Annotated in this window: 53 protein-coding genes (2 of these 53 cut by a window edge); 25 read left to right on the forward strand and 28 right to left on the reverse strand. The window is 64.6% G+C overall.

The window, feature by feature from the left end:
* The 3 genes in view from BLT66_RS24080 to BLT66_RS24090 are tightly spaced (at most 39 nt apart) and all read right to left on the reverse strand, a layout consistent with a single transcriptional unit that may run on beyond the window.
* Positions 1–397, reverse strand: partial view of an alpha/beta hydrolase gene (locus BLT66_RS24080; protein WP_218922655.1) — the 5' end (the start) only. Its footprint begins 548 nt before the window's first position; 397 of the gene's 945 nt are visible here — the first part of the coding sequence; its start codon is at positions 395–397; its stop codon lies off the left edge, out of view.
* Positions 390–695, reverse strand: a complete 306-nt coding sequence (locus BLT66_RS24085) for an NIPSNAP family protein (protein WP_092762060.1) — start codon at positions 693–695, stop codon at positions 390–392. Before BLT66_RS24085 ends, BLT66_RS24080 begins: the two co-directional genes overlap by 8 nt.
* A 39-nt stretch (positions 696–734) precedes the next feature.
* Positions 735–1,538 carry a M48 family metallopeptidase gene (locus BLT66_RS24090; protein WP_255407067.1) on the reverse strand — a complete coding sequence of 268 codons (804 nt, stop codon included), beginning with the start codon at positions 1,536–1,538 and terminating at the stop codon, positions 735–737.
* A gap of 46 nt (positions 1,539–1,584) precedes the next feature.
* Between BLT66_RS24090 and BLT66_RS24095 the strand changes: the two genes are divergently transcribed.
* The 5 genes from BLT66_RS24095 (at position 1,585) to BLT66_RS24115 (ending at position 7,772) form a co-directional block, all read left to right on the forward strand.
* Positions 1,585–2,937, forward strand: a complete 1,353-nt coding sequence (locus BLT66_RS24095; RefSeq protein ID WP_176955154.1) for an AmpG family muropeptide MFS transporter — start codon at positions 1,585–1,587, stop codon at positions 2,935–2,937.
* A 287-nt stretch (positions 2,938–3,224) separates the two neighbouring features.
* Positions 3,225–3,941 carry a response regulator transcription factor gene (locus BLT66_RS24100; protein ID WP_092762064.1) on the forward strand — a complete coding sequence of 239 codons (717 nt, stop codon included), beginning with the start codon at positions 3,225–3,227 and terminating at the stop codon, positions 3,939–3,941.
* A gap of 68 nt (positions 3,942–4,009) precedes the next feature.
* A complete protein-coding gene (locus tag BLT66_RS24105) occupies positions 4,010–5,296 on the forward strand; it encodes a sensor histidine kinase (protein WP_092762066.1) in 1,287 nt (428 codons plus the stop codon).
* Positions 5,297–5,391: 95 nt separating this feature from the next.
* A complete protein-coding gene (gene mgrA, locus BLT66_RS24110; protein WP_092762068.1) occupies positions 5,392–6,441 on the forward strand; it encodes an L-glyceraldehyde 3-phosphate reductase in 1,050 nt (349 codons plus the stop codon).
* A 179-nt stretch (positions 6,442–6,620) separates the two neighbouring features.
* Positions 6,621–7,772: a GGDEF domain-containing protein gene (locus BLT66_RS24115; protein WP_092762070.1), complete on the forward strand. Its 1,152-nt coding sequence runs from the start codon at positions 6,621–6,623 to the stop codon at positions 7,770–7,772.
* Between the two features lie 57 nt (positions 7,773–7,829).
* Here the strand turns inward: BLT66_RS24115 and BLT66_RS24120 are convergent, their stop codons facing one another.
* Positions 7,830–8,324: a GNAT family N-acetyltransferase gene (locus tag BLT66_RS24120; RefSeq protein ID WP_092762072.1), complete on the reverse strand. Its 495-nt coding sequence runs from the start codon at positions 8,322–8,324 to the stop codon at positions 7,830–7,832.
* A gap of 181 nt (positions 8,325–8,505) precedes the next feature.
* Between BLT66_RS24120 and BLT66_RS24125 the strand changes: the two genes are divergently transcribed.
* Entirely contained in the window at positions 8,506–9,246 is a 741-nt protein-coding gene (locus BLT66_RS24125) for a carbonic anhydrase (RefSeq protein WP_092762203.1), read from the forward strand.
* A 34-nt stretch (positions 9,247–9,280) separates the two neighbouring features.
* Here BLT66_RS24125 and BLT66_RS24130 read toward each other — a convergent pair whose 3' ends face one another.
* The 6 genes from BLT66_RS24130 to BLT66_RS24155 all read right to left on the reverse strand — a co-directional run bounded on the left by BLT66_RS24130 (position 9,281) and on the right by BLT66_RS24155 (position 14,215).
* The gene (locus BLT66_RS24130) at positions 9,281–10,321 is read right to left on the reverse strand and encodes a glycosyltransferase (RefSeq protein WP_176955155.1); all 1,041 of its coding nucleotides are present in this window, start codon (positions 10,319–10,321) and stop codon (positions 9,281–9,283) included.
* Between the two features lie 71 nt (positions 10,322–10,392).
* Complete coding sequence (locus tag BLT66_RS24135; protein WP_092762076.1) at positions 10,393–11,415, reverse strand: GGDEF domain-containing protein; 1,023 nt, start codon at positions 11,413–11,415, stop codon at positions 10,393–10,395.
* 192 nt (positions 11,416–11,607) lie between these two features.
* Positions 11,608–12,615 (reverse strand): lipopolysaccharide heptosyltransferase II, encoded by a 1,008-nt coding sequence (gene waaF, locus BLT66_RS24140; RefSeq protein WP_255407068.1) that lies wholly within the window; start codon positions 12,613–12,615, stop codon positions 11,608–11,610.
* Complete coding sequence (locus BLT66_RS24145) at positions 12,605–12,802, reverse strand: zinc-finger domain-containing protein (RefSeq protein ID WP_092762078.1); 198 nt, start codon at positions 12,800–12,802, stop codon at positions 12,605–12,607. The genes waaF and BLT66_RS24145 overlap by 11 nt, the downstream gene beginning before the upstream one ends.
* Positions 12,803–12,804: 2 nt before the next feature.
* The gene (locus BLT66_RS24150) at positions 12,805–13,743 is read right to left on the reverse strand and encodes a branched-chain amino acid transaminase (RefSeq protein ID WP_092762081.1); all 939 of its coding nucleotides are present in this window, start codon (positions 13,741–13,743) and stop codon (positions 12,805–12,807) included.
* A gap of 49 nt (positions 13,744–13,792) precedes the next feature.
* A complete protein-coding gene (locus BLT66_RS24155; protein ID WP_092762083.1) occupies positions 13,793–14,215 on the reverse strand; it encodes a glycerate kinase in 423 nt (140 codons plus the stop codon).
* A gap of 170 nt (positions 14,216–14,385) precedes the next feature.
* On the opposite strand from BLT66_RS24155, the gene BLT66_RS24160 reads away from it, so the two are divergent.
* Complete coding sequence (locus tag BLT66_RS24160; protein ID WP_176955156.1) at positions 14,386–15,840, forward strand: rhodanese-like domain-containing protein; 1,455 nt, start codon at positions 14,386–14,388, stop codon at positions 15,838–15,840.
* A 15-nt stretch (positions 15,841–15,855) separates the two neighbouring features.
* Here BLT66_RS24160 and radA read toward each other — a convergent pair whose 3' ends face one another.
* The 3 genes from radA to BLT66_RS24175 all read right to left on the reverse strand — a co-directional run bounded on the left by radA (position 15,856) and on the right by BLT66_RS24175 (position 19,148).
* Positions 15,856–17,226, reverse strand: a complete 1,371-nt coding sequence (gene radA / locus BLT66_RS24165) for a DNA repair protein RadA (protein WP_092762088.1) — start codon at positions 17,224–17,226, stop codon at positions 15,856–15,858.
* Between the two features lie 94 nt (positions 17,227–17,320).
* Positions 17,321–18,532: an MFS transporter gene (locus BLT66_RS24170; RefSeq protein WP_092762090.1), complete on the reverse strand. Its 1,212-nt coding sequence runs from the start codon at positions 18,530–18,532 to the stop codon at positions 17,321–17,323.
* Between the two features lie 43 nt (positions 18,533–18,575).
* A complete protein-coding gene (locus BLT66_RS24175) occupies positions 18,576–19,148 on the reverse strand; it encodes a helix-turn-helix domain-containing protein (RefSeq protein ID WP_092762092.1) in 573 nt (190 codons plus the stop codon).
* 503 nt (positions 19,149–19,651) lie between these two features.
* Between BLT66_RS24175 and BLT66_RS24180 the strand changes: the two genes are divergently transcribed.
* The gene (locus BLT66_RS24180; RefSeq protein WP_092762094.1) at positions 19,652–19,927 is read left to right on the forward strand and encodes a DUF4242 domain-containing protein; all 276 of its coding nucleotides are present in this window, start codon (positions 19,652–19,654) and stop codon (positions 19,925–19,927) included.
* Between the two features lie 20 nt (positions 19,928–19,947).
* Positions 19,948–21,768, forward strand: coding sequence for a BTAD domain-containing putative transcriptional regulator (locus tag BLT66_RS24185; RefSeq protein ID WP_092762097.1), 1,821 nt, complete (start codon positions 19,948–19,950; stop codon positions 21,766–21,768).
* A 41-nt stretch (positions 21,769–21,809) separates the two neighbouring features.
* On the opposite strand, the gene BLT66_RS24190 is transcribed toward BLT66_RS24185, so the two are convergent.
* Complete coding sequence (locus tag BLT66_RS24190) at positions 21,810–23,003, reverse strand: MFS transporter (protein WP_092762099.1); 1,194 nt, start codon at positions 23,001–23,003, stop codon at positions 21,810–21,812.
* Positions 23,004–23,099: 96 nt separating this feature from the next.
* Here BLT66_RS24190 and BLT66_RS24195 point away from each other — a divergent pair, with 96 nt between their 5' ends.
* On the forward strand, positions 23,100–24,023 hold the full coding sequence (locus BLT66_RS24195) for a LysR family transcriptional regulator (RefSeq protein ID WP_092762101.1): 924 nt from the start codon (positions 23,100–23,102) through the stop codon (positions 24,021–24,023).
* 140 nt (positions 24,024–24,163) lie between these two features.
* The gene (locus BLT66_RS24200) at positions 24,164–24,622 is read left to right on the forward strand and encodes a hypothetical protein (protein ID WP_092762104.1); all 459 of its coding nucleotides are present in this window, start codon (positions 24,164–24,166) and stop codon (positions 24,620–24,622) included.
* Between the two features lie 101 nt (positions 24,623–24,723).
* Here the strand turns inward: BLT66_RS24200 and BLT66_RS24205 are convergent, their stop codons facing one another.
* Positions 24,724–25,353 carry a TetR/AcrR family transcriptional regulator gene (locus BLT66_RS24205; RefSeq protein ID WP_092762106.1) on the reverse strand — a complete coding sequence of 210 codons (630 nt, stop codon included), beginning with the start codon at positions 25,351–25,353 and terminating at the stop codon, positions 24,724–24,726.
* A gap of 76 nt (positions 25,354–25,429) precedes the next feature.
* Here BLT66_RS24205 and BLT66_RS24210 point away from each other — a divergent pair, with 76 nt between their 5' ends.
* Positions 25,430–26,515, forward strand: coding sequence for an MBL fold metallo-hydrolase (locus tag BLT66_RS24210; protein WP_255407069.1), 1,086 nt, complete (start codon positions 25,430–25,432; stop codon positions 26,513–26,515).
* A gap of 99 nt (positions 26,516–26,614) precedes the next feature.
* Positions 26,615–27,403 (forward strand): transglutaminase family protein, encoded by a 789-nt coding sequence (locus BLT66_RS24215; RefSeq protein ID WP_092762108.1) that lies wholly within the window; start codon positions 26,615–26,617, stop codon positions 27,401–27,403.
* A 3-nt stretch (positions 27,404–27,406) separates the two neighbouring features.
* On the opposite strand, the gene BLT66_RS24220 is transcribed toward BLT66_RS24215, so the two are convergent.
* Complete coding sequence (locus BLT66_RS24220) at positions 27,407–28,027, reverse strand: helix-turn-helix transcriptional regulator (RefSeq protein ID WP_092762110.1); 621 nt, start codon at positions 28,025–28,027, stop codon at positions 27,407–27,409.
* 144 nt (positions 28,028–28,171) lie between these two features.
* Between BLT66_RS24220 and BLT66_RS24225 the strand changes: the two genes are divergently transcribed.
* A complete protein-coding gene (locus BLT66_RS24225) occupies positions 28,172–29,143 on the forward strand; it encodes an ornithine cyclodeaminase family protein (RefSeq protein WP_092762112.1) in 972 nt (323 codons plus the stop codon).
* A 101-nt stretch (positions 29,144–29,244) separates the two neighbouring features.
* Here BLT66_RS24225 and BLT66_RS24230 read toward each other — a convergent pair whose 3' ends face one another.
* Entirely contained in the window at positions 29,245–29,607 is a 363-nt protein-coding gene (locus tag BLT66_RS24230; protein ID WP_092762115.1) for an HPF/RaiA family ribosome-associated protein, read from the reverse strand.
* Positions 29,608–29,906: 299 nt separating this feature from the next.
* Positions 29,907–30,872, reverse strand: a complete 966-nt coding sequence (locus tag BLT66_RS24235; protein ID WP_092762117.1) for an AraC family transcriptional regulator — start codon at positions 30,870–30,872, stop codon at positions 29,907–29,909.
* Positions 30,873–31,089: 217 nt separating this feature from the next.
* On the opposite strand from BLT66_RS24235, the gene BLT66_RS24240 reads away from it, so the two are divergent.
* Positions 31,090–33,003, forward strand: coding sequence for an alpha-amylase family glycosyl hydrolase (locus BLT66_RS24240; RefSeq protein WP_092762119.1), 1,914 nt, complete (start codon positions 31,090–31,092; stop codon positions 33,001–33,003).
* Here BLT66_RS24240 and BLT66_RS24245 read toward each other — a convergent pair.
* Positions 32,993–34,426, reverse strand: coding sequence for a lipopolysaccharide biosynthesis protein (locus tag BLT66_RS24245; RefSeq protein ID WP_176955157.1), 1,434 nt, complete (start codon positions 34,424–34,426; stop codon positions 32,993–32,995). The two genes, BLT66_RS24240 and BLT66_RS24245, sit on opposite strands and share 11 nt — an antisense overlap.
* Before the next feature lie 136 nt (positions 34,427–34,562).
* Here BLT66_RS24245 and BLT66_RS24250 point away from each other — a divergent pair, with 136 nt between their 5' ends.
* The gene (locus tag BLT66_RS24250) at positions 34,563–35,093 is read left to right on the forward strand and encodes a gamma carbonic anhydrase family protein (protein WP_092762123.1); all 531 of its coding nucleotides are present in this window, start codon (positions 34,563–34,565) and stop codon (positions 35,091–35,093) included.
* Here BLT66_RS24250 and alr read toward each other — a convergent pair.
* Positions 35,090–36,211, reverse strand: coding sequence for an alanine racemase (alr, locus tag BLT66_RS24255; protein WP_092762125.1), 1,122 nt, complete (start codon positions 36,209–36,211; stop codon positions 35,090–35,092). The genes BLT66_RS24250 and alr overlap by 4 nt on opposite strands.
* Before the next feature lie 167 nt (positions 36,212–36,378).
* On the opposite strand from alr, the gene lplT reads away from it, so the two are divergent.
* The 4 genes from lplT to BLT66_RS24275 all read left to right on the forward strand — a co-directional run bounded on the left by lplT (position 36,379) and on the right by BLT66_RS24275 (position 40,117).
* Entirely contained in the window at positions 36,379–37,659 is a 1,281-nt protein-coding gene (lplT, locus tag BLT66_RS24260; RefSeq protein ID WP_092762127.1) for a lysophospholipid transporter LplT, read from the forward strand.
* 1 nt (position 37,660) lies between these two features.
* Positions 37,661–38,557, forward strand: coding sequence for a DMT family transporter (locus tag BLT66_RS24265; protein ID WP_092762129.1), 897 nt, complete (start codon positions 37,661–37,663; stop codon positions 38,555–38,557).
* Between the two features lie 33 nt (positions 38,558–38,590).
* Entirely contained in the window at positions 38,591–39,079 is a 489-nt protein-coding gene (locus BLT66_RS24270; RefSeq protein WP_092762131.1) for a glutathione peroxidase, read from the forward strand.
* 123 nt (positions 39,080–39,202) lie between these two features.
* Positions 39,203–40,117: a glutaminase gene (locus BLT66_RS24275; protein WP_092762134.1), complete on the forward strand. Its 915-nt coding sequence runs from the start codon at positions 39,203–39,205 to the stop codon at positions 40,115–40,117.
* Positions 40,118–40,210: 93 nt separating this feature from the next.
* Here BLT66_RS24275 and BLT66_RS24280 read toward each other — a convergent pair whose 3' ends face one another.
* Positions 40,211–41,092 carry a LysR family transcriptional regulator gene (locus tag BLT66_RS24280; protein ID WP_092762136.1) on the reverse strand — a complete coding sequence of 294 codons (882 nt, stop codon included), beginning with the start codon at positions 41,090–41,092 and terminating at the stop codon, positions 40,211–40,213.
* A 99-nt stretch (positions 41,093–41,191) separates the two neighbouring features.
* Here BLT66_RS24280 and BLT66_RS24285 point away from each other — a divergent pair, with 99 nt between their 5' ends.
* Positions 41,192–42,196, forward strand: a complete 1,005-nt coding sequence (locus BLT66_RS24285) for a zinc-dependent alcohol dehydrogenase family protein (RefSeq protein WP_092762138.1) — start codon at positions 41,192–41,194, stop codon at positions 42,194–42,196.
* Positions 42,197–42,344: 148 nt separating this feature from the next.
* Positions 42,345–42,857 carry a GAF domain-containing protein gene (locus BLT66_RS24290; protein WP_092762140.1) on the forward strand — a complete coding sequence of 171 codons (513 nt, stop codon included), beginning with the start codon at positions 42,345–42,347 and terminating at the stop codon, positions 42,855–42,857.
* Between the two features lie 21 nt (positions 42,858–42,878).
* Here BLT66_RS24290 and BLT66_RS24295 read toward each other — a convergent pair whose 3' ends face one another.
* Both BLT66_RS24295 and BLT66_RS24300 read right to left on the reverse strand, forming a co-directional pair.
* A complete protein-coding gene (locus BLT66_RS24295; RefSeq protein WP_092762142.1) occupies positions 42,879–44,261 on the reverse strand; it encodes a sensor histidine kinase in 1,383 nt (460 codons plus the stop codon).
* Positions 44,258–44,932, reverse strand: coding sequence for a response regulator (locus BLT66_RS24300; RefSeq protein ID WP_092762144.1), 675 nt, complete (start codon positions 44,930–44,932; stop codon positions 44,258–44,260). The genes BLT66_RS24295 and BLT66_RS24300 overlap by 4 nt, the downstream gene beginning before the upstream one ends.
* A gap of 113 nt (positions 44,933–45,045) precedes the next feature.
* Here BLT66_RS24300 and BLT66_RS24305 point away from each other — a divergent pair, with 113 nt between their 5' ends.
* Positions 45,046–46,221, forward strand: a complete 1,176-nt coding sequence (locus BLT66_RS24305; protein ID WP_092762146.1) for an alpha/beta hydrolase family protein — start codon at positions 45,046–45,048, stop codon at positions 46,219–46,221.
* Between the two features lie 41 nt (positions 46,222–46,262).
* On the opposite strand, the gene BLT66_RS24310 is transcribed toward BLT66_RS24305, so the two are convergent.
* Entirely contained in the window at positions 46,263–46,697 is a 435-nt protein-coding gene (locus BLT66_RS24310; protein WP_092762148.1) for a GNAT family N-acetyltransferase, read from the reverse strand.
* Between the two features lie 276 nt (positions 46,698–46,973).
* On the opposite strand from BLT66_RS24310, the gene BLT66_RS24315 reads away from it, so the two are divergent.
* Positions 46,974–47,303, forward strand: a complete 330-nt coding sequence (locus BLT66_RS24315) for a zinc-binding dehydrogenase (RefSeq protein ID WP_255407071.1) — start codon at positions 46,974–46,976, stop codon at positions 47,301–47,303.
* A 516-nt stretch (positions 47,304–47,819) separates the two neighbouring features.
* On the forward strand, positions 47,820–51,824 hold the full coding sequence (locus BLT66_RS24320) for a hypothetical protein (RefSeq protein ID WP_143029283.1): 4,005 nt from the start codon (positions 47,820–47,822) through the stop codon (positions 51,822–51,824).
* Positions 51,825–52,150: 326 nt separating this feature from the next.
* On the opposite strand, the gene xylA is transcribed toward BLT66_RS24320, so the two are convergent.
* The 4 genes in view from xylA to BLT66_RS24340 are tightly spaced (at most 33 nt apart) and all read right to left on the reverse strand, a layout consistent with a single transcriptional unit that may run on beyond the window.
* Positions 52,151–53,467 carry a xylose isomerase gene (gene xylA, locus BLT66_RS24325; protein WP_092762154.1) on the reverse strand — a complete coding sequence of 439 codons (1,317 nt, stop codon included), beginning with the start codon at positions 53,465–53,467 and terminating at the stop codon, positions 52,151–52,153.
* Positions 53,468–53,490: 23 nt separating this feature from the next.
* Positions 53,491–54,657 carry an ROK family transcriptional regulator gene (locus BLT66_RS24330; protein ID WP_092762156.1) on the reverse strand — a complete coding sequence of 389 codons (1,167 nt, stop codon included), beginning with the start codon at positions 54,655–54,657 and terminating at the stop codon, positions 53,491–53,493.
* A gap of 33 nt (positions 54,658–54,690) precedes the next feature.
* Positions 54,691–55,464, reverse strand: a complete 774-nt coding sequence (locus tag BLT66_RS24335; RefSeq protein ID WP_092762158.1) for an ATP-binding cassette domain-containing protein — start codon at positions 55,462–55,464, stop codon at positions 54,691–54,693.
* A protein-coding gene (locus tag BLT66_RS24340) for a sugar ABC transporter permease (RefSeq protein WP_092762159.1) crosses the window boundary here: on the reverse strand, positions 55,461–55,888 show its 3' portion. 760 nt of this gene lie beyond the right edge of the window; the window shows 428 of its 1,188 coding nt (coding positions 761–1,188); the start codon falls outside the window, past its right edge; it ends in the stop codon at positions 55,461–55,463. The genes BLT66_RS24335 and BLT66_RS24340 overlap by 4 nt, the downstream gene beginning before the upstream one ends.

Here is a 55,888-nt window from a genome sequence, read left to right on the forward strand (position 1 = left end):
CTTCGCTGTGGCCAAAAACGAACACCGATGCAAAGCGATCATCGGCCAACAGCATGTGGATCCAGGCGGCCGCATCTTCCACGTAGGTGTCAAAACGCAAATCGGCTTCGCAAGAAGCCGCAGCAGCGCTGGCCGCGACACCGCGCTTGTCGTAACACAGCGATGCCACACCCGCCTGCGCCAGGGCCTGAGCCAGCATCTTCAGGCTGTCGTTTCTAGCTTGGATACGGGTGCTATTGCCATCCCTGTCCGTGGGGCCGGAGCCCGCGATCACCAGAACCACGGCAGGCGTGGGACTCCCCTCCGTGGGCAGGCGCAGTGAGCCGTGGAGCTCGCCGGTGCTGGTTTTCAGTACGACGGCATCACAGCGCGGCGTACCCACGTGGTGCTCAGGCAAATACCGGCCGGAAAAAGCTGCGCTCGTAGCTCAGGATGCAGCGGGTCTCCTCGGCATAGCGAAATGCCGCCTGGCATTCGGGGTCTTGCAGGGACTCGGCGCGGTAGACCTCGTAGTCCGTCAGCGACGGGAAAGTAAACATCGCCAGCGCAATATTGTTCGCCCCTTCGGAGGGCAGAAAGTAGCCGTGGTGCTGGCCGCCGAACTTTTCGACCAGCGGAATCCACAGCTTGCCGTAGTGCTCAAACTCCTGGAGCTTGTAGGGGTCGATGACGTAGCGCAAGTAGCAGGTGACCATGGGTGGAATCCGTAGATAGAAGTAATGGAAGTGTTGGGATTAGCTCTTCTTCGCCTGTTCGTAGAGCGGCATCACCCGGGGCAGGTTTTTCTCCATCTCGGCGATGCGGTTCTTGCCGGCCGGGTGGGTGCTGAGCCACTGGGGGGGTGCGCCCTTGTTCTGGGCACCCATTTTTTGCCACAGGGTGATGCCGGCCCGCGGGTCGAAGCCGGAGCGCGCGGCCAGCTCCAGGCCGACCAGATCGGCCTCGGTCTCGTCCGAGCGGCTGAACTGCAGGCTCAGCAGCTGCGCGCCACCGCCGATCACCGTCTGGCCCAGCTCGCCGGCGCCCAGCAGCTGGCTGAGCAGATTGGCGCCCACATTGGTCGCCATGGACTTGCCCATGCGCTCGCGCGCATGCTCGCGCAGCGCGTGGGCGATCTCGTGTCCCATCACGGCGGCGACCTCGTCGTCGTTGAGCTTCAGCGTCTCCAGGATGCCGGTGTAGAAAGCGATCTTGCCGCCCGGCATGCACCAGGCGTTGATCTGCTGGCTGCCGATCAGGTTCACCTCCCACTGCCAATCGCGGGCGCGCGGGTTCCAGGCCGTGGCGTGGGGAATGATGCGCTGGGCAATCCGGCGCAGCCGCACCAGCTGCGGGTGGTCGGCCGGGGCCAGGGCGTTTTGCTGTTTGGCCTGCTGCAGGGTCTGCAGGTACTGGGTCTTGGCGGTCTGCTCCACGCTTTCGGCCGGCACCAGCTTGGAGAAGGCCGAGTTGCCCCCGACCTCCACGCCGTCCCGGGCCCACGCCGCCGGCCCAGCCAGCAGCGCCATGCCCAACACCACAGGTCCTAATCCACGCATTACAGCCATCCGGGTTCCCCTTGAATACTGCACGTATTATTCCCGCATGAACCCTCAGAGCCCGACCCTCGCCACGAATGCCCCTGCCCCCGTCCGCTGGATCGACACCCTGAAGGTCTACCGCGAGCCGGCCACGCTGCGCATGCTGTCGCTGGGCTTCTCGGCCGGCCTGCCGCTGCTGCTGGTGCTGGGCACGCTGGGCTTCTGGCTGCGCGAGGCCGGCATCGACCGCACCACCATCGGCTACCTGAGCTGGGTCGGCCTGGCCTACGGCTTCAAATGGGCCTGGGCGCCGCTGGTCGACCGGCTGCCGATTCCCATCCTGACCCGGCTGCTGGGCCGCCGGCGCAGCTGGCTGCTGCTGGCCCAGGCTGGCATCATGCTCGGCCTGTTCGGCATGGCCAGCAGCGACCCGCAGCTGGCGCTGGACCGCGTCGTCTGGTGCGCGCTGGCGGTGGCGTTCTGCTCGGCCACGCAAGACATTGCGCTGGACGCGTTCCGCATCGAGTCGGCCAACACCGAGCGCCAGGCCGCGCTGGCCGCCGCCTACCAGACCGGCTACCGGCTGGCGATGATCTGGGCCGGCGCCGGCGTGCTGTGGATCGCCGCCCGGGCTGAAGTGGCCGGCGCGGTGGTCAGCTACCAGCCCGGCGCCTGGCAAACCGCCTACGGGGTGATGGCCGCGTCGATGCTGGTCGGGGTACTCACCGTGCTGCTGTCCAGCGAGCCCGCACGCCGGATCCTGCCGCCGGCCCGCAATGCCCGGGCCTGGCTGCGCGAGGTGCTGGTCGAGCCGTTTGCCGACTTCCTGCGCCGCTACCGCGGCCAGGCGCTGCTGATACTGGCGCTGATCGCCACCTACCGCATCAGCGACGTGGTGATGGGCATCATGGCCAATCCGTTCTACGTGGACATGGGTTACACCAAGGACGAGGTGGCGGCGGTGACCAAGGTGTTCGGCGTCATCATGACCCTGGTGGGCGCCTTCATTGGCGGCGTGCTGTCGATGCGCCTGGGCGTGATGCGGGTGCTGATGCTGGGCGCGGTGCTCAGCGCCGCCAGCAACCTGCTGTTCGCCTGGCTGGGCACGCGCGGCCACGACCTGCAGGCGCTGATCTGGGTGGTGTCGGCCGACAACCTGGCCGGCGGCGTTGCCTCGGCGGCCTTCATCGCCTATCTTTCGAGCCTGACCAATGTGAACTACTCGGCCACCCAGTACGCGCTGTTCAGCTCGATGATGCTGCTGCTGCCGAAATGGCTGGCCGGCTTCTCCGGCAAGTTTGTCGACGCCTACGGCTATAGCCAGTTCTTCACATCGACCGCGCTGCTGGGCGTGCCGGTGCTGCTGCTGGTGGCTTTGGCATCCAGAGTAAAAACGCCTGCAGCGCAATCAGAATAAGCGCAAGTAGCTATAAACTAGATAGCAAAAGTTGAATCGCCATGCCTCACGGCGAAAGACAAGCCTTCCAGAAACACCGCAGAACTGGCTCCGCCAGGCTGCTGGTGTTGCCCCCAGCAAGGGGGTTGGCGAAAAGTGCGCAGCACTGTAGCCTGGGGGTGTAAGCAGTTTTGTGTTTACTTAACTTTACGGTGGCTTCAACCGGGCTTGGCTGCAAAGGCGCACCATCGTCTTTACAAACCCTCTCCAACCCCGTTTCCTCCACCTGACTACAAGACTGGCACCCCATGAGCGCACACCTGCTAATGATCGAAGACGACACCCGCCTGGCCGGCATGGTCGGTGAATACCTGGGCCAGTCCGGGTTTACCGTCGCCCATTCGCCCACCGCCAACGGCGGGCTCGACATGCTGGGTGGCCAGCCCAGCACCAGCACCCCCGACCTGGTGATCCTGGACCTGATGCTGCCCGACATGGACGGACTGGAAGTCTGCCGCCGCATCCGCACCACCTCGGGCGATATTTCGCAAATCCCTATCCTGATGCTGACCGCCAAGGGCGACCCGCTGGACCGCATCATCGGCCTGGAACTCGGCGCCGACGACTACCTGCCCAAGCCCTTCGAGCCGCGCGAGCTGCTGGCTCGCATCCGTGCCATCCTGCGCCGCCGCATCGACGGTACCGCCACGCCACACAAGGTGCTGCGCTTCGGCACGCTGGAGATCGACCGCGACGCGCGCTCGGTGTCCGTCAGCGGCCAGCCCTGCGACTTGACGGCCTACCAGTTCGACCTGCTGGTAACCCTGGCCGAGCGCGCCGGCCGGGTGCTGACCCGCGACCAGATCATGGAAGCCGTGCGCGGCCGCGAACTCGAAGCCTTTGACCGCTCCATCGACGTGCACATGGGCCGCATCCGCGCCGCCATCGAAGCCGACCCGAAGAACCCGCGCCGCATCGTCACCGTGCGCGGCGCCGGCTACGTGTTCGCCAAACAGCAGGATTGATTCCACGCCAGTTTCGCCCCAGCCCTTGTCTACACTTGGGCGTAACTGGAAATGGAATAACACGCTGTATGCAACCCACTCTCCCCGCGCTGCTGCAGCGCCTGTACGTGCGCATCTGGCTGGCGGTCTTGCTGGCCGTGGCGGTGCTGACCCTGCTGGTTGGCTGGGCCTGGCGCGTGGCCTCCGACCCGCCACTGCACGAACTGGTAATCCGCAACAAGGCGGGTGAAATCATCGGCAAGGGCACGACCCGGCAGCTGCGCGTCTCGCCCGATGGCGTGCAGATTGCGCCGCCGGCCAGCGCGCCGGCACCGTCGGACGGCCCCGATGACCTGGCCGAGCTGCCACCGCCGATAGCCGACGGCACCGTCATCCGCGGCCCGGAATTCGTGGTCCGCATGCACGACGGCCAGAGGGTGCTGATCCACCTGCCACGCCCCGAGCGCACCTGGTGGATGAAGCCGCCGTTCGGCTTCTTCTGGACCCTGGGCCTGGTCGGCCTGGCAATGGCGCTGGCCATGTACCCCATCATCCGGCGGCTGACGCGGCGGCTGGAATCGCTGCAGCGCAGCGTCGAGCAGTGGGGTGCGGGCGATCTGTCGGTGCGCGTGCCGATCCACGGGCGCGACGAAGCCGGCCTGCTGGCGCAGCGCTTCAACACCGCGGCCGAGCGCATCGAAACCCTGGTGGCCTCCCACAAAACCCTGCTGCAGTCGCAAAAGTCGCTGCTGGCGAATGCCTCGCACGAGCTGCGCTCGCCGCTGACGCGCATCCGCATGGGCATCGAACTGATGGGCTCGTCGCCCTCGCCCAGCTTCAAGAACGAGATCAACCGCAACATCGCCGAGCTCGACCAGCTGGTCGACGAAATCCTGCTGGCCAGCCGGCTGGACGCCAAGGAGGCCGACCTGGGCACGGTGGAAGAAGTCGACCTGATCGGCCTGGCGGCCGAAGAATGCGCGCGGCTGGACGCGGCCTTGGAGGTCGGCAGCGGCGAGGACGATGCCGAGCAGGCCTTTGTGGTGCAGGGCGTGGCCAAGCTGCTGCGCCGGGCCATCCGCAACCTGCTGGAGAACGCGCGCCGCTACACCAGCGGCGAGGTCAGCGTCAGCCTGCAGCAGCGCGGCGCGTTTGCGGTGCTGCGGGTGTTCGACCACGGCCCGGGCGTGCCGGTGGAGCTGCGCGAACGCATCTTCGAGCCCTTCTACCGCCTGCCCGGCGCCAGCGAACGCGACGGCGGCGTCGGCCTGGGCCTGGCCCTGGTCAAGTCCATCGCTGAACGGCATGGCGGCAGCGTGCGCTGCGAAGGCCGCGACGGCGGCGGCGCCTGCTTCGTCATCGAACTTCCCTGCTGAATCCACGCTGTGGGGGATAGTGCGGGCAGCGCACGAAGGGCGGCGTTGTTCCCTAGAATGCCTTGGCCACTTTCATCCCCTGGAGACAACACCCCATGAGCTACCACGCCGCTTCCGACCGCTACGCCGACAAAATGCCCTACCGCCGCACCGGCACCAGCGGCCTGAAACTGCCGGCCATCACCCTGGGCCTGTGGCACAACTTTGGCGACACCACGCCCATGGCCACCCAGCGCGCGATGCTGACCACGGCCTTTGACCACGGCATCACCCACTTCGACCTGGCCAACAACTACGGCCCGCCCTACGGCAGCGCCGAAGCCAATTTCGGCGAGCACATGCGGCGCGACTTCAAGCCCTACCGCGACGAGCTGGTGATCTCCAGCAAGGCCGGCTACGACATGTGGCCCGGCCCCTACGGCCAGGGCGGCGGTGGCCGCAAATACGTGCTGTCCAGCCTGGACCAGAGCCTGAAGCGCATGGGCCTGGACTATGTGGACATCTTCTATTCGCACCGCTTCGACCCCGACACCCCGCTGGAAGAAACCATGGGCGCGCTGGCCACCGCGGTGCAGCAGGGCAAGGCGCTGTACGTCGGCATCTCCAGCTATTCGGCCGGCAAGACCCGCGAGGCCGCTGCGCTGCTCAAGCAGATGGGCGTGCCCTGCCTGATCCACCAGCCGTCCTACAGCATGATGAACCGCTGGATCGAGGAAGAGCTGCTCGACGCGCTAGAAGACAACGGCATGGGCTGCATCGCCTTCAGCGCCTTGGCCCAGGGCCTGCTGACCGACAAGTACCTGAACGGCATCCCGGCCAGCGCCCGCATCAACCAGCCCGGCGGCGGCTCGTTCAAGAGCGAACACCTGAGCCCGCAGAACCTGGCCCATGTGCGCGCGCTGAACGAGATGGCCCTGGCCCGCGGCCAGAGCCTGGCGCAGATGGCCATTGCCTGGGTGCTGCGCGACCCGCGCGTCACCTCGGCGCTGATCGGTGCCAGCCGGCCCGAGCAGATCGTCGAACTGGTCGGCGCTTTGAAGCAGCCCAGCTTCTCGGCCGAAGAGCTGGCCGCCATCGACCAGCACGCGGTGGACGGCGGCATCAACCTGTGGAAACGCCCGTCGACCGACCAGCGCCTGGCCTGACCACGCGGTAGCGTCAGAACCAAATCGGCCTCTGGCGCTTATTCCACTAGCGTTACCAGCTATTTAAAACATAGCAAATCTATCTGCCGGGCTGGGTAGCACCCGGTGGTATCTGGCCGAATGCGTCATTTTTGTGAACCACAATCGGGGGATAGAAAAACCCCGCTTGAAAAGTTTCCATGGCGTTAGACATCCATTTGCCCACCGTGCTGTTCCTGCACCAGACCTCGTTCATGCTCGGGGCTCTGGTGTTTGTGCAGCTGCGCCGGCAGTCGTCCGGCACCCGCGGCCTGGGCCTGCTGGCCCTGGCATTTGCGTTTCTGGCCGCTGCGTACACCTTCACCGCCTCCAGCACGCATGCGGGCCACATCGTGTTGCCTGCGCTGGTGCGGCCCCACGTCACCATGCTGTTTGCCGCGCTGGGCTACAGCCTGCTGTGGGCCGGCTTTATCGAACTGGCCGGCCGCCGGCGCTGGCAGCAGAACCGGCTGGTGCTGGTGCTGCCGCTGGGGTTGTCCCTGGTGGGCATCGCCAGCGGCTTCCCCTACGACCCCTTGCTGCGCGGCGCGGTCTACTACGTGTTTGCCAGCCTGGCCTTGGCGGTAGCGGGCTACCGGGTGTTGCGCAACGCCCGCATCGAGCCGCTGCCGTCACGCATGCCGCTGGCCCTCTGCATGGGTTTGGGCGCGCTGTTCTACGCGGTGCGGCTGTTCGGCCTGCTCCGCGGCAGCGACTGGCTGGTGAATGTGGCCGAGGTGTTCTTCATCGAAATCCTGTGCAACTTCGGCATGGCCTTGCTGACCGTCACCCTGGTCAACGAGCGCTTGCAGCGGCGCCTGCAGCGCATGGCCCAGACCGACCCGTTGACCGGCGTGGGCAACCGGCGCTGGTTTTTGTCGCAGCTGCCGCCGCATCCGGGCACGGGCGCGGCCCTGGTGTTGATCGACCTGGACCATTTCAAGCAAATCAACGACCGCTTTGGCCACGCCACGGGAGACGAAGTGCTGGTGGCCTGCGCCCAGTATGTGCAGGGCATGCTGCGCGAGCACGACGCGTTTGCCCGCTATGGTGGCGAGGAATTCGTGCTCTACCTACCCGAGGTCAGCAGCGCCGAAGCCCTGCAGGTGGCGGACCGGCTGCGCCAGGGCATCGCCACCCTGGTCTGCGAGCACCAGGGCCAGCGCGTGCCGGTGTCGGCCAGCATGGGCGTGGCCATGGCCACCTCGCAGGACCCGCAGTGGCAGGCGGTGCTGCACCGGGCCGACCAGGCGCTGTACGCCGCCAAAAGCGCGGGCCGCAACCGGGTTGAGAGCTATAGCACTAAGAGCTGAATAGGCCTCTAGCGCAGTAAATACATGCGCTAACAGCTACACAATCCATAGCAAGGCCTAGACTCCAAGCTCCTTGTACATCACCAGCGCGTCGACCAGGCCCAGCCGCTGGTGCCGGAACGCGCGTGGCAGCCGGCCCACCACCGCAAAGCCCAGGTGCTGCCACAGCCGTACCGCGCGCTCGTTGGTGGCGACCACCAGGTTGAACTGCATGGCCAGAAAGCCCATGGCCCGGGCTTCTTGCTGCGAGTGCTCGCACATGGCCGAGGCCACGCCCTGGCCTTGCGCCGCCGGCGCCACCACATAGCCGCAGTTGGACACATGCGCGCCCAGGCCAGGCTGGTTCTGCTTCAGCACATAGGTGCCCAGCAGCTGCCCGTCGGGCGCGCAGGCCACATAAGTGGCCACGGGCAGCTCGACCCAGGCCGTGTGGATCGCGGCCTCGCTGCTGTCGGGGGCGTAGGCATAGGTGTCGCCAGTCTGGAAGGTGGTGTGCAGCAAGGCCCAGATGGCGGGCCAGTCGGAGGCTTGGTAGCGGCGGATGGAGAGCATGGCGTACAGGATGGGAGGGGATCGAGCGGTATGGAGCCACGATGTTAAAGGCTGTGTAAACCCTGGCTCCCAGCCGCAAAAACCACGAACAACCCGTTACATTTACGGCTGAAAAGTGCCGGGACCGACAAGATGCCGCCCGTGCAGTTCTTTGGTAGCCATCATTTTTCTGGAGCACACGATGCGCAAAACCTGGACTTCCGTTGTAATGGGTGCCGCCCTGTGGGCCTGCATGGGTGCATGGGCGGCCGATTTGCCGCACTGGTCTTACGACGGTGAAGACGGCCCGGCGGAATGGGCCCGGCTTACACCGGAAAACGCCACGTGCGCGGGCAGGAACCAGTCGCCCATCAATCTGGTCGGCTTCATCCACGCCCAGCTCAAGCCGATCCACTTCACCTACCAGGCCGGCGGTACCGAAATACTCAATAACGGCCACACCGTGCAAGTGAACTACGCGCCGGGCAGCAGCATCACCCTGGACGGCACGGTGTTCGAGCTGAAGCAGTTCCACTTCCATGCGCCCAGCGAAAACCAGATCCGCGGCAAGTCCTACGCCCTGGAAGGTCACCTAGTGCATGCCGATAAAGATGGCAACCTGGCGGTGGTGGCGGTCATGTTCCGCGAGGGTGCAGCCAACAAGGCCCTGGCCAAGATCTGGCCGCTGATGCCCACCGAGGCCGGCGCCAAAACCGCCTTGCCCCAGGCCTTCGCCGCCGCCGGCCTGCTGCCGGCCAACCGGGCCTACTACCGTTTCAGTGGATCGCTGACCACGCCGCCCTGCTCCGAAGGCGTGCGCTGGCTGGTGATGAAAGACCCGGTATCGGCCTCCGCCGAACAGATCGAGGCCTTTACCCACGTCATGCACCACCCGAACAACCGGCCCGTACAAGCCGTCAATGGGCGCACCGTGTTGGAGTGACACCCACGCTTGCTGATACCCGCCGCTTGGACGATTAAGAAGCTGCTTCTTTCAGGAAAATAGCGGCAGCATCTTCGTACGTAAACTGCTTTGCGTGGTGGATGATTTCGTCGCTCTGCCAAGGCTTTTCCTGGATCGACTGCAGCGCCTGTGCAAGCTGCTCGGCGTTGTCTGGTTCGATCAATATCCCCGCGTGGGGCGGAATGACATCGCGGAGAAATCCACGGTCGATGGAGATCACCGGCTTGCCAAAGCCCAGTGCCAGCATTGCCGTGCCCGAGGTCAATATCTCCCGGTACGGTACACACATGGCATCGCTGGCCATCACATAGGATGAAACCTCTTCATTGGGAATAAAACGCGCATCAAGCCTGATTCTGGCGTCGGTCCCGGCGATCTCCCGGATAGAAGAGAGATATTGCTTGTCCGAAAACCCTCCGGCCACCAGAAGCACATCGTTGCGAGAGGCTTGCTTCAGGAAAATCCGCATCAGACCATCCAGATTTTTATACGGCTTGCATTGTCCAAAGAATAGATAAATGAACGCATCTTGGGGCAGCCCCAATGCAGCCCGCGCCGATTCTTTGGTCTGCTCTGGCGGGTAATGGCCAATCCAGTTTCCATGGGGGATTTTTATGCATTTGCCTGCTGCACGCGGGAACCGATCCAGCAAAACTTTTTGTGCAGAAGCTCCATGCACAAAAATCTTGGAGGCCATTGCGATGATGCAATGCCGGGCCACCGTGTCCAACCACGGCAGGACACAACGGTCATGCGGCATGAGATTGTGGGCGGTCCAGTAGATCTTCTTCGTCCGCATCCTCATGACGGCGAGCAGTACGATAAATCTTAGGAAAGAAAGCAGAACAGCGCCTGATGTGCCTGACGACGCATATAGAAAGGATGGCCAATGGATATGCACTGCATCTTGCTTTCGAAGGTTTTGCAGCAGCCATTTGCCAGCCCATTCACCGCTGATGACCTCTACCCCTTGGGCACTGAGCGCATCGTAAAACCCGTCGTTATACGCAATCCCCCGGTAAGGAAAGGCAAGTATTCTCATTGTTGAAGGCATCCCCATCTTTTCCATCTCGATACTGTCATGAGAGTACCCGCAAAGCCCCGTACCGGGCAGGCAGCGGCGTACTAGAACAGCTCGACGTCGTTGTGCGCCACGTCGGCGACCTGCAGGGCGCCACTGGACATCAGCTCTTCGTAGAAGCAGACCTGGTTGCGCCCATGCTGTTTGGCGTAGTACAGCGCCTGGTCGGCATGGCCGAGGATCTCCACCGGCGCGCCCTGGCTGGTGCCGGTAAAGCCCACGCTGACGGTGACGCGGCCCACCTGGGGGAAGTCGTATTCTTCGATGTTCTGGCGGAAGCGCTCGAAGATGCTGCGCGCGCTATCCAGGTCGGCCGAGCGCAGCAGCACCACGAATTCCTCGCCGCCGAAGCGGAAGATGCGGTCGTTGGCGCGGAACGAGGAACGCAGCAGATTGGCCACCAGGATCAGCACCTCGTCGCCGTACACGTGGCCGAAGCGGTCGTTGACCTGCTTGAAATGGTCGATGTCCACCACCGCCAGCCACTGGGTGTCGGCACCGCGCCGCTCGCCGGGCGGCGTGCTGCCGCGCGCATAGCGGGCGAACTGCTCGTCAAAAGTCTTGCGGTTGAACAGGCCGGTCAGCGCGTCGCGTTCGCTGTAGTCCAGCAGGCTTTGGTAATTGCGGTAGACCTCGATGATGCCGTGGATCACCTCGATGGTCTGGGCGCTGTAGGCCTTGTCGTTGGTGATCTCGATACACGACACCACCTTCTGGTCCAGCCGCACCGGCAGCCACAGCGTGACCACGCCATCATCGGCAATGCGCTGGGTGCTGTTGGTGTTTTCTTCAATGCAGTCCAGCAGCTCGGGGTAGGCGCTGAGGGGCTCGCCGTGCTCGGGGCCTGCGTGTTCGCTCTCGGCCAGCACCTGGCCTTCGTCGAGCAGCAGCATGGGGCGCACCGAGGTTTCGCCGTTGTGGGTAGAAAACTCCAGCTTGCGGACGCGGCGGATGTCCATCAGCTGGCGCAGCGCCGATACCACCGACAACTCCAGCCGAGAGTGGTCGCGGTGGCCGGTAATATCCACCAGATGCTGCAGGATCGGGGTTTGGTTCTTGGCGGTCATCGGTGTGTAGCGCGTGTCCGTGTTTTTCTGCGATCCGCCCGGTATACGTTTGGGCATCGATGCAGCCGATGTCGAAAGCGCTGCAGCCGCGCAATGTAACATTTCTTCGGCCAACACAAGGTGCAAAACTACCGTTTTGGCCGCAGGATATTGCAATTCGGCCGTAGTCGCCTTGGCAAACCTACGCAAGCTTCAGGCCAGGGCTGCCAGTACCCGTTCCGGCGTGACATCCACCAGGCAGCGCGTGTGCTCCAGCGGACAGGTCCGCTGGAAGCAGGGCGCGCAGTCCAGCGGCGGCTGGTAGGCCGGGTCGTTCTTCAGCCACAGCACCTGGGCGCGATCGTTCAGCGGCGGGGTATGCAGCGGGCTGCTGGAGCCGAACACGGCCACCTGCGGCACGCCGAAGGCCGCCGCCACATGCATCAGGCCAGAATCGTTGCTGACTATGCTTTTTGTAGCTGCTATCGCAGACAACGCCTGCTCTAGAGTCGTCTTTCCTGCAAAGTTCAAGGCCCAGCCAGGGCGCGCGGCATTGACCGGCCCGGCTATCTCTTCGCACAGCGCGCGCTCCTTGCCCGAGCCCAACAACACCACCGGCACCTCCAGCTGCTGGGCCAGCGCCGCAAAGTGCGCGGCCGGCCAGCGCTTGGCCGGACCGTACTCTGCGCCCGGCGCAAACACCACGTAGCCGCCGCGCTGCAGACCTAAATCGGCCAGCGCCTGGGCCACGACCTGGGCGTCCATCTGCAGCTGCGGCCGGTCGTGCTCCAGGCCGGACTCGCCACTGAGCGCGGAGTAGAAAGCCACCATCGGTGGGCGCTCGTCACGGGGTGGGTTCTTCAAACGCTGCGTCAGCAGGCCCATGCGGGCTTCGCCAAAATAGCCGACACGGCGCGGAATGCGCGCCAGAAACGGGATCAGCGCACTCTTCAGGGAATTCGGCAGCACATAGGCCGCGTCGAAGCGGCCCTTGAGCTGGGCCGCCATGGCCTTGCGCGCCTGCCATTGCAGGCCGCCGTGCTGGAACGGAAAGTCGATGACCTCGGCCACCTGCGGCATGGCCCGGTAGACCGGTGCCACCCAGGGCAGCGCGCCAACGGTCAGCCGCTCGCCGCGCGCCTGCAGGCGGCGCATCAGCGGCTCGGTCATCACCGCGTCCCCAATCCACTGGGGGGCGATGACCAGGCTGTTAGTGGCCACCGCCGAAGTGTTCGCCGGCCTTCAGCGCGTAGACCGTGCCGCAGTACGGGCACTTGGCCGAGCCGGTGTGGGCCACGTCCAGATACACCTTGGGGTGGCTGTTCCACAGCTTCATGTCGGCCTTGGGGCTGGGGCAGAACACGCCGCCTTGGGGGTTCAGGTCTTTGGCCAGGAGTTCGATGGACATGTTCAGACTTTCGTGAGCCAGTGGGCGTATTTGGGGTTGCGGCCATTCACGATGTCGAAGAAGGCCGTTTGGATTTTTTCGGTGATCGGGCCGCGCGAACCGCTGCCCAGTTCAATGCGGTCGAGTTCGCGGATCGGCGTGACTTCGGCGGCAGTGCCGGTGAAGAAGGCTTCGTCGGCGATGTAGACCTCGTCGCGGGTGATGCGCTTTTGCACCACTTCCAGACCCAGATCCTTGCAGATGTGGAACACGGTGTTGCGGGTAATGCCGTTCAGCGCGCCGGCCGACAGATCCGGGGTGTAGACCACACCGCCCTTAACGACGAACAGGTTCTCGCCCGCGCCTTCGGACACAAAGCCATTGGCGTCCAGCAGCATGGCTTCGTCGTAGCCGTCATCGGTGGCTTCCATGTTCGCCAGGATGGAGTTGGTGTAGTTGCTCACCGCCTTGGCCTGGGTCATGGTGATGTTGACGTGGTGGCGGGTGTAGCTGGAGATCTTCACGCGGATGCCGCGCTGCATGCCTTCTTCGCCCAGGTAGGCGCCCCAGGGCCAGGCGGCAACCATCAGGTGCACGGTATTGCCCTTGGGCGAAACGCCCAGCTTCTTGTCGCCGATCCAGGTCAGCGGGCGCAGATAGCCGGATTCGAGCTTGTTTTCGCGGATCACCGCGCATTGCGCTTCATTCACCTCTTGCTGGGTGAACGGGATCTTCATGCGCAGGATCTTGGCGCTGTTGAACAGGCGCTCGGTGTGCTCCTGCAGGCGGAAGATGGCCGGGCCGTTGACTGTGTTGTAGGCCCGCACGCCTTCGAACGCGCCACAGCCGTAGTGCAAGGTGTGCGTCAGCACGTGGATCTTGGCGTCGCGCCACTCGACCATCTGGCCGTCCATCCAGATTTTGCCGTCGCGGTCAGACATCGAAGGGGGTAGCGGGGACATTGCAGTTCCTTGGGCGTTGTAGGGGGTGGGGGATGATTTTACGGGCTGCTCAGGCGCCGGAGACGGGGCTGTCGGTGTCCGGCTGGACCGGGCGCTCCAGCGTCCATTGGACCAATTTGCCGTCCTTGAACTCGCAGGTGACATGCGATTGCGTGCCGTCGGTCCAGCGGTAGAACTCGGGCTGGCTGTCCTTGGGCGACTGCAGCAAGCCCAGCGACTTGGTCATGGCCACCACGTGCAGCAGGGTCACGCCGGGTTTGAGCTTGGCATTCAGCATCACCGCGCTGGCCACCGAGCCTATGGGACGGTTCGTGGCGCGCTTCATCACCTGCAGCATGCGGGTGAAGTGCAACAGTATCCAGGTGACGACCAGGCTCAGCGCCATCGCCACACCGGCCCAGGAATATTCACGGTAAGCCACCACCAACAGCACCACAACGCCGACAGGAACCAGGATTTTTTGAATTTGCATCCCGGTATTTTCGCAGCCTCGGCGGGTGGCCCTCAACCCAGCCCGCGCGGCACAGTACAGTCTTTGGGCGTTAACACTACAAACAAGAAACCACTAGCCCGCTTATGAAACGATCGATGCGCACATTTTTGTTTATTTTTTGGATACTGCTGTCCTTTCATGCGCGGGGAATGACACTTGGAGTTCAAGGCCTCCAGCTATTTGCCACAGGCCCGGTAGGCGGCGACGACTTATTGAAATTCAACCAGGCCTTTGCCAACCCGGCCGTGGACACCGTGGTACTAGTTAACTCCCCCGGGGGCAGTCTGTGGGATGGCCTGCGCATCAGCAAGCTGATTACCGACAAAGGCTACAACACTGTGGCCGCGGGGTTTTGCAACTCTGCGTGCGCCATCCTTTTCATGGGTGGCAAGGAGCGGCGGTTTTCAAGTGCATTCGACCCCGCATTGACCTACATCGGCATCCATGGTGCGCACAACATCGACACCGGATCGCCGCTGACGCAAGCCAACCCCCAGATATATGCGCTGCTCAAAACGGCCATGGGTGAGAAATTCAACGCCAGCATCGTGAACACCGCTCTCTACCAAATGGACGACCGCGACGCCCTGCTGGTGGTGCCAGACAACATCCGCAACCCCCAGGCATCCACCTTCCATTGCAACGCGGGGCAAACCCCGCGCAAAGACTGCACGCACTACAAAGATTCGGATGCCCTGGGCCTGGGCGTCATCACCCACAATGACCTAGTGACACTTGCGCTGCCGAGCGCGTTCCAGCCCTCTAGCCAACTGCTGGGCCGTGCGCAGACGGTCCTGCTGGCGGACCCCGTCGCCTACCTGGAGACCGCCGCCGAGCAGCACTGCACCAGCGAGCGTTGCAAAGACAACATTAAAGCCCTCCAGACCCTCGACGAAAGCAAGGCCCTGGCGGTACGCAGCACCGGTCCGGGTATGGGCTGGTCGTCCAAGAAGCCGAATATTGCCAACGCAGTGCTGGCGGCGGTCTATGGCTGCAACCATATTCCAGGCCTGCCGGTGCAGCTGTGTATTGCAGAAATAGCCAACGGCTACGACCTACGCCATTTCTACACCGAGGCCGAAGCGGAGCACCGCGCGAGACTCGCCCAACTCCGCGTGCCGGCCGAAAGGTTTTATGCCAACGAAGAATTTGGCGGCGGCTTTGGCAATGCTCACGCCTACCGCACCCTGAAGCCCCTGGACATTCCCCCACTGCACATCGACGGTGTGCAAACCGTGGGCACCCAGGAACTGGCACGCATGCTGACGTCTGACGCACCGCCTGTGGCCGTCGACATTGGCGGCACCGATGAAACACTCCCCAGTGCATCGACCTTATTTTTTGGCGGCAATGCCTTTGACGAACCGGCCATGGACGCCGCATTCAACAGCCGGTTCACGGCGCTGCTGAAACTGCTCTCGCCCGATGTCGACAGACCGCTGGTGATTTTTGGCACCGGGCGCAATTGGCTGTCCGCCAATGCAGCGCTGCGTGCCAAACAAGCCGGTTATGCCCATGTGCTGTGGTACCGCGGCGGTATGGAAGCCTGGAAGGCCGCCAACCTGCCCTCGGCACTGAGCACCGTGCGCGCCGTCGCCAATTAGCCTCAGCAGCAGCCCTCAACCCAGACCGCGCACCACTTCCATCGCCTGCTCGACCCGCTCCACGGCGTGGATGGTCAGGCCCTCGATGGGCTTCTTGGGCGCATTGGCTTTGGGAACGATGGCCACGCTGAAACCCAGCTTGGCGGCTTCTTTCAGCCGCTCCTGGCCGCGCGGCGCGGGCCGTACCTCGCCGGCCAGGCCGACTTCGCCAAAGGCGATGAAGCCCTTGGGCAGCGGCTTGCCGCGCAGGCTGGAGGTGATGGCCAGCAGCACCGCCAAATCCGCCGCCGGCTCGCTGATGCGCACGCCGCCGACGGCGTTGACGAACACGTCCTGGTCCATGCAGGCAATGCCGGCGTGGCGGTGCAGCACGGCCAGCAGCATCGCCAGCCGGTCCTTGTCCAGGCCGACGCTGAGGCGGCGCGGACTCGGCCCGCCGCTGTCAACCAGGGCCTGGATCTCCACCAGCAGCGGGCGCGTGCCCTCCAGCGTCACCATCACGCAGCTGCCGGGCACCGGCTCGGGGTGCTGGCTGAGGAAGATGGCGCTGGGGTTGCTCACGCCCTTCAGGCCGTGCTCGGTCATGGCAAACACGCCGATCTCGTTGACTGCGCCAAAGCGGTTCTTGATGGCCCGCACCAGGCGGAAGCTGCTATGGGTGTCACCCTCGAAGTACAGCACGGTGTCCACCATGTGCTCCAGCACCCGCGGCCCGGCGAGTGCGCCCTCTTTGGTCACATGGCCGACCAGCACGATGGCCACGCCGCTGGACTTGGCGGCGCGCGTCAAATGCGCCGCGCATTCGCGCACCTGGGCCACCGAGCCGGGGGCCGAGGTCAACTGGTCGGAATAAACGGTCTGGATCGAGTCGATCACCGCGATCTGCGGCCGATGCGTTTGCAAGGTGGCGAGGATTTTTTCCAGCTGGATCTCGGCCAGCACCTGGACCTGGCTGTTGACGATGCCCAGGCGGCGCGAGCGCAAGGCCACCTGCGCCCCGCTCTCCTCGCCGGTGACGTACAGCGTCTTCTGGCCCGAGCGCTGCAAGGCGTCCAGCGCCTGCAGCAGCAGCGTCGATTTTCCGATGCCCGGGTCGCCGCCGATCAGCACCACGCCGCCTTCGACGATACCGCCGCCCAGCACCCGGTCCAGCTCGTCCAGGCCGGTGGGCGTGCGCTCGAAGTCGCTGGCTTCGATGTCGGCCAGGGCCATCACCTCGGCAGTTTTGGCGAGTGCGGCGAAGCGGTTGTTCTTGCTGGACGCGGCCGGCTCGGCGATGGATTCGATCAGCGTGTTCCAGGCCTGGCAGTGCGGGCACTTGCCCAGCCACTTGGGCGTGGTGCCGCCGCATTCATTACAGGTGTAGATGGTTTTGTCTTTGGCCATGCGGGGAATATAGCCGCAAACTGTGTAAAAACACAGTAGCTATTGATTTTGTAGCTTCTGGCGCAGACTTTACCTGCGCCAGAAGCCAGTTTGGCTAAAATTTCTGCAGCGCTGCCTGGTGCCGGCGCGTGCCCACGCTGGCCAGGGTGCAGCCCAGCAATGCAAAACACAGCAGCGGCAGCACCAGGCCCCAGCTGCCCAGCGCCATGGTCGCCAAGGCAAACACCGGCGGGCCCAGGGTGGAGCCCAAGTTGCCCAGCTGGGCCACGGCGCCGGTGGCGCGGGCCTGGGTGGCGGGCAGCGGGCTCAGGTAGGGAATCAGCCCAAACGAGGCCCCGCCGGCCAGGCCCACCAGGTACAGCAGCAGCAGTGCCACCGGCGCGATCGCCAGGCCCAGCGCCAGACAAGCCCCCAGCGCCAGCCCGGCCAGGGCCACGCCGGCAAACGCCGCACGCACCAGCCGCGCCGGCGCCACCAGCGATTGGCCCAGCCAGCCGGCGGAAAAGGTGCCGGCGATGCTGACCAGCGGCAGCAGCACAGCCAGCCAGGGCCGGTCCGCCCCCGCGTGCTGCGGCACAAAGGTCAGCAGGGCAATCGCGCTGGCGGTGTAGAAGAAAAAGCAGCCGCCGGGCAGCGCCGTCGCCCACTGGCTGTAGATGCGCGCATGCAGCTGCGGCAGGCTGGCCAGCGCCGGCCAGGGCTGGCTGCGCGCGCCGTCGGCCGGCACCAAGCCCAGCACGGCCACGCACATGGCGGCCATGCCCGCCGCATGCAGCATCAACAGGCCGCTGAGCTGGAAGCGCGCCAGCACCCAGCCGCCGCCGGCCGCCGTCAGCGCAAAGGCCACGCCGACAAAGGTGCTCCACAACCCCATGGCGATCGAGCGGTGCCGCGGCGCGCTGTGCTGCATCACCAGGGTGGGCGCGGCCACCACCACCGCCAGCTGCGACACGCCTTCGAACAAGCGCGTCAGCCAGAGCAACGGAAACGGCGGCGCCAGCGACTGCAGCAAGGCCAGCACGGCGCCCAGCCCCATGCCGGCCAGCAGCAGGCGCCGGTAGCCTATGGCCGGCGCCACCAGCCCCACGGTGACGCCGAACACCAGGCCGACCATGCCGACGGTGGACAGAATCCAGCCCATGGCCGCCGGCGTGGCGCCATAAGCAGCCTGCAAGGCCTGGAAGGCGAACGAAACTTTGGAAAACTGCATCGCCGCCAGCACGCCGCACAGCCACAGGGTGGTAATGCGCGGCCAGTGGGTGGTGATGGTGGGAGCGGGAGCGAGGGAGGCGGAGCTAGCGGGCATCGGCCGATGGTGCCGGCCGGTCAGACCCGCGTCAACGCATAACTTATGCGTGGCTGCTCAGCGTGGTGCAGAGCCGGGCCGGCAGGCCATTGGCCAGCCAGACCCGTTCCCACAGCATGGTGCTGGGGCGGATCTGCAGGCCCACGGTCTGCGCGGTGCGGACCTGCACCAGCACCGGCGCGGGCGCATGCTGCTCCCACCAGCCGCTGGCACCCAGCTGGGCCTCGGCCTGGGCAATGTCTTCGGTGGCAAAGCGCCACAGGGATGTGTGCAGCAAGCCGGCCACCGGCACGCCCCAGATCTGCTGCCGCGGCAGGGATGCGGCCAGCAGCCGGTGGTCCACGTCGGTCACCAGGTGCGCGGGCTGGCTGCAGTGCTGCACCAGGCGCTGCAAGGCAGAGTCCTGGGCCGGTGCCGAGGCCAGCGCACCCAGCAGGCCCTGCATGGTGTCTTCCGATGGCAGGAGGACACCCGCCTCCCAGCGCGACACCGTGGCCTGGTTCACGCCCGCCAGCGCGGCGATGCTGGCCTGCTTCCAGCCCTTGCTGCGGCGCAAGCGCTTCAGCCTTTGGCCGAACGAGGGCAGCGACACGGTGACCTGGCAGGAATGCGGCATGGTGGTTCTTTACTATTAAAAATGGAGCGGCTTGCGCAGACTAGAAAAGCGCTGGCAGCCTATTTCTCTATAGGCAAGCTCCACAGCGGGCTCACACGCTGGCTCACACTGGCGCGGCCTACGGTAGCGGCCTACATCCACTTCCACGGAGTTCTGTATGGCTGCCTCTGCTACCCCCTCCCGCCTGCCCCGCATGGCACGGTCTTTCTGGCTCTGGTGGGCCGACAGGCTTGCCTACAGGCGCCAGCGTCGCCAACAATATAGCGCAGTGCGCCTGCTGGATGCGCATGCGCTGCGGGACCTGGGGCTGGACCGGTCCGAGCTGGATTCGTACGCCGCCGAGGCCCGCGGATGGGCCGAGCCCACCCGCCGCCGCGTGGCCCATTTGCAGGGCGCCCAGCCGGCATGCGAAGGGCTGTCGCCGGTACCCGCGGGGTCACACGCTGGCTCACACGCAGACGGCCTAACTTCGGGGTCCCTATCCACTTTGAAAGGACACTCACATGCCTAAATTTGTCATCGAACGCAACATCCCCGGCCTCGGCACCTGGGCGCCCGGCGAGCTGCAGGCCGCCGCCCAAAAATCCTGCGGCGTGCTGCAGGCCATGGGCACCGACGTGCAGTGGGTGCACAGCTATGTCACCCAGGGCAAGATGTACTGCGTCTACAACGCCGCCAACGAGGCGCTGGTACGCGAGCACGCACAGCGCGGCGGCTTTCCGGCGGACAGCGTGGCGCAGGTGGTGGGCACCATCGACCCGACCACGGCCGAGGCTTAGGGCCGCAGCAGGCAGCCGCCATGGGTCTGGCCATCCATCTGCTGGGCGTGCCCCGGATCGAGCGGGACGGCCAGACCCTGCCCAGCCCGCGCGGCCGCAAGGTATGGGGCCTGCTGGCCTACCTGCTGTGCAACACCACACCGGCCAGCCGCCAACGGCTGGCCGAGCTGCTGTTTGAAGAAGCCGAAGACCCACTGGCCACACTGCGCTGGAACCTCAGCGAGCTGCGCCGCATGCTCGGGCTGGACGAACTGCGGGGCGAGACACTGGCGCTGCGCCTGCCGCCCACCGTTTACGTGGACATCCAGGTCGTTACCCGGGGCCGCTGGGCCGACGCGCTGCGGGTGCCCGGCCTGGACCGGCCGCTGCTCGAAGGCCTGGCATTCAACAAAAGCCCATCTTTCGACGTGTGGCTGGCCACCGAGCGCCGGCACCTGCGGGCCACCACCGAAGAGGTGCTGCGCGAGGCCACGCTGGCGCGCCTGGCCGCCGGCAGTGCCCTCGACGCGGCGGACCTGGCGGCCCGGCTGGTGGGCCTGAACCCGCTGGATGAAAACTACCAGGTGCTGCTGGTGCGCAGCCTGGCAGCCGCCGGCGACGGCCTGGGGGCGGCCCGCCAGGCGGCGTCCTGCCGAGCCTTGTTCATGCGGGAGCTGGGCGTGCCGCCCGGTGCCGCGCTGGATGCGGCGATGGCCACCATGACCGCCGCCCCCACGGCGCGCCCCGCCACCGGCCGCGCCGCCGCCATCGCGCAGATCAACGCCGGCGAGGCGGCCATCGGTGCCGGCGCGCTGGATGCCGGCCTGCAGTGCCTGCGCCGCGCCATAGTGGAGGCCGATGCCACCGGCGATGCCGTGCTGCGGGCACGCGCCCGTCTGGCACTGGGCAGCGCCCTGGTGCACGCGGCCCGCGGGCGCGACGAAGAAGGCGCGGTAGCGCTGCACGAGGTACTGGCCGTGGGCCTGGATGCATCGCCCAGCCTGGCCGCCGCCGCGTGCCGCGAGCTGGGTTATGTGGAATTTCTGCGTGGCCGCTACGAGCGGGCGCTGGTCTGGCTGCAGCGGGCGACACCGCTGGCCCACGACGACCCGGCCGAGCAGGCGCGCATAGCCACCGTGCATGGCGCAGTGCTCAGCGACACCGCGCACTACGCAGCGGCGCTGGCCCTGCTGGACAGCGCCGTGGCACTGGCGCAGGCACAAGGCGACGCCAAGCAGCAAGCCTATGCACTGTCGATGCGCGGGCGCTGCCTGCTGCTGCATGGTGGGCTGACCGCTGCCGTTACCGCGCTGGACCAGTCCGTCGCGCTGGCGCAGCAGTGCTGGACGGCGTTCCTGCCCTGGCCGCAGTCGCTGCGCGCCGAGGCCGACCTGCTGCGCGGCGACGTGGCGGCCGCGGCGGACCGGTTTGAGCACGCGTTTGCACTGGGCTGCCAGCTGCGCGACCCCTGCTGGGAAGGCATTGCCGGGCGCGGCCTGGGCCTGGTGGCGATTGCGCGGGGTGAGGTGCAGCAGGCGATGGACATCCTGGTGGACGCCGCCGCGCGCTGCGTGCGCCTGCCCGACGCCTACCTGTGGGGCAAGGCCTATACGCTGGACGTGCTGTGCGGCCTGGCGGTGCAGCATGCGCCGGCGCGCGCCATGGGCTGGATCGACGAGCTGCAAACCCTGGCCGCACGCAGCGGCATGCGCGAGTTCTCGGTGCGTTCGCATTTGCACCGCGGCGCGCTGGGCCACCCTGCAAGCCGGCCCGCCGCGCAGCTGCTATCTTGCGGCATTGACAACCCGGTGCTCTGCGCGCTGCTGGACCAGGCGCGAGCCGATGCACTACAAAAATCGTAGCTGCTGGCGCTGGTACTGTCTGCGCTAGAGGCCTATTTTCCTTATATTTTGGTCGCAGGCCACAGGCGTACCGCCAGCGCAGCCGTACCGGCCAAGGCCGCCAGGCCACACACGCCTTGCCAGCCCCACTGGGCCAGCGCCTGGCTGCCCAGCCAGGCACCGCTGGCCATGCCGATGAACATGCTGCCCATCAGCACTGCGTTCAGCCGGCTGCGCGCCGCGGGCTCCAGGCCGTAGACGATGGTCTGGTGGGCGATCAGGCTGGCCTGCACGCCCAGGTCGAACACCACGGCGCCGGCGGCGATCAGCCACAGCGGGCCGTCACCAACGGCCATAGCCAAGAAGGCAATCACCACCAGGCCGGCGCCCAGGCGCGTCACCACCTCGGGGCCCTTGCGGTCGGCCACCCGGCCGGCCATCGGCGCCACCAGCGCACCGGCGGCACCGGCCAGGCCAAAGGCGCCGGCGGCCGCGCTGCCCAGGTGGAACGGCGCCGCGTGCAGCATCACCGCCAGGGTCGACCAAAATGCGCTGAAGGCCACGCTCAGCAGGCCCTGGGCCAGGGCGGCGCGGCGCAGGCCGCTGTACCGCTGCAGCAGGGTGAACAGGCTGGCCATCAGTGCCAGATACGGCATCTGGGTGGTGCCCTTGAAGCGCGGCAGGCCGCGCCAGATGGCCAGGCCCAGCAGTGCGATGCTCAGCGCCGCCACCACAAACATGCCGCGCCAGCCCGCGTGCTCGGCCACAAAGCCCGACACCACGCGCGACAGCAGAATGCCCAGCAGCAAGCCGGTCATCACCGTGCCCACGGTCTTGCCGCGGCTGGCCTCGGGTGCCAGCGTGGCGGCGGCCGGCACGATGTCCTGCGCCAGCGTGGCGGACACGCCAATCACCAGACTGGCCACCAGCAGTACCTGGATGCTGGGCGCGGCTGCCGCCAGCAGCAGGGCCAGGGTCAGCACCGCCGCCTTGCCCAGGATGATGCGGCGCCGGTCGAAGCGGTCGCCCAGCGGCGCCAGCAGGATCAGGCCCAGGGCGTAGCCGAGCTGGGTCAAGGTAGGCACCAGGCCGATGGCGCCGGGCGTGGCGTTGAACTCGCTGCCCAGCACCCCCAGCATGGGCTGGGCGTAGTAGAGCGCGGCAGCCGCCAGGCCAGCGCCGGCGGCGAGCAGCAGCACCAGCCCGCCGGGCAGCACGGCGGTAGGTTGGTTATGCGTAATAACTGTGGAAGACATAGTGAAAACCCTCGAATCTTGGAATGGCGTGAGTGTCCCGGAATCCCGATACCCTGGGAACGCCCGCGCTAAGCACAATTGATATACGCTGTGCGCATGAAGACAGCCCCCGACCGCATCGAACTGATGCAAACCTTTGTGCGCATCGTCGAGGCCGGCAGCCTGTCGGCCGCGGCCGCGCAGATGGGTGCCACCCAGCCCACGGTGAGCCGCCGGCTGCAAACGCTGGAGCGCTCGCTGGGCATCAAACTGCTGCAGCGATCCACCCACGCCATGCAGCTGACCGAAGACGGCGCGCGCTGCTTTGCCCGCGCCAAGGAGCTGCTGGGCAGCTGGGAGGCCTTCGAGGCCGACCTGCGCGGCAGCAACGACCTGCCCGAGGGCACGCTGCGGGTGATGGCGCCGCATGCCTTCGGCCAGCAGCAACTGGTGGGGCCGCTGGCCGACTACCTGCGCAAGTACCCGCGGGTGGCGGTGGAGTGGCTGCTGCACGACGGCACGCCGAACTTCATCGCCGATGGCATCGACTGCGCGATCCACGTCGGCACGGTGGAAGACCCGGCCGTGGTGGCGGTGAAGATGGCCGAGATCCCCCGCATCGTGGTGGCCGCGCCGTCGGTGCTGGGCGATGGCCCCCTGCCCCGCCACGCGGCCGACCTGGCCGCCCTGCCCTGGCTGGCCTTGCGCACCTTCTACCGCAATGAAATCACGCTGCAGCACAGCGGCGGCGAACAGCAGCGCATCGCCCTGCAGCCGCGCATCAGCACCGACAGCCTGTTCGCCATGCGCAACGCCGCGCTGCTGGGCCTGGGCGTCTGCGTGGCCTCGGCCTGGGCGGTCGCCGACGATGTGCGCGCCGGCCGGCTGCTGCACCTGCTGCCCGCATGGCATGCAACGCCGCTGCCGATGTACCTGCTGTACCCGTATGCGCAGTTCTACCCGGCCAAGCTGCGCCGCTTTGCCGAGGTGCTGCGCGCCGATCTGCTGCAGGGGCTGGAGCGCGTGGCTGAGGTGGCCTAGGATTTACCGCAAATGGGGGATGGAGCGGGCCAGCCAGCCACCGAAGCCGGCTAACCTCGGCCCTTATCTATCCAAAGGTCGTTCCATGCAGTTCACTGAATCCGTGCGCACCTGGTAGGCGATAAACGGACATCAAAACCATGTCGAAAATCGAAAAACTGTGCGACGCATACGAGAAATTTGGCCAAGCAATCGCCGCTATTCCAGATGACGAGTCAAAGGCGCTGTCTCGTATGTGCGTGGGTGTGCGAGAGTTCGTTTCGGGCGCGCGTGAAGGGACTCCGAAACCGACCCCGTCGCAGGTCGCGGCAGGCCTGGAACAAGGATGGCGCGAAACGCCGCAGTCAATTCAGCGTGTTACGCAAGAGTGGCGGACCACGGTTTCCAAAGCATGGCACGACGCAACATTGCTGGCCTATCCCGAGTTCTTAACCAACGAACAGCAGCGCCTGCAAAAGGTGCTTGAGCGCGGGAAAATTAGGACTGAGGCCGAGTTCTATCGCATACGCCACGAGGTAGATTTACTCGAAGGGCGCCCAGGGGCCCATGACGAGTTACAGCACATGTATTCTTTAATGGACGTTTACGAGAAGCGGTAACTCCCTCACGACCGGCCTCTTGGGGCCAAGGCTGTTTGAAAAGGCCAGACGTGTATGTTTTGAGGATCCTTGATCCCTTAATTCACCCGAGAAAACGCAGCCTACGCCCGGGCCGCGTAAAACCCCAAAAACATATCCACGCAGTCCGCCAGCACGCGCTGCTGCTGCGCGGCTTCCAGCGGCGGCTGGCCCAGGGCCAGTTGGGGCCAGAAGGCGAAGGACTTGACCATGCCTTGCAGCTGGTCCGCTGCGTACTGCGGGTCCACGCCGGCGCGCAGGCGCTGGTCGAGCTGGGCGGCGCGTATCCAGGTGACCAGGCCTTCTTCCTTCTCGGCCAGCCGAGCCACCATGGCCTGGGCGCGCTGGGGCGACTGCATCATCTCGGCGATGGCAACCCGCGACAGGTCCAGAAAACTGCTGTCGTTGAGCAAGCGCATCTTCTGCTCCAGGCATTCCAGCAGCTGCGTGCGCAAGGGCTGCTGCGGGTCGTAGGCCACGGCCAACAGGCCCTGGGCGCGCTGCCACAGCTGGGTGAGGATGGCGGCGAACAGCTCGTCCTTGCTGGGGAAGTGGTTGTAGACCGTGCGCTTGGACACCTCGGCCACGGCGGCCACGCGGTCCATGCTGGTGCCGGCAAAGCCATGGGCGCGGAATTCGCTGATGGCGGCCTGCAGGATGGCCTCGCGCTTGCGGTGCGTGAGCAGGGTGGGTGAAGACGGTTCAGACAGCATGGCTAAATTTTACACCGCGCAGTTTACTTTTTCGCAAATTGCACTACACTGTGCAGTGTACTTTTAATTTAGCCCCATGAAACTCCGTCTTTCCTGGATTGGTATTGCCCTTATCTGCTTGATCGCCATGGCCTACACCCTCTGCTCCCCCGCCCTGCCCAACGCCGCCTACAGCGCATCGCCGCAATTCAGCGACGGCAAATTCCGCAACCCGGTGCCGCGCCACGCTATCGGCACCTGGAAGACGCTGACCCTGCTGTGGCGCTTCATGGTGGACAAGCCGGCGCTGGCCTCTCCGGCGCAGCCGCTGCCGGTGCAGGCGTTGGCCCAGGCCGAGCTACTGGCCGCGCCAGACAAAAGCCTGTGGCGCTTCGGCCATTCGACCATGCTGCTGAAGATGGACGGCCAGTTCTGGCTGACCGACCCGGTGTTTGCCGAGCGCGCGTCGCCGCTGCAGTTCATCGGCCCGAAGCGCTTCCACGCGCCGCCCATGGGCATTGCCGACCTGCCGCCGATCACCGGCGTGATCCTGTCGCACGACCACTACGACCACCTGGACCGCACGGCCATCCTGCAGCTGGCGCCCAAGGTAGCGCACTTCATCACCCCGCTGGGCGTGGGCGACCGGCTGATCGCCTGGGGCGTGCCGGCGGCCAAGGTGCAGCAGCTTGACTGGTGGCAGGGCACAACCATAGGCGGCATGCGCCTGGTGGCCACGCCGGCCCAGCATTACTCGGGCCGCAGCCTGTCGGACGGCAGCAGCACGCTGTGGGCATCGTGGGTGCTGATGACGGCCGATACCCGCGTGTTCTTCAGCGGCGACACCGGCTACTTTGACGGCTTCAAAAAGATCGGCGAGCGCTTTGGCCCGTTTGACCTGACCATGATCGAAACCGGTGCCTACGGCGATGAATGGCCCGACGTGCACATGCAGCCCGAAGAAAGCCTGCAAGCCCACATCGACGTGCGGGGCCGGCACCTGATGCCCATCCACAACGGCACTTTCGACCTGGCACTGCATGTCTGGACCGAGCCGTTCGAGCGCATCAGCGCACTGGCCGCCGCCGCCCAGGTGCCGGTGGTGGCCCCACGCATGGGCGAGCGGCTGGACCTGCAGGCGCCCGCGCCGTCCACCCACTGGTGGCGTACAGCAGGCAGTTAATCCCGCCAGCGTGGTGCCGGACTGCAGAAACCGCTGTTCTCCTACATCTTTGTCGCGATACGCCGCTACGCTGTGGGCATTTGACTCCCATCCAACGCCATGCAACTTACCGCTACCTGCACCCTGTCTGTCACCAGCGCCGCCGGGTGCCCCATCGTGGCCATGCTGCGGCCGCGCAACGGCCAGGCCCAGCAGGTGCTGCAAGAGAGCTATGACCTGCAGCCCTGGGCGGCCAGCGCCGACTACATCGACAGCTACGGCAACCTGTGCCAGCGGTTGGTGCTGCCGCCGGGCACCACGCAGATCGCCGTAGCCGCCACGGTGGAGGTAGACGCCGACATCGCCGTCGCCCCCGAGGCCGGCGCCACGGCGCTGCAGGATCTGCCCGACTACGCGCTGCTGTACCTGCTGCAAAGCCGCTACTGCCCGTCGGACAAGATGGCCGAGCGCGCGCAGGGCATCGTCAACGGCGCGCCCCCCGGCTATGCCCAGGTCGAGCAGATCCGTGCCTGGATACACGACAACCTGGAATACCAGTACGGCGTGAGCACGGCCACCACCGACGCGCTGGACACACTGTCCCACGGCGCCGGCGTGTGCCGCGACTTTGCCCATGTGGGCATTGCGCTGTGCCGCAGCCTACGCATCCCGGCGCGCATCGTGGTCGGCTATCTGCACGGGCTGGAGCCCATGGACCTGCACGCCTGGTTCGAAGCCTTTGTGGGCGGCCGCTGGTACACCTTTGACGCCACCCAGGACGCGCCGCGTGGCGGCCGCATCGTGCTGGCCTATGGCCGCGACGCGGCCGACGTGGCCTTCATCTCCGACTACGGCGACACGCCGCTGGAAGTCAGCGACATGCAGGTCAGCGTCAGCGCCGCCGTCTAAGCCCTACTTGGCGTCGTTGTACACCGTGGCCCGCGACACGCCCAGGTGGGCGGCGGCGATCTCGGCGCCGCGGCGGATCTCCAGGTAGCCCGCGCGCTTGATGTCCTGCACCAGCTGCTTGCGGTCTGCAGGCTTGAGCGCGCGCGAGGTGGTGGCGCGCGCGGCGGCAAAGTCGTCGATGGTCTGGCGGATGCGGTCGGCATACGCCGCGTCCAGGGTTTCGGTCACAGCGCTGGATTCGATGGCGGTGAACTGCGCCATCGCCGCCTGGATGCCGCCGAACAAGGTCAGGTCCACATTCAGGCACAGCGCCGCCACATAGTCGCCGGCCTCGTTCTTGATACCGATCGAGGTGCTCTTGACCTTGCGCCCGTCGGCGAACTGGTTGGCGTAGTTGGCGATCACCGCCGGGTAGTCGGGGTCCTGGATGCGGGCCAGGCCCAGCTCGGTGGCCGGCAGCCCGATGTTGCGCCCGCTAAGGTTGTTTTCAATCGCCAGGATGGCGTTCTTGGGGTGCGTCAGGTCGTGCACCACCACCTCGCAAAACGGCGCAAAGGTCTTGCCCAGGCCTTCGGCGATCAGCTGGAGCTGCGTGAACAAATGCTGGTTGGCGCTGGGCTGCATGGTGGATGGCCTGGACAAATCGTCTAAAGCCGCATCGTAGCCGACCACAGTGGCGCAGTTGCTGGACTTATTTTCTGGAAATTGACTATTTATCTAGTTTTAGATATATTTTCCAGAACCAGACACCACCAGCGAAAGACAATCATGACCCCACCCCACGACTTGCTGCTGCTCGACAACGCCGACGTGCAAGCCCTGCTGACCCACGACGACACGCTGCGCTGCGTGCGGCGCGCCTTCGAGGCCCACAGCGCCCGCAGCGGCCGCACCTTTCCGCTGGTGCGCGAATCGCTGGGCGGGCAGACGGTGTTCGGCATCAAGTCGGGCGACATCGCGGCCGACCAGGCGCTGGGGCTGAAGGTGGCCGGCTTCTGGCCCGCCAACCGGGCGCTCGGCAAAGACGCCCACCAGGCCACCATCCTGCTGGTGGACCCGGCCACCGGCCGGCCGCTGGGCCTGTTCGACGGCAACCATGTGACCTCCATGCGCACCGGCGCCGCCGGCGGCATCGGCATCCAGCGGCTGGCCCGGCCGGACGGCCGGCGCCTGTGCCTGTTCGGCAGCGGCGTGCAGGCCCGCATCCAGCTGGACTACGCGCTGCGCGTCTGCCCCTCGCTGACCCAGGTGGATTACGTGACAGCCCAGGGCCAGCCCAGCCCGGCGCTGGAAGCGCTGTTCAGCCCGCGCTGCGACATCGCCCACGCGCCGCACGCCGATACCGCCGTGGCCCGCGCCGACATCGTGGTCACCGCCACGCCCAGCCGCCAACCCCTGTTCTCGCGCGCCGCAGTGCGGCCCGGTACGCACATCAACGCGGTAGGCGCCGACACCAAGGGCAAACGCGAGCTGCCCGAAGGCCTGCTGGAGCAAGCGCTGCTGGTGGTAGACGACACAGCCCAGGCGCGCCAGCTAGGCGAAGCGCAGTGGGCACCCACCGGCTACCCGCTGCGGGAAATCGGCACGCTGCTGCCCGATGCGGGCTGGCAGCGCCCAGCCGATGCCATCACCGTGTTCGACATGACCGGCATCGCCCTGCAGGACCTGACCGTAGCCCAGTCGCTCTACCTCCAGGCCGGCGCGCAGGGCCGCGGCCGCCGGGTGGCCTGGCCGTGGTAAGGCGCTTGATTGCTATGTTTTAAATAGCTATTGGCGCTGGTGGAATAAGCGCTGGAGGCCGATTTCTTCTAAATCCACCAGCGGGCCAGGCCAGCCGCGCGCTAAGCGTCGGGCGGCACCACGGCGGCGATCACCGCGTCGCTGCGCACCTTCTGGTCGTGCAGGCGGTGGATCAGGTCGTCGATCTTGCGGGTCAGTTTGGCGGCGGCGCCGTCTACCGCCTTGTGCAAGGTGTCGGCATGGTGGGTCACGGCGACCGGCGGCCGGCCTTCGAGCCGGGCTTCGAGCATGCAACGCTTGTCGTGGTGGGCGTTCTTGTCGCTGTTCTCGTCGCTCAGGTGCACCTCGACGCGGGTGATGTGGGGGCTGAGGCGCTGCAAGGCATGCTGCACCACGCCGGTGACGTGGGTCGCCAGGCCTTCATGGCCTTCGATGTTGTGGTCGGTATTGATCTGGATCTGCATGCGAGCCTCCTACTTTTGTTGTGAACGTGGTGGCGATGATGCTCCGCATCTGCCGCTACCGGCGTTCTAGATGGAGGGTCTGGGGAGCTGTGAGTTCCCCGCGGGGGCCGAAACAGCTGCCGCTCACTATCACTTTCATAGCTGCTAGCGCTGGTGCTATATGCGCTGCAAGCACTTCACGCTTAAAAAATAAGCTGGCCTCCCTCGCGGCACTGGCGGCGCCATCCAGCGCAAGGAGTAGCCAGGCCGGTGTCATGGACAACGGCCTTTTTCCAATCAAAACCGTTCGGCCCCACGGCTCATAGCGGCCGCACCGGCAAGCAGATCTGGCAGGCGAAGGCGCCGGTTGCGGGGTCGTTATAGGTGTTCACGGGGTAGTACTCGAAGAACGGCCGGCCGTCGGCCTGCATGCCGCTAGCCGGCAGCCAGTCGCGCAGCATCTCGGTCCAGGCCACACTGATCTGCGGCCCGGTGCCGCGGAACTCGGCCACGGCGTAGCGGCCGCCGGGCAGCACGGTAACGCCGGCCGGGCTGTGGGCAACGAAGCTCTCCGGCACTTCCACACAGGCGTCGTAGCGGCACTGCTCGGGGGCGGTGATGTGCGGGTCGTCGTGGCCTATGCCGTAGCAGGGCGATTGGTCCAGGCCCTGGGCAATGCGCCAGGGCAGAAAGGTCTCCGCCCAGAAGCGGTTGATGCTGGCGCCATACGGGCCGATGTGGCGCATGTAGGCGATGCGGGCGGGGGGCAAGGTCACGATATTGACGTCCATGTGGAACTCCAGGTAGTTGAGGCCTTGATCATTCCCAGAACCGTCCGTGCCTGCCTGATCGGGCTTGCGCTGCGCCTGATCCAGATTGCGGTCTTGCTGGCGCCGGGCCTGGGCCAGTTCCTCGGCCCAGCGCTGCGGCGTGGCGGTGCGCCAGGCGGTGGGAGTGCTGCCAAAGCGCAGCTTGAAAGCGCGCGCAAACGCCTCGCCCGAGCCAAAACCCACGGCCAGAGCGATCTGCAGCACCGGCGTGTGCGGCTGCGCGGCCAGGTGCACGGCAGCCAGCTCCAGCCGACGCCGGCGCAGGTAGTCGCCCAGGGTCTCGCCCATCCAGGCGGCAAACACGCGGTGGAAATGGAAGGCCGAGAAATGCGCGACCTCGGCCAGCCTGGCCAGGTCCAGCGGGGCATCGATATGCCGGTCGATGTAGTCCAGCACCTTGTTCATGCGCTGGGCGTACTCCGCGGCGTTGCTGCGCGAGAGGGGTGGTATGTGCATAGACCGCGCAGTGTAGCGCTACGGATTTGCTAGCGTCTAGCGCTTATCACATCTGCGCCAGATGCCTGTTTGGTTCAAATTTTGGCAGTCTGTGCGTACCGGCCTAGTGTTTCCCCTGTACGCGACCCAGGCGTTTACGGCTTCAATCGGCGGGGATTTCAAAGCGCTTTGGAGCGTACACTCGCGCCCGTTCTTTTCACCCACACACTGGCCGCCCATGCTTTCTGTTGCCCACCAAGTTCAGCTGTCACAGCAGTACGTCACCGCCCAGCTGGCGGCCCGCCCGGCCGCCAAGGCCGCGCGCAAGGCCTGGAAGGCGTTTGCCAGCCGGCTGGACCAGCACTTCCCCACCCTGCTGCAGGAGCTGGCGCCGCTGTACGGCGCGCGGCCCGACTTTCTGGACTTCCTGGTCGAGCTGCTGGCCGTGGGCTTCGACGCCTGGCTGGAACGCCCGGCCGACCTGCAGGCGCTGGACCTGCAGCGCGAGAAAAACCCGCGCTGGTTCCAGTCGCAGAAGATGCTGGGCGGCGTCTGCTATGTGGACTTGTATGCGGGCAACCTGAAAGGCCTGCTGAGGCAGATTCCCTACTTCAAGGAACTCGGTCTCACCTATCTGCACCTGATGCCGCTGTTCAAATGCCCGGACGGCAATAGCGACGGCGGCTATGCGGTCAGCAGCTACCGCGAGGTGAACCCTGCATTGGGAACCATGGCCGACCTGCAGGCCCTGGCGGCCGCGCTGCGCGCCGAGGGCATCAGCCTGGTGCTGGACTTCATCTTCAACCACACCTCGGACGAGCACGACTGGGCCCGGGGCGCGGTGGCCGGCGACCCGCGCTACAAAGACTTTTACTACCTGTTCCCCGACCGCACGCTGCCCGACGCGTATGACCAAACCGTGCGCGAGATCTTCCCCGACCAGCACCCGGGCGCGTTCTCGCAGCTGGCCGACGGCCGCTGGGTCTGGACCACCTTCAACAGCTTCCAGTGGGATTTGAACTACAGCAACCCGGCAGTGTTCACCGCCATGGCCGGCGAGATGCTGGCCATCGCCAACCTGGGCACCGAAATCCTGCGCATGGACGCCGTGGCCTTTGTGTGGAAGCAACTCGGCACGGTGTGCGAGAACCTGCCCGAGGCGCACACGGTGATACGCGCCTTCAGCGCGCTGGTGCGGATTGCCGCGCCCAGCATGCTGTTCAAGAGCGAGGCCATCGTGCACCCGGACGACGTGGTGAAGTACATCTCGCCACAGGAATGCCAGCTGTCGTACAACCCGCTGCAGATGGCCTTGCTGTGGAACAGCCTGGCGACGCGCGAGGTGAACCTGCTGCAGCAGGCACTGGAGCAGCGCCACAACCTGGACCCTGACACCGCCTGGGTCAACTATGTGCGCAGCCACGACGACATAGGCTGGACCTTTGCCGATGAAGATGCGATCCAGCTCGGCATCCACGGCTTTCCGCACCGGCAGTTTCTGAACCGCTTCTACGTGAACCGCTTCGAGGGCAGCTTCGCCCGCGGCGTGCCGTTCCAGGACAACCCCGCCACCGGCGACTGCCGCATCAGCGGCACCTGCGCGTCGCTGACCGGCATCGAACAAGGCGACCCGCTGGCGCCGGCGCGCATCCTGCTGCTGCACAGCGTGGCCCTGAGCACGGGCGGCATGCCGTTGATCTACCTGGACGACGAGGTCGGCACGCCGAACGACCCCAGCTACCTGAACGACCCGGCCAAGGCGGCCGACAGCCGCTGGGTGCACCGCCCAGCCCGCGTCGCCAGCCTGTACGCGCAGCGGAATAAGCAGAACAGCGTGCCCGGCCAGATCTACCAGGGCCTGCGCCGCATGGTCGAGGTGCGGTCCAGCCTGGAGGTGTTTGCCGGCGGCCAGCTGACCGGCTTCCGCGCCGGCAATGCCAGCGTGCTCGGCTACATGCGCGGGGAGCCCGGCGCCCACGTACTGGTGCTGGCCAACTTCAGCGAGCAGCCGCAGCACTGCCCGGCGCCGGTGTTTTCGGCGCAGCCGGAGACGGCGGTGGACCTGCTCAGCGGCACGGCACGCAGCCTGCGCGAGGGCTTGACGCTGGCGCCTTATGAGGTGCTGTGGCTGGACTGCAGGCCTAACGCTTGATCCTGGCCCAGATCGACAACAGCTCTTCTTGCAGCGGGTGCTTGAACAACATCACACCCGCCACAAACCCCAGCAGCGCGCTGACGCCGCCCAATGCCAGGGGTAGCAAGGAAGTCTCCGGATAGAGACCGAATTCGGACACCACCAGCACCGGCCCGACGGCGGTCAGCAAGGCCACCTGCCCGCTCAAACGCACGGCGTGCAACAAGCCACGCAAAGGCAATTTGAGGTGCTTCCCCGTCACCTGCAATGCATTCGCCGCGCTAATGGCTGCAGATACGATGACAGCCAGACTCAAGGCCACCAGGCCTTGCGAAGCCCCCAACGCCACCAAGGCCACGGTCTGGAGTGCATTCACAATCGTCAAGCGCGCAATCTTTGCCACCGCGCCCGACGACAGCAGCGCAATATTGCATAGCGATGCGGGTACGCTGAAGGCAATCGCCACCGACAAATAGCGCGCCAGGTCTACCGACTGGTCCCACTGGGTTCCGTACAGCACCCGCACAATGGGATGGGCCAGGCAAATGATCACTACACAAAACGACCAACCCACCACGGTGACGTAGGCGGTGGCTTTCAGAAACGGGGCAATGAAATCGCCCTCCTCGCGCGACTGCTTGGCGAACCACGGCAGGCAGACCGAGCCGACTGCATCAATCACCAGCCGATTGAACATCTGCACCAGCCCGTTGGAACGCGAATACAGACCGGCGGCGGTCAGGTTCTGCAGCTTACCCAGCAGCAACTCGGGTGCTCCACCAGAAACCACACCAATGATGGAGCTGACAGTGAGCTTGGAACCAAAGCTGAGTACCCGACGCACCTCGCCCAGACCCGGCATCCAGGGAAACGACTTGGGGCGGTAGTGGCTGGCCATCAGGGCACCGACTACGGTCGCCGTCAGAGAGCCAAAAGCCAGGCTGATTGGGCCATGCCCGTTCCAGGCCAAGACCATGGACACCAGCGCCCCCAGCAGCGCCGACGAAAACCGCATCAAGGCCACGCTCTCAAAGCGCATTTCGCGCATCAACCAGGCGTAGGTGAGCGAACCAAAGGGGTTGATGGCGTAGTTCAAAGCGATCACCAGCATGATGTCGCGCATGCGGGGCTCTTTGTAGAACAAGGACACCGGATAGCTGGCCAACACCACCACGCAGGCCAATCCCACACCCAGACCCAGCTGCACAGCCCACACCGCGCGTATGCGCTCGGTGGTCAACTCGCGCTCCTGCACCAGGTACTGGCCGGCGCCCATGTCCCGTACCGACGCCACCAGCGTCAACAACACCATGGTGACGGAGAACACCCCGATTTCGGCCGGCGTCAGCAGCCGGGCGATCACCATGGAAGAGCCCACCGAAATAGCCAAGCTCGCGTAGCGGTCCAGGAAGGAGAAAAACAGCGATTTACGGGTGGACATAGTGCTCGGTACGGGCTGGCCGGTCAGCCAGAAAAGCGCTTGCTGATACCTGGATTGGCTAACAAAGGATGGCGGATGCGCTACGCTTCCACCTGTTACAAAGTATCGCACAGGCCTTCCCAGGCCCCACCCCACCATGCCGCTCAGCTCTTATCTCAACACCCACCCCCAGACCGCCGATGGCGTGTACCTCCACCCCTCTGCGCAGGTAATCGGCGATGTACATATCGGCAAAGACAGCTCCATCTGGTGCAACACCGTGCTACGCGGTGATGTGAACCGCATCCGCATTGGCCATAGCAGCAATATCCAGGATCTGAGCATGGGCCATGTGTCGCACAAAAGCACAGCCAAGCCCGATGGCTCGCCGCTACTGATCGGCAATTACGTGACCATTGGCCACGGGGTCATCCTGCATGGCTGCCAGATTGGCGACGACTGCCTGATCGGCATGGGCAGCATCGTGATGGACGACGTGGTGGTGCAGCCGGGCTGCATGGTCGGCGCGGGCAGCCTGGTAGGGCCGGGCAAGGTGCTGGAAAGCGGCTACTTGTACATAGGCCGCCCAGCGCTCAAGCTGCGCCCGCTGACCGACAAGGAAATGGCGTTTCTACGCTACTCCGCAGAGCACTATGTCAAGGTCAAGAACAACTACGTGGTAGCTTAATCCACCACCACCGGCACCCGCTGCGCCAACGCGCACATCAGCTCGTAGCCTACCGTGCCCGCAGCCTGGGCGACTTCGTCTATGGACAGCAGCGCACCGTTGGCGGCCCGGCCCCACAGGGTGACGGGGGTGCCGATCTGGGCCTGGGGCGTGGGCGTCAGATCCACCACCAGCATGTCCATGCTGACGCGGCCCAGGGTGCGGCTGCGCACGCCGTCGACCAGCACCGGGGTGCCGGTCGGGCAGATGCGCGGGTAGCCGTCGGCATAGCCGCAGGCGACGACGCCGATGCGCATCGCCTCGCTGGCCACAAAGTTGGAGCCATATCCAACGCTGGCGCCCGGCTGTAGTTCTTGTATAGCTATTATTTTTGCAGCAAGTGTCATAGCCGGCTGCAGCCCCCAGTCGGCGGCGCTGTAGGCCGGGAAGTCGGGCGCGCTGCCGTAGATGGCGATACCGGGGCGCACCCAGTCGCCGGCCACCTGGGCTGCCAGCGCCGGCTGCTGCAGCGGGCCACCCGGGGTGTGGCGCAGCGTGGCCGCGCTGTTCGCCACGCTGCGCTCGCCCGGCAGGTCTTCGGTGACGGCGTTGAAGATGGCCATGGCCTCGGCCACACCGCGCGGGCCGTCGGCATCGCTGAAATGGGTGATCAGCGAGATTTCATCCACCTGGGGCAGCAGATTGAGACGGGTCCAGGCAGAGCGGTAGCGCTCGGGCGCAAAGCCCAGGCGGTTCATGCCGCTGTTCATCTTCAGGAACACGCGGTGCGGCACATTGGTCTTGTGGACAGCCAGCATGTCGATCTGGGCGTCGCAGTGCACGGTGTGCCAGAGGTCGAGCCGCGAGCACAGCTCCAGGTCGCGCTGCTCGAACACGCCTTCCAGCAACAGCACCGGGCCGCGCCAGCCCAGGGCGCGCACGCGTTCGGCCTCGTTCAGGTCCAGCAGGGCAAAGCCATCGGCGCCGCGCAGGCCGTCAAACACCCGCTCGATGCCGTGGCCGTAGGCATTCGCCTTGACCACCGCCCAGACCCGCGCATCGCCCGCGGCGGCACGGGCCCGGGCCAGGTTGTGGCGCAAGGATTCGGTGTGGATGGTGGCCAAGATGGGGCGGGGCATGGGATGGGTCCGTTCGGTTCGAGGGGCGGAGTTGCGGGCGAGGTCGGGGGCTAAGTCGGGGTTATTGGGGATTTTGGCATCGCGGCGCGTGATATAACCCGCTCTTCTTTGGAGACATGGCTTAAATCAACCCGCATCAGTCCCGCTGATGCCGCCCACACCCATTAATGAAGCGCGGTTTCTTTACTCTCATGTCGGCCCAGTTCTTCTCGTCACTGGCCGACCAAGCGCTTTTCGTAGCGTCGGTGGCCATGATCCGGGGTTCGGGCGGAGCCCAATGGCAGCAAGCGGCCCTGGTGCCGATGTTTGCGCTGTTCTATGTGATCCTGGCCCCCTGGCTGGGCGCACTGGCCGATGCGTTTCCCAAGGGCCGGGTGATGCTGGTCAGCAACAGCATCAAGGTGGTCGGCTGCCTGATGATGTTGTTCGGCGTACACCCCCTGCTGGCGACCGCGGTGGTCGGCCTGGGCGCCGCCGCCTACTCGCCCGCCAAGTACGGCATCCTCACCGAGATGCTGCCGGCCTCGCAGCTGGTCAAGGCGAATGGCTGGATCGAGGGCCTGACGATTGCCTCCATCATCCTGGGCGTGCTGTTCGGCGGCCAGCTGGTCAGCCCGATGCTGTCGATGAAGCTGCTGGCCATCGACATACCGCTGATCAACACCGGTATCGACACCGCGCCCGAAGCCGCCATCAGCGTGCTGATCGCCGTCTACGCGCTGGCCGCCTGGTTCAACACCCGCATCCCCGACACCGGCGTCGAAATGCGGCCCATGCCGTCTAACTTCCTGGCCCTGCTGCCCGACTTCTGGCGCTGCAACTCGCGGCTGTGGAGCGACAAGCTGGGCCAGATCACCTTGTCTACCACCACCTTGTTCTGGGGTGTCAGCGGCAATCTGAAGTACATCGTGCTGGCCTGGAGCGCCACCGCCCTGGGCTATAGCATCACCCAGTCGACCAGCCTGCTGGGCGTGGTGGCCATCGGTACCGCCGTGGGCGCGGTCGCCGCCTCCATGCGCATGCGGCTGGACACGGCCACCAAGGTGATTCCGCTGGGCCTGGCCATGGGCTTGCTGGTGATTTTGATGAACTTCATCCACAACGTGTGGATCGCCGTGCCGTTCCTGATCATCCTGGGCGGTCTGGGCGGCTTCATGGTGGTGCCGATGAATGCGCTGCTGCAGCACCGCGGCCACAACCTGATGGGCGCGGGCCGCTCGATTGCGGTGCAGAACTTCAACGAGCAGCTGTGCATCCTGGGCCTGGGCGCGTTCTACAGCGTGTCCACCGGCATGGGCCTGTCGTCGTTCGGCGCCATCACCGCTTTCGGCCTAGTGGTCGCCGGCTTCATGTGGCTGATCCAGCGCTGGCACGCCAGCAACTGCATCAAACACAAGGACGAGGTCGAGCACTTACTGATGCTGGCCCGCACCGACAATACCCACTAGCATGCAGCGCGCTGCTGCACGGGCGCCCGGCGCCCTGCTCCCCGTACTCGCCCTGCTGCTCAACGCCTTTATCTGGGGCGTGTCCTGGTGGCCATTCCGCCAGCTGCAGCACGCCGGCCTGCACCCACTCTGGTCAACCTCGCTGCTCTACGCTGTGGCCCTGTTGGGCCTGCTGGTGTGGCGGCCGCGCGCTTGGCAGGGCATGTGGCGCCAGCCCGGCCTGTGGTGGCTGCTGCTGGCTACCGGCATGACCAATGTGGGCTTCAACTGGGCGGTGGCGATTGGCGACGTGGTGCGCGTCGTGCTGCTGTTCTATCTGATGCCCGGTTGGGCGGTCTTGCTGGCCTGGCTGGTGCTGGGCGAGCGGCCCACGCGCGCATCGCTGCTGCGGCTGGCCTTGGCACTGACCGGCGTGCTGATCGTGCTGTGGCCGGCAGACGGCATGGCCAGCGTCGCCAGCCTGGGTTTCTCGGCCGCCGACGCGCTGGCCTTGTTCGGTGGCTTCAGCTTTGCGCTGACCACCGTGCTGCTGCGGCGCCAGCAGCATGTGCCCGGCACCGAGCGCATGGTGGCGATGTTTGGCGGCGGCGTGCTGATGGCCGGGCTAGCGGCCTTGGTCGGTGGACAGTTCGGCATGGTGGAAGCCGTGCCGGCCGTGCACGCCGGCTGGGCCAGCGCCATCGTGGCGATGGGCCTGCTGTTCTTCATCAGCAATATGGGCTTGCAGTACGGCGCGGCGCGGCTGTCGTCCAGCAACAGCTCCATCGTGATGCTGACCGAGATCGTGTTCGCCAGCGTCTCGTCCATCGCCCTGGGCGCCGCCACGCTGTCGCTGCGCACCCTGGTCGGGGCGGCGCTGATCCTGCTGGCATCGCTATTGGCGGCGCGCAGCGACTGAGCAAACTCGGCGCGCTTCTGCTCCAATGGCGGCATGACCACCTCCATCTACGATTTCACCGCCACCGGCATCGACGGCCAGCCCGTTGCCCTGTCGCAGTTCCAGGGCCAAGTCCTGTTGATCGTCAACACGGCCAGCGCCTGCGGCTTCACGCCGCAGTTTGCCGGGCTGGAAGAGCTGCACCAAAGCTACGGCGCCAAGGGCCTGGCGGTGCTGGGCTTCCCCTGCAACCAGTTCGGTGCGCAGGACAAGGGCAGCAACGACGAGATCGCCAGCTTCTGCCAGCTGAACTACGGCGTCAGCTTCCCGATGATGGCCAAGATCGAGGTCAACGGCAGCGGCGCCGACCCGCTCTACCAATGGCTGACCGCCGAAGCTCCCGGCCTGCTGGGCACCAAGGCGATCAAATGGAACTTCACCAAGTTCCTGGTCGGCAAGGACGGCCAGGTGCTCAAGCGTTACGCGCCAACCGACACGCCCAAGAGCCTGCAAAAAGACATCGAAGCCGCGTTGGGCATTTAAGCCAAATCGGCCTCTGGCGCATAGGACACCAGCGCAAGCAGCTATTGATTCAATAGCAGCAAGATTTCTGCAGCGCGGCCGGGATACAGGACAATCCGGGCTTCTTTCTGTGTGGAGCCCCGTGTGAACTTCCAAGCCATCCTCGACGACATCGTTGCCACTGTGAAGCCGCAGCTCGGCGCGCAAGGCCAGGTGGCCAGCTATATCCCGGCGCTGGCCCGCGTCTCGCCGCAGCACTTCGGCATCGCCCTGCGCACCTGCGACGGGCTGGAGGCGGCCAGCGGCGACTTCGCCACGCCGTTCTCCATCCAGAGCATGTCCAAGCTGTTTTCGCTGACCATGGCGATGCAGCACCTGGGCGACGCGCTGTGGCAGCGCATTGGCCGCGAGCCCTCGGGCAACCCGTTCAACTCGCTGGTGCAGCTGGAAAACGAGCAGGGCAAACCGCGCAACCCCTTCATCAATGCCGGCGCCATCGCCGTGGCCGACCGGCTGCTGTCGCACGGCGACGGCGTGGGCCAACTGCTGGAGCTGCTGTCCGCGCTGTGCAACGAGCCGGTGCACCTCGACCCCGAGGTCGCCCAATCGGAGGCCGAAACCGGCTTTCGCAACCACGCGCTGGCCAACTTCATGAAGAGCTTTGGCAAGCTGGACAACCCGGTCGCCGCGGTGCTGGACATGTACTTCCACCAGTGCGCGATCCGCATGAGCTGCCAGCAAATGGCCCGCGCCGCCGGCTACCTGTGCCGCGACGGCCGGCATCCCTACCGCCCCGGTGTGGCCGTGGTCAGCGCCAGCCAGGCGCGCCGCGTCAACGCGCTGATGCTGACCTGCGGCACCTACGACGCCGCCGGCGAATTCGCCTACCGCATCGGCCTGCCTTGCAAGAGCGGCGTGGGCGGCGGCATCGTCGCCGTGGTGCCCGACCAGCTCACCCTGTGCGTCTGGTCGCCGGCGCTGGACGCCAGCGGCAATTCGCTGCTGGGCATGCAGGCGCTGGAGCTGTTTGCGGCGCGCACCGGCTTGTCGATCTTCTAGGCTTTGGGTATCTGAGAATTCAAAGAAAATTGGGCTCTGGTGCAGGCACTACCTGCGCTATCCGCTACGCTTACGATAGCAATCAACGGCTAGCTAGCTGAACCGCTCCACCAGAAAATCCACAAAGCTGCGCAGCTTGGGCGAGCGGTAGCGGTCGGGCAGATAGACCACGCTCATCGGCCGGCTGGGCAAGGTATGGTTGGCAAATAGTTGTACCAGGCGGCCGGCCTGCACGTCGGCCTGCAGCAGAATCGCCGGTTGCAGCACGATGCCCAGGCCGTGCAATGCCGCCACCCGCAGCGCCTGCCCGTTATTGACCTGCAGGCGGCCCGACACCGGCACGCGGCAGATGTCGTCTTGCGTGTCCGTCAGGCGCCAATGCACCAGGGCGGCGGGCGAGAACGACAGGCAATCGTGCTGACTTAAATCCTCGGGCGTGGCCGGCGTACCGCGGCGCGCCAGGTAGTCGGGCGACGCGCAGATCATCAGCCGGTACGGCGCCAGCGGCCGGGCGATCAGCGCCGAGTCGGGCAGTGCGCCGATGCGGATCGCCGCCTCGAAGCCCTCCTCCACCAAATCGACCACGCGGTCGCACAGGGCCACGTCGACACTCACCTCGGGGTAGCGCGCCAGGTAGACCGACAAGGCGGGCATCAGGGCTTCGGTGCCGAAGCTCACGGGCGCGCTGATGCGCAGCTTGCCGGCCGGCGCTAGCTGCAGGTTCTGCGCCTGGGCATCGGTTTCGGCGACCAGCCGGAGGATTTCCTTGCAGCGCGCGTAGTAGTCCTCGCCAAAGGCCGTGAGGTGCTGGCGCCGGGTGGTGCGCTGCAATAGCTGCATGCCGAGGCGCTTTTCCAGCGTGCGCAGGTGGTTGCCCGCCATCGTGGCCGAGATGCCGCAGGCCGTGGCGGCCGCGCTAAGGCTGCCTTTTTCCACCGCCTGCACGTAGACCCGCATGCTGTCGAACACATCCATTCGCCACTCCTGATTTCAAATCTATCAACTTATCCGAAGTTTATCTCTGATGGTTTTTAAATAAAACTGCGGTCTTCCTTTATTCCAGAGAAAACAACCATGCATGCTGTCCAACTCACCGCCCATTCCCTCAGCGCTTTTCAAAGTACCGAGCTGCCCGACCCGCAGGCCAGCTATGGCGAGGTGCTGGTGCGCATGCGCGCCGCCACGCTGAATTACGCCGACGTGGCCGTGGCCACCGGCGCCTTCCCCGGCGCCACGTTCCCGATGGTTCCGGTTGCCGACGGTGCGGGCGAGATCGCGGCCCTGGGCGCAGGCGTCAGCGGCTGGGCGGTGGGCGACCGCGTGGTGCCGCACTTCATGCCCGGCTGGCAGGACGGCCCAATGACGCCGCGCAAGGTGGCCGCCATGCGCGGCATCAGCTTGCCGGGTTCGCTGGCCGACTACGTGGCCGTGCCCGCCCACAGCCTGGTCGCCTTGCCCGCGCACCTGGATTTCGTCCAGGGTGCGGCGTTGCCCATCGCCGCCACCACCGCCTGGAACGCCGTGCGTTCGGCCTCGCTGCGCCCAGGGTCGGTAATCTTGCTGCTGGGCACCGGCGGCGTCAGCATCTTTGCCTTGCAGTTCGCCAAGGCCTCGGGTGCCACGGTGATCCTGGCTTCGTCTTCCGACGCAAAGCTGGAACGCGCACGCCAGCTGGGTGCCGACCACTTGATCAACTACCGCGCCACCCCCGCCTGGGACGCCGAAGTGCTGAAACTTACTGACGGGCGCGGTGTCGACCTGGTGGTGGAAACGGTGGGCGAGGCCACCATTGCCCGCTCGCTGAACGCCACCGCCATGGGCGGCACGGTGTTCACCGTGGGCATCCTCACCGGCACCGCGGCGTCGATTGACCTGCTGCCCGTCATCGTCAAGGGCTTGCGCATCGTCGGCAACAGCACCGGATCGGTGGCCGACCTGGCCGAAGCCACCCGCGCCATCGCCGCCCACCGCATCGTGCCGGTGATCGACCGGGTCTTCGGCATCGCCGACACCAGTGCTGCCTATACCGAGCTCAGCGCCGGCGGGCGACATTTCGGCAAGCTGGCCATCGTGCACTGAGCCCGGACCTGAAGGCTTACGAGAAATCGGGCGCTAGCGCAGATAGTCTCTGCGCTAAAAGCTATTTTTTATATAGCAATCAGCGTAGGCCAACGCACTATGCCCCCGTAGCAAGATGCGGCTTAGGCGAGCGCTTAGACTGCCGGGCATGTACTTGAATTACGAACCCGACGACTTGGACGTCAAAATTTCGGAGTTGCTGGTCGCCACCAGCGACTCCGCCGACCCCGAACTTCCGGCAGCCGTACCCGAGGTTCTGAAATTGCTGCGCACCTGCCTGGGCATGGACGTAGCCTTCGTGTCCCAAATCGCCGACCAGCGCCGTACCTTCATGGCGGTGGACCAGGTGCCGGACTTCCCGCTGCTGGAGGCCGGCATGTCCGACCCGGTCGAAGAAAGCTGGTGCCAGCGGGTTGTCGAAGGCCGCTTGCCCGAGCGGATGGAAGATGCGGCCGCCTACGTCGCATCCGGGCAGGCGCCCGACCCCGGATTCCCCATCGGCACCCACCTAAGTACGCCCGTGCGCCTCTCCGGCGGCACGGTGTACGGCACCTTGTGCTGCTTCAGCCGCGGCATCCGTACCGAAGCCGACATCGACCGCCTGCGGTACACGGCCAGCCTGCTCGCAGCCCGGCTGGCGCCGGGGCCGGTCGCACCTTAGCGGCAGCATCGCAGGCTTTACTCAGCCCCCTGCTGTAGCCGCTACCGGCATCGTCGCCACAAACACGCAGCCACCGCCGCTGCGCTGGTGCAGCGCGATGTCGCCGCCCATGCGCACGCATGCCTGGCGGACGATGGCCAAACCCAAGCCGGTGCCTGACACCGACGCCAATGCGGACGTGCCCCGGTAAAAGCGCTCGAACACCAGCGCGTGCTCGTGTGCCGGGATGCCGGGGCCGCTGTCGGCGACCGTCAGCTGCAGTGCGCCGTCGCGCCAGGCCAGTGTCAGCGTGACCTCGCCCGCGCCGCCCGCGTACTTCACGGCGTTGTCCAGCAGATTGCGCAACACGGATTCGTACAGGGCGACGGGCAACGCCAGGGGCAGGCTGTCCGGCGCGTCCAGGATGAGCTCTACGCCCAGGCTGGCCGCATGGGGCGTGGCTTGCGCCAGGTGTTGCCGGGTCAGATCGGCGACATCGACAGACTGGGCTGGCGCGTGGGTCGCCGCGTCCATGGTCGCCAGTTCCAGCAGTTGCTGCACCAGGTGCGAGCCGCGGGCCACGGCCTGCTGCAAGTGCTGGCTGGCTTCCGCGCGCTCCCGGAGATCGGTGGTCCGGGACAGCACGTGGGCCTGGGCGCTGATCACCGCGAGCGGGGTTCTCAGCTCATGGGCTGCGTCGTGCACGAACGAGCGTTCACGGGCCACCTTGCCCCGCAGTTGCAACAGCATGTCTTCTAACGCGATCACCAGCGGCGTCAGTTCGGCGTAGCGCGGCAGCACGCCCAGCGGCGACAAGTCCCCGGCTGCGCGCTGCTCTATGGCCTGGCCCAGCATGCGCAAGGGCTTGAGGCCGCGCGTCGCAGCGATCCACACTGGGAGCAGCACAAACGGAAAAGCCACCAAAAACGGCAGCGCCAGCGAATCGAATATCCACTGCAGCACCCACTGCGTGCTGACCTGTGGTTCGGCCATCCACAGCTGCCAGCGGCCGGATGGGCCGGTAAACAGCCAGTAGGCTTGGCCGTTCAAGTGGGTGTCTACGACCTGGCCGGACGCGCCCTGCAATGTCTGGCCGGCGATGGGCGGCGATGCAAAAAGCTCTTGCCCGTCCGTTGAGCGCAGTTGGAACAGCAGGTCTCCTGGCAGCTGGCTGTCTTGGCGTCGCACCGCGTTGAACTGTTGGGCCGTAACCTGCACCGCGTTGATAGCAAGCTCGTCGCGTGCGATGCCGGCCAGCGCATCCAGCAGGCCGCGGCCCGCCTGCTGCAAACCGGAATGGGTGCGCACGTTGGCGCGAAAATCCAGGTAGGTATAGGTCGCCACCGCGCACCAAGCCAGCGCGAACGCCAGCAACAGCGCGGCCACGATGCGGCGTACCAGGGTGGGTGTGAACAGCGCCTTCACGGAACCAGCATGTAGCCAACACCGCGCACGGTCTTGATGCGCTCGGCACCCACCTTGCGCCGCAGATTCGACACATGCACCTCGATCAGCCCGAAGTCCAGGGGCTCGCCCAAGGGCTCCAGCCGGCGGGCCAGCGTGCCCTTGACCACCACCGCGTTGGGTTCACGGGCCAGCTCCAGCAGCAGCTGAAATTCACGGGGCGACAAGGCCAGCGCTTCGCCGCTCAGCCGCGCGCGGTGGCTGCGCGGCTCTATCTCCAGATCGCCCACCGACCAGACATCGCTGGCTTGCTTGGCACAGCGCCGCAGAACGGCGCGCAGGCGGGACGCCAGTTCCTCAGGGGCAAAGGGTTTCACGATGAAGTCGTCTGCCCCGTTGTCGAGCCCGGCCAGGCGCTCCGCCAGCGCTTCTCGGGCGGTGATGATGATGACGGGCACCTGGGCCTTCAGGGATGTGTGGGATGTCTGGCGGCGCCATTGGGTGAGGAGGTCCAGGCCGTAGCCGTCGGGCAGGGACAGGTCCAGCAAGACGCAGTCGAAGCCCTCTTCTTCCAGCGTACGTGGTGCGTCCGCGGCGCGCCTGCGCCACTCGCTGCTGATGCCTTCCAGCTTCAGGGACTTCTGCAAGGCGGGCCCCAAGTCCAGGTCGTCTTCGATCAGCAATACGTGCATGCGGTGGATTGTCGGCGACCCAGCTTTGGCTAAGCCAAAGGTTGGTGGTTCAAAAATGCGCACGGTCCACCGGAACCGTCTTCGCTCCTCAACTTTGCAAAACCCAAACCACCATGCAACATCCCCCCATCCCATGGCCGCAACGCATTCCCGCGGCGATGGCCAGGCTCACTTTAAGCGCCTGCTGCGCCGCATTGCTCAGCCTGGGTGGATGCGGTGGTGGCGCCGAGGACACCGCCAGCGTGGCGGCACCGCAAGGCTACGCCAGCCGCTGCCAGCTGCCGCCCGGTGTATCCCACGCCCTGCTGCTACCGGCGCCCACCGGGGAGCACTGCATAGGCAAGGCCGGATTCCGCTTGCTGGACACCGCACGCGCAGAGGCCTACACGGCCGAAGAAAGCGACCTGCGGGAGGTGAGCGTCCAGGTCTGGTACCCCACGGCCACCACTGCCGGGGGTGCGCGGGCCGATTATTTGGAGCCGGCCATCGCCGCGTTGGTGAAGGCACAACTGGCTATCCCGTCCACTGCTGCCGATGTACTGACGAATGCCAAATCGGGGACTCCGCTGCAGCCGGGGAGTGTCTACCCGGTGGTCATTTTCTCGCCTGGATATGGCATGGTGGCGGAAGCCTACTCCGCCCTGCTGGAAGACCTGGCCAGCCACGGCATCGTCGTGGTGGCGGTGGACCACCCCTACATCTCAGGCGTCACGCCCCTGGCCAACGGGCAGCTGGCGCAGGCCCTGGCCGGGCCTGCCAGCGGACAAGCCTTGCCGGCATTTCTGGACGGCGCAGTGGCCACGCTGGTGGCGGACCAGCGCTATGTGCTGGACTGGTTGCAGGGCCCGAACACGGGCCTGCTGGCTGGCCACCTGGATCTGGCACGTATCGGGCTCATGGGGCATTCCATCGGCGGCGCGGCCGCGGTCCAGACTGCACGGTCTGATGCCCGCGCAAAGGCCGGCTTGGATATCGACGGCACCGTCTACGGCGGCACGGCGGACCCGTGGCCCAAACCCCTGATGTTCCTGCTGGCCTCCAACCACGTGGGAGACCCAACCATAGACGCGGTGCTACAGCTGGCCACGGGAGCGACCCGCAGCGTCACGGTGCCAGATGCAGGGCATCTGGACTTCAGCGATCTGAAATGGCTGTTCAATTTTTATGCGCCAGGCCTTTCGCCGAGCGCGCTGGCTGCGCAGGGTTTGGGCACCATCGAGGCATCGAAAGCCCTGCAAGCCACGCGGCAGGAAAGCTTGTCTTTTCTTCAGCAGTTCGTCGGGCGTTGAGAAAATGGATGGAATCAGACTTTGGAGCCGTACCTGCCCTGTCAGCCCCATTGCATATGGTAGGTGGCATCGTCTTCGTGCACGACTTTGAAACCCAAGCGGTCGTAGAGGCGCTTTGCGGGGTTGATCTTTATGACTTTCAGCAGCACATGCTTGTTGGCGCTTTTTGCCCGAGCCGTTTCTTGGGCCAGCACAGCTGAACCTACCCCGAGCCCTTGGAATTCGGGCCTGAGAAAAATGGTTCGCACCCCATGGCTTTGCGCGCTCTCTTCGACATACAACGCCCCGGCGTTCTGCCCGTCAACGCAAATCAAGTTGAATTTATGCACCGGCAAATTGGCCCAAAAGCCGTCGCGCTGAAACTCTTCGTTCCATCCCCAAGCCCACTCCACATATTCGCGCATGGAGGCTCTGAAGGCTTCAAAGATGAAGTCTTTATCTAGCTCGGATGCGGGGTGGAGTGAGAAGGCGGTCATAAGGTCTGAGCGTAGCCGACCGCAACAGCGCCAGAAAGTTATTGTGCTGTTACGTGCACATCCCGGAGGATACTACCTGAAAAACCTACGGATCAAATCGACCGCCAGCGCAGGTATTACCTGCGCTGTCAGCTACTATTTAAATAGCAAACCTCAAATAAACGCGTTCAGCAGGTTCTCCATGTACTCCTGCCGTCCGAACACCGGCCGTGGACCGGCACCGTATCTCGATGCTGCCGAAGATTCCCAGCTTATGGCGGTGGCGGTGGCGGTTGCGTGCGCGAATCTGGTGTGGAGACGGTGGGCGAGGCCACCATCGCGCGCTCGCTCAACGCCACTGCCATGGACGGCACGGTATTCACCGTGGGCATCCTCACCGGCACCGCGGCTTCGATGGATCGGCTGCCCGTCATCGTCAAAGGCTTGCGCATTGTCGGCAACAGCACCGACTCCGTGGCCGACCTGGCCGAAGCCACCCGCGCGATTGCAGCCCGCCGCATCGTGCCGGTGATCGACCGGGTCTTCGGGATCGTCGACACCAGCGCCGCCTATACCGAGCTCAGCGCCGGTGGACGGCATTTCGGCAAGCTGGCTATCGTGCATTGAGCTACGACCACTACCCACGTCTAGAAACACCGTGGAGCCAACTCAACCGGCCGCAGGTGTTGCCCCCTGGGCGCTGCCACACGCTGGGCAGCTCATGGAGCCGGCCGTCGGCAAGATGGATGTGACGCCGCTGCCGGCGCGGAACTAGGTGTTCACCCATTAAAACCCGAGCGCCGAACCGCACCAGTTTGTAGCCCTGGGGATTCAAGGAGAACCGGACACTGGCGTAGGTAATATCTGCGCTAGAAGCTATATTTACGATAGCAATCTACGACGCGTTGGCTGAACCGCTTGCCCGGGAAATCCACAAAGCTGCGCATCTGGGCGAGTGGTAGCGCTCGAACAGGTAGGACCACGCTCATCGACCAGCTGGGCAGCAAATCAGGGGAGCCCAGCTAGCCACCCCGTCCCGCGAAACTGACTGCGGGCAGCACGTCAAACATTGCTGCCGTACAGCACTGCATACAGAATCAAGTGGGATTCAACGCAGCGTGCACTTCTTTCCCGAACCCTGAGATGTCGCGATTCTTCTCATATATTTCTTACCGCACCCGAACTCCGAGGGAAGATGCAGGCCGCTTCCATCAACCCATCTTTATCGCTTGGAAAAATCCTGCGAAAACCAATCATCCGTCAACAATGATTTTCGATATCTCACCCGCTCAAGTTGAACGCCTTGGCAGCATGCAACTCGTCGAACTTTTACGGAAGCTGCTTCATGCCGAAGCGCAAGACGCCGGGATCAGCCTCCGAAGCGTCTCTGTCCCCTTGCAAATCACGATTGCGGATGGAGGGGAAGACGCTCGGGTGAGTTGGAGCGGCGGAAATGGGGACACCGATTACTTCCCTTGCAGGTTGAATGTATTTCAGTCCAAAGCGACAGATCCCGGTCCGGCCGGCTGGAAGAAGGAGGTCTGGTCAAAGGCCTCGCAGAAAGATGGCATGCCACGTGAGTTGAATGATGCTGTGAAGGCGGCCATCGCCGACCGCGGCGCCTACATAGGATTCACTTCGTCAGTGATCGCCGGAAATAAGCTCAGCCGGAGACTTACCGGGATCAAAGATGGCATTCTGGAGGCTGGAGAGAATCCAGATACCCTCTCCTTCATAGACATTTACGACGCCAACAAGATCGCAGCATGGGCCGGCCAACATCCGGCTGTCGCGATTTGGCTGAATGAAGACCAGTTCGGTCTTTCCTTGGGTGGATTCCAAACGGTTCACGGTTGGGGAAAGCTCGCCGATTTCTCTACGACAAGGCTTGTAGAAGATGCGGCGCCCCGGTATGCCATTTGCGGCAACGGCCAGGGTGAAACTAGCAATAAGCTGAATGCGCATCAAGCGAAGGAGCGGATCTTTGATCACGTCGCCATGCCGAAGCGATGTGTACGAGTTATCGGACCATCAGGCATAGGCAAGTCCCGCTTCGTGTATGAATTATTCCGTGACGCGACCACCGTAGAAAGACTCGTCGTGGGGGTGTCGGCAATCTACTGCGACTTTCGAAGCGTTGGACAAGCGCGCCTTCACCACGTGATCGAAGCATTGGCCAATAGGGGCGCTTCGGCCCTCGTGGTTGTCGATGAATGCCCGCGCGAATCAGCGGCTGCTCTTGTCAATATCGTATCCAGCACAAATAGCCGACTGCGTCTGATCACTGTCGATATCGACGATCGCCCAATCGAAACTGAGAATCTTCTCAACATTTCGGTATCGCGAAGTGATGACGCGCTCGTTGAAGGCATCATCCGGCAAAGGGCCCCGGAAGCCGACGGCACGACGATTTCGTACCTCAAGAATCTGTGTGGCGGATTTCCACGCATCGCCGTCCTCGCCACGGACAACCATTTGGGTGGCCTGCCAGCACTCAGGTCCATAGAAGACGTTGTCGAACGGGTCGTGGTGGGGTGTGGCCTTAGCGACCGGGATCAATTGCGAGCCATCGAATGCCTAGCATTGTTCGAGCGTGTGGGTGCGGAGGGGGAGGTAGCCGGACAGCTCGATCTTGTCGCAGAGCAATTAGTGCGACAGTCTGGGGACGAAATGTATGAGCATTTGTCCGCCGCGTCGAAGCATCAACTTATCGATCGACGCAACCGATTTTTCCTCGCCCAGCCGCTCCCGATCGCCGCATTCCTTGGTGCCCGACGGATCGATCTTCTGCGCGTAGAAACTATCTTGACGTTCATCGCTGCGGCCCCGAACCAGCTCATTCTTTCCTTTTTCCGACGGTGGCGATATTTCGATCTGACGCGGACCGCCGCAACAGTGACTGAAAGGCTATTGGGACTCGAAGGGCGCTTCGGCTCACTAGAGGTTCTGAGTTCCGAATACGGCGCCGAATGCCTAGACGCTTTATCGCACGTTGCACCGGACACCGCCGCAGAAACTATCCACCGCGTCTTTGGCGAACTGCCACTTGACGAGCTACAGAAGATCTCGGGTGGAAGGCGTCATCTCGTTTGGACGCTTGAGAGACTCGCTTTTCGCCGCCAATCATTCCGCGTCGCAGCACCCCTACTTATGCGTCTCGCCGCGGTCGAGACGGAGAGTTTTAGCAATAATGCGACAGGTCAGTTCACACAGTTGTTCCAGTTGGAACTCAGTGGTACTGAGGCAGAGCCCGGAGAAAAATTCGCTGTCATTGAAGATGGCATCGCATCTGGTGAGGAGCGAATCATTGCTGTGTGCATCGAAGCGCTCGCAAAAAGTCTGACCCGTCTGAATTTCTCTCGATCCGGAGGCGCGGAGGAAATTGGCAGCCAACCTCCCTTGCGCGATTGGCACGCCAAAACCTGGGGCGAGACGTTCGATTTTCATCGCCGAGGCCTGACTGCGCTCGAACGGATTCGCACCACGCACAAGTCCTTGGAGGGTCGCTGCGAAGAAGTTCTTGCCGCCAGTTTAAGAGAAATAATCTGCGAGCCCCTCGCTGACGACGTAGAGGCTGCCGTGAGCGCCATCGTGCACATACGGGGGATATGGTTCGAAGGAATCGAGGCGGTTGGGCAGTGGCTCTACTTCGATCGGAAAGACCATCCGGCGGAACTTCAAAACCGAGTTAGGGAGCTTTACGATAAGTTGATGCCCACTGACGCGGTACATCTCGCCCTACTCTATACAAAGCTCTGGTCAAGCGACCTCCACGATCCTGATCTGGAATACGGTCGGAGCGACGATACAACTCAGGATTTTGAGTATTCGTCGAGAAAAGCAAAGGATATGGCTGTATTAATCGCACGGGACAATGAACTGGTAGTGCGTTCCGTGCGGGAGATGGCGTCTCAAGAACTCAAGAACGCCTACCCATTTGCATACGAATTGGCCAAAAACATCGCGGAACCAGTGGCGACGTTCAAGCTAGCGATCGATGTAATTAGCCGCTCGAATAATTTGCACGGAATCGGGTTCCTTCGGGGATTGCTAGGGAGCATCGACGACAGGGACAGCCACGTTGCTGACGAATGTATCAACCTGGCACTTGCCTGCCAAGCCCTGAAATCCGAGACCCTCAATATCCGCACAGCAGTAAAAGTTACTGTGGAACGGCTTAAGGAATTCATCGTCGCCGTCCAGGATGGTGTCTTGAGTGCCACCGATTGCGTGTACTTGTCATATGGGCAAAGGCTCGCCCATCTAGATGCCAATCAGATACTTCCATTACTTGATGAACTGGGGGCCAACCATGGTGCAGAAGGCGCTTGGGCGGCTCTTGAAATCATTTCGACTTACCAATACGGCCGGGACACATTCAATGCGGAGCTAGTCGATCGCGCCAAGCATCTCCTCGTATCGTCAGATCTGCTAGAAAAATTTAAGCGTACTGGTCGAGACGGCTACCTCTTTGAAAGCCTGGTACGGTCAATTCACAAAACTGCCGGGTTTGACGACAGCTTCGTGACGAAATTGAGCGAGCAGTTTGTTCGTTTCTGCCAGCGCAACAACTTCGAGGCTTCTAATGCGCTCGGTGATTCAGCCCGCAAAATATTCAAGCTCTTGGTCGTTGAAAGACCACTCGTTTTATGGACAGTAATCACCCGATTTGTCGAACGTGCCACGCCAGCCGAGCGATACCGTCTACATAGTCTGATTGGACGCTCAAGGAGGGAAGCTTACCGCGACGGAAACAGTGAGAATGGAGCAGGTGCCTTATACGGTGTTCCTGAGCAGACGTGCTTCGAATGGGCGGACGTAGACGCACCGACCCGCGCGCCATTTCTCTGCGAGTTTTATCCGCTATTTGAAAAGGATGGCACTGGAACAACCGTTTGGCATCTGTCCATGGACAAGCTCGCAGCAAGGTATGGCCAGCATGAGACGTTCCGTAGGGCACTCGACGAGCGGCTTCATGTCGGTTTTTGGTCAGGTTCCTTAATCCCCCATTTGGAAGCCTACTTCGATCCGCTTGCGACTTGGTCGCATCATGCAATCCCACAGCTTTCCCGTTGGGCTGGTGAAAAGCGCCGGACACTCGATGTTCGTATAGCGCGTGAAAAGAAGCAGGAAGAAGAAGATTTCTGATCTTGATGGCTCCTAACTGAAGGCGGCTTGTTAGCAGACAGTCAAGTGCCGCCTGACCGAGCGGATACTCTTACCGCAAGCTACATCCAACCGCTTTCACCTACAGATCGTTATTCATTTTTCCGTGGAATAGAGGAGGGTCTTTGCCCCCCTAGACAGTTCACTTTTGCTTTTCAAGAAGGCGTGAAGCCGGACCGCATCCGGTTTCAAAAACACCGCAAAACTGACCTGGCCGGTCTGCAAGTGTTCACACCCTGTGAATTCAAGAAAATCGAGCTTTGGCATAGGTATTACCTGCGCCAGCAGCTATGATTTAAATAGCAATATCAAATAAACGCGTTCAGCAGGTTCTCCATATACTCCTGCCGTCCCGACACCGGCCGCGGATCGGCGCCACCGGCTAACACTTGCGCGGCCAGGTCGTCCAGGCTGACTTTTCCGGCCAGGATGTTCTGCGCTTCGGGGGACTTCCAGCCGGCGTAGCGGTCGGCGATGGCTTTCTCGACGCGGCCGTCGGTGATCATCTTCTCGGCTATCAGCAGCGCGCGGGCTGTGACGTCCATGCCGCCGATGTGGCCGTAGAACATGTCTTGCGGGTCGATGGACTGGCGGCGGACCTTGCTGTCAAAGTTCACGCCGCCGGTTTTGAAGCCACCGCCTTGCAGGATCAAATACATGGCCAGCGCGGTGTCGGGGATGCTGTTGGGGAACTGGTCGGTGTCCCACTGGCATTGCATGTCGCCACGGTTCATGTCGATGCTGCCGAAGATGCCGAGGTCGATGGCGGTGGCGATCTCGTGCTCGAAGCTGTGGCCGGCCAGGGTGGCGTGGTTGGCTTCGATGTTGACCTTGATTTCCTTTTCCAGGCCAAAGCGGCACAGGCTGCCGTAGACGGTGGCGACGTCGTAGTCGTACTGGTGCTTGGTGGGTTCGCGGGGCTTGGGTTCGATCAGGATGGTGCCCTTGAAGCCGATCTTGTGCTTGTATTCGACCACCATGTTCAGGAAGCGGCCCATCTGGTCCAGCTCCTGGCCCATGCGGGTATTCAGCAGGGTCTCGTAGCCTTCGCGGCCGCCCCACAGCACGTAGTTTTCGCCGCCCAGTTTCAGGGTGGCATCCATGGCTTCCTTGACCTGCAAGGCGGCCATGCCGAACAGCGCTGGGTCGGGGTTGGTGGCCGCGCCCGACATGAAGCGGCGGTGGCTGAACAGGTTGGCTGTGCCCCACAGCAGCTTCATGCCGGTCTGCTGCTGCTTCTCGCCCAGCACGTCGACCATTTCGTGCAGATGGTTGACGCTCTCACGCGGGGTCGCGCCTTCGGGGGCCACATCGCGGTCGTGGAAGCAGTAGTAGGGCACACCGAGCTTGGCGAAGAATTCAAACGCTGCATCGGCCTTGGCGCGGGCCGCGGCCATGGGGTCGGCCACGTGCTGCCAAGGGCGCTCGAAAGTGCCGTCGTAGCCGAACGGGTCAAAGCCGTTCCAGCAGAAGCTGTGCCAGTAGCAGGCGGCAAAGCGCAGATGGTCTTCCATGCGTTTGCCCAGTACCAGCTTGTCGCGGTCGTACCACTTGAAGGCCAGCGGGTCCGTCGATGCAGGGCCTGCAAACTGGACGGGGGCGATTTCGGAGAAATAGGAGGGCATGGAAGATCCTTTTGGGTTGGGGTTTAAGGGGGGGGAGCCGTCTGCCCAGCGCGCGCGCGCCGGGCTTCGGAATTGGGGTGCATGGGGCGCAGGTATTCGTGCAGTGTCAGCGCGGCCGCGCCCACGGCGGAGGCCAGTTGGCCGTAGCGCGCGGTGCGCACGCTGGGCGGCGGCATGCCGGCGCTGGCGGCGTATTGGGCCACGGTGTCGATGGCGCTTTGTAGAAATTCAGGGTGGTGGTCACACGACTTGCCGCCGACCACGATGGCGCGCGGGTTGAAGGTGGTCCACAGGTTTTGCAGCAGCACACCCAGGTAGTGGCCGGAGCGGCTCAGGTCCACCGCCGCACCGTTCTGGCCGCTGAGCGCGCGCAGGCCGATGAAGGCCTCGGCACAGCCCTTGCGGCCGCACGAGCACAGCGGGCCGTCGATCTGCATGATGGTGTGGCCGATTTCGCCGGCCATGCCTTGGGCGCCGCTGAACAAGCGGTCGTTCGACACAATGCCCGCGCCCACGCCGACGTCGCAGCTGACGAAGATCAGCGGGTCTTCGCCCTCGCCGTCGGCAAATTCATACTCGCCCAATGCGCCGGCGTCGGCATCGTTCTGCAGCTGCACCGGCACCGGTGGCAGGCCGACCTCGGCCAGCGCACGGGTCAGCAGGCTCAGCAGGTCCAGCTGGCGCCAGCCCAGATTCGGGGCGAACAGCACCTTGCCGGTGTCGTGGTCGATGGCGCCCGGCGTGCAGGCGCCCACGCCCACCAGCTGCAGGCCCAGCGCGGTGATGCCCTGGTAGGCGGTGGCCACCATACGGGCGGTCTGCTGGCAGGCCCGGGCCGGTGTGGTGCTGGCCAGCGGCTGCTCTTCGGAATGCAGGATTTCGCCCTGCAGGGTGACGCAGACCACGCGCACCACCTGCACCGCGATTTCCACGCCGATCAGCGCACGCCGGCCTTCGTGGATGCGCAGCGGGGTGGACGGACGGCCCAGGCCTTCGTTGACGGTCTCGCCGGCTTCGGTCAGCCAGCCGTCGTCGAGCAGCTCGCGCACCAGCAGGCTGACTGTGGATTTGGTCAGACCGCTCTCGGTCGCCAGCCGGGCCCGCGACAGGCCGGGCTGGGCGCGCAGCAGCCGCAGCAGCACACTGCGGTTGATGCGCTTGACGAGTTGTTGGTCACCGGTGGTTTTCATAGCGGGCACGTTGTAAACAGAGATGGCAGCAGTCTAGATGCTGCGCTCCGCCTGTACCTTCCCCTCGGGCCGTTTGCCGGTAATGATCATGCCCAGCACCTCGTCTTCGGTCACATCGGCGGTGTTGTAGGTGCCGACCAGCTTGCCGTTCTTCATCACCGCCAGGCGGTCGCTCAGGCCGAACACATCGGGCATGTCGTGGGTGATCAGGAAGATGCCCACGCCTTCGCTTTTCAGCTGCTGCACCAGGCGGCCGACCATGGCGGTTTCCTCCGGGCCCAGGGCCGCACAGGGCTCGTCCATGATCAGGATGCGGGCGTTGAAGTACAGCGCGCGGGAAATCGCCACCACCTGGCGCTGGCCGCCCGACAGGCGACGCACCGGTACGCGGATGTTGCTGAAGTTCTTGTTCAACCGGGCAAACACCTTGCGCGCGTTGACTTCCATGAAATGGTCGTCCAGCGTGTTCCAGGGCGTGAGCTTTTCGCGGCCCAGGAACAAGTTGGCCACCGAGTCCAGGTTGTCGGCCAGGGCCAGGGTCTGGTAGATGGTCTCGATGCCTTGGGCCTGGGCTTCGGCCGGGGTGCGGATGTGGACTTTTTCGCCGGCCACCAGGGTGTCGCCCGAATCGATCGGGTAGGCACCGGCCAGCATCTTCATCAGCGTGGACTTGCCCGCGCCGTTGTGGCCCAGCAAGGCCACAACTTCGCCCGGATACAGGTTGATGCTGACGCCGTCGACAGCGACCACGCCGCCAAAGGCCTTGCGGATGTCGCGCAGTTCGACCAGGGGTTGTTGGGCGCTCATCGTTCACCTGCCAATTTACGGTACAGCACATCAAACACCACGGCCACGATCAGCACCTGGCCGATGATGACCATGCGTTTGCCGATAGGCACGTCCAGCAGCAGCATGCCGCTGTCTAGCGACTGCATGATCAGCGCGCCCAGGACAGAGCCGAAGATCGAGCCGCTGCCACCGGCCAGCGCGGTGCCGCCGATGACCGCCGCGGCAATCACATACAGCTCCATGCTGGTGCCCAGCGAGTTGGTGCCGGCATTCAGCCGTGCTATGGAAACAATAGCTGCCACCGTAATCAACACGGCCAGCAGCGCGAATAATTGCAAGGTCACACGCTTCACCGGTATGCCGACCAGCGCGGCTGCATCCGGATTCCCGCCCATGGCGTAGACGTAGCGACCGAAGCGGGTGCGGTGCACTAAAAAGGACA

This window comes from Rhodoferax sp. OV413 (assembly GCF_900104385.1).
Classification (GTDB): domain Bacteria; phylum Pseudomonadota; class Gammaproteobacteria; order Burkholderiales; family Burkholderiaceae_C; genus Rhodoferax_B.

Bases quoted from the DNA above. Each gene is read 5' to 3' on its own strand.
- BLT66_RS24085 (WP_092762060.1), bottom strand. From the start codon at position 695: ATGGTCACCTGCTACTTGCGCTACGTCATCGACCCCTACAAGCTCCAG.
- BLT66_RS24090 (WP_255407067.1), bottom strand. From the start codon at position 1,538: ATGCGTGGATTAGGACCTGTGGTGTTGGGCATGGCGCTGCTGGCTGGG.
- BLT66_RS24095 (WP_176955154.1), top strand. From the start codon at position 1,585: ATGAACCCTCAGAGCCCGACCCTCGCCACGAATGCCCCTGCCCCCGTC.
- BLT66_RS24100 (WP_092762064.1), top strand. From the start codon at position 3,225: ATGAGCGCACACCTGCTAATGATCGAAGACGACACCCGCCTGGCCGGC.
- BLT66_RS24105 (WP_092762066.1), top strand. From the start codon at position 4,010: ATGCAACCCACTCTCCCCGCGCTGCTGCAGCGCCTGTACGTGCGCATC.
- mgrA (WP_092762068.1), top strand. From the start codon at position 5,392: ATGAGCTACCACGCCGCTTCCGACCGCTACGCCGACAAAATGCCCTAC.
- BLT66_RS24115 (WP_092762070.1), top strand. From the start codon at position 6,621: ATGGCGTTAGACATCCATTTGCCCACCGTGCTGTTCCTGCACCAGACC.
- BLT66_RS24120 (WP_092762072.1), bottom strand. From the start codon at position 8,324: ATGCTCTCCATCCGCCGCTACCAAGCCTCCGACTGGCCCGCCATCTGG.
- BLT66_RS24125 (WP_092762203.1), top strand. From the start codon at position 8,506: ATGCGCAAAACCTGGACTTCCGTTGTAATGGGTGCCGCCCTGTGGGCC.
- BLT66_RS24130 (WP_176955155.1), bottom strand. From the start codon at position 10,321: ATGCCTTCAACAATGAGAATACTTGCCTTTCCTTACCGGGGGATTGCG.
- BLT66_RS24135 (WP_092762076.1), bottom strand. From the start codon at position 11,415: ATGACCGCCAAGAACCAAACCCCGATCCTGCAGCATCTGGTGGATATT.
- BLT66_RS24145 (WP_092762078.1), bottom strand. From the start codon at position 12,802: ATGTCCATCGAACTCCTGGCCAAAGACCTGAACCCCCAAGGCGGCGTG.
- BLT66_RS24150 (WP_092762081.1), bottom strand. From the start codon at position 13,743: ATGTCCCCGCTACCCCCTTCGATGTCTGACCGCGACGGCAAAATCTGG.
- BLT66_RS24155 (WP_092762083.1), bottom strand. From the start codon at position 14,215: ATGCAAATTCAAAAAATCCTGGTTCCTGTCGGCGTTGTGGTGCTGTTG.
- BLT66_RS24160 (WP_176955156.1), top strand. From the start codon at position 14,386: ATGACACTTGGAGTTCAAGGCCTCCAGCTATTTGCCACAGGCCCGGTA.
- radA (WP_092762088.1), bottom strand. From the start codon at position 17,226: ATGGCCAAAGACAAAACCATCTACACCTGTAATGAATGCGGCGGCACC.
- BLT66_RS24170 (WP_092762090.1), bottom strand. From the start codon at position 18,532: ATGCCCGCTAGCTCCGCCTCCCTCGCTCCCGCTCCCACCATCACCACC.
- BLT66_RS24175 (WP_092762092.1), bottom strand. From the start codon at position 19,148: ATGCCGCATTCCTGCCAGGTCACCGTGTCGCTGCCCTCGTTCGGCCAA.
- BLT66_RS24180 (WP_092762094.1), top strand. From the start codon at position 19,652: ATGCCTAAATTTGTCATCGAACGCAACATCCCCGGCCTCGGCACCTGG.
- BLT66_RS24185 (WP_092762097.1), top strand. From the start codon at position 19,948: ATGGGTCTGGCCATCCATCTGCTGGGCGTGCCCCGGATCGAGCGGGAC.
- BLT66_RS24190 (WP_092762099.1), bottom strand. From the start codon at position 23,003: ATGTCTTCCACAGTTATTACGCATAACCAACCTACCGCCGTGCTGCCC.
- BLT66_RS24195 (WP_092762101.1), top strand. From the start codon at position 23,100: ATGAAGACAGCCCCCGACCGCATCGAACTGATGCAAACCTTTGTGCGC.
- BLT66_RS24200 (WP_092762104.1), top strand. From the start codon at position 24,164: ATGTCGAAAATCGAAAAACTGTGCGACGCATACGAGAAATTTGGCCAA.
- BLT66_RS24205 (WP_092762106.1), bottom strand. From the start codon at position 25,353: ATGCTGTCTGAACCGTCTTCACCCACCCTGCTCACGCACCGCAAGCGC.
- BLT66_RS24210 (WP_255407069.1), top strand. From the start codon at position 25,430: ATGAAACTCCGTCTTTCCTGGATTGGTATTGCCCTTATCTGCTTGATC.
- BLT66_RS24215 (WP_092762108.1), top strand. From the start codon at position 26,615: ATGCAACTTACCGCTACCTGCACCCTGTCTGTCACCAGCGCCGCCGGG.
- BLT66_RS24220 (WP_092762110.1), bottom strand. From the start codon at position 28,027: ATGCAGCCCAGCGCCAACCAGCATTTGTTCACGCAGCTCCAGCTGATC.
- BLT66_RS24225 (WP_092762112.1), top strand. From the start codon at position 28,172: ATGACCCCACCCCACGACTTGCTGCTGCTCGACAACGCCGACGTGCAA.
- BLT66_RS24230 (WP_092762115.1), bottom strand. From the start codon at position 29,607: ATGCAGATCCAGATCAATACCGACCACAACATCGAAGGCCATGAAGGC.
- BLT66_RS24235 (WP_092762117.1), bottom strand. From the start codon at position 30,872: ATGCACATACCACCCCTCTCGCGCAGCAACGCCGCGGAGTACGCCCAG.
- BLT66_RS24240 (WP_092762119.1), top strand. From the start codon at position 31,090: ATGCTTTCTGTTGCCCACCAAGTTCAGCTGTCACAGCAGTACGTCACC.
- BLT66_RS24245 (WP_176955157.1), bottom strand. From the start codon at position 34,426: ATGTCCACCCGTAAATCGCTGTTTTTCTCCTTCCTGGACCGCTACGCG.
- BLT66_RS24250 (WP_092762123.1), top strand. From the start codon at position 34,563: ATGCCGCTCAGCTCTTATCTCAACACCCACCCCCAGACCGCCGATGGC.
- alr (WP_092762125.1), bottom strand. From the start codon at position 36,211: ATGCCCCGCCCCATCTTGGCCACCATCCACACCGAATCCTTGCGCCAC.
- lplT (WP_092762127.1), top strand. From the start codon at position 36,379: ATGAAGCGCGGTTTCTTTACTCTCATGTCGGCCCAGTTCTTCTCGTCA.
- BLT66_RS24265 (WP_092762129.1), top strand. From the start codon at position 37,661: ATGCAGCGCGCTGCTGCACGGGCGCCCGGCGCCCTGCTCCCCGTACTC.
- BLT66_RS24270 (WP_092762131.1), top strand. From the start codon at position 38,591: ATGACCACCTCCATCTACGATTTCACCGCCACCGGCATCGACGGCCAG.
- BLT66_RS24280 (WP_092762136.1), bottom strand. From the start codon at position 41,092: ATGGATGTGTTCGACAGCATGCGGGTCTACGTGCAGGCGGTGGAAAAA.
- BLT66_RS24285 (WP_092762138.1), top strand. From the start codon at position 41,192: ATGCATGCTGTCCAACTCACCGCCCATTCCCTCAGCGCTTTTCAAAGT.
- BLT66_RS24290 (WP_092762140.1), top strand. From the start codon at position 42,345: ATGTACTTGAATTACGAACCCGACGACTTGGACGTCAAAATTTCGGAG.
- BLT66_RS24300 (WP_092762144.1), bottom strand. From the start codon at position 44,932: ATGCACGTATTGCTGATCGAAGACGACCTGGACTTGGGGCCCGCCTTG.
- BLT66_RS24305 (WP_092762146.1), top strand. From the start codon at position 45,046: ATGCAACATCCCCCCATCCCATGGCCGCAACGCATTCCCGCGGCGATG.
- BLT66_RS24310 (WP_092762148.1), bottom strand. From the start codon at position 46,697: ATGACCGCCTTCTCACTCCACCCCGCATCCGAGCTAGATAAAGACTTC.
- BLT66_RS24320 (WP_143029283.1), top strand. From the start codon at position 47,820: ATGTCGCGATTCTTCTCATATATTTCTTACCGCACCCGAACTCCGAGG.
- xylA (WP_092762154.1), bottom strand. From the start codon at position 53,467: ATGCCCTCCTATTTCTCCGAAATCGCCCCCGTCCAGTTTGCAGGCCCT.
- BLT66_RS24330 (WP_092762156.1), bottom strand. From the start codon at position 54,657: ATGAAAACCACCGGTGACCAACAACTCGTCAAGCGCATCAACCGCAGT.
- BLT66_RS24335 (WP_092762158.1), bottom strand. From the start codon at position 55,464: ATGAGCGCCCAACAACCCCTGGTCGAACTGCGCGACATCCGCAAGGCC.